Annotated in this window: 48 protein-coding genes and 7 pseudogenes (1 of these 55 running past the window's edge); 24 read left to right on the top strand and 31 right to left on the bottom strand. The window is 64.2% G+C overall.

The genetic code is table 11. The features are described 5' to 3' along the window. Positions 1-347, bottom strand: the 5' portion of a protein-coding gene (locus NZL82_RS08940; RefSeq protein WP_261269412.1) for an alpha/beta hydrolase. Its footprint begins 436 nt before the window's first position; only the first 347 of its 783 coding nucleotides appear in the window; it begins with the start codon at positions 345-347; the stop codon falls past the left edge of the window. Between the two features lie 318 nt (positions 348-665). Between NZL82_RS08940 and NZL82_RS08935 the strand changes: the two genes are divergently transcribed. From NZL82_RS08935 to NZL82_RS08925, 3 genes are all read left to right on the top strand, one after another. Next, positions 666-1,151: a hypothetical protein gene (locus tag NZL82_RS08935; RefSeq protein ID WP_261269411.1), complete on the top strand. Its 486-nt coding sequence runs from the start codon at positions 666-668 to the stop codon at positions 1,149-1,151. Next, a complete protein-coding gene (locus tag NZL82_RS08930; protein WP_261269410.1) occupies positions 1,148-2,095 on the top strand; it encodes an SMP-30/gluconolactonase/LRE family protein in 948 nt (315 codons plus the stop codon). The genes NZL82_RS08935 and NZL82_RS08930 overlap by 4 nt, the downstream gene beginning before the upstream one ends. A 192-nt stretch (positions 2,096-2,287) precedes the next feature. Further along, on the top strand, positions 2,288-2,476 hold the full coding sequence (locus NZL82_RS08925; protein WP_261269409.1) for a helix-hairpin-helix domain-containing protein: 189 nt from the start codon (positions 2,288-2,290) through the stop codon (positions 2,474-2,476). A gap of 140 nt (positions 2,477-2,616) precedes the next feature. Here NZL82_RS08925 and NZL82_RS08920 read toward each other — a convergent pair whose 3' ends face one another. After that, entirely contained in the window at positions 2,617-3,327 is a 711-nt protein-coding gene (locus tag NZL82_RS08920) for a J domain-containing protein (RefSeq protein WP_261269408.1), read from the bottom strand. Here NZL82_RS08920 and NZL82_RS08915 point away from each other — a divergent pair. Beyond that, positions 3,217-3,468 (top strand): annotated as a pseudogene (locus NZL82_RS08915) (integrase); the annotation flags it as partial. The gene NZL82_RS08920 and the pseudogene NZL82_RS08915 sit on opposite strands and share 111 nt — an antisense overlap. Positions 3,469-3,629: 161 nt before the next feature. Here NZL82_RS08915 and NZL82_RS08910 read toward each other — a convergent pair. The 3 genes and pseudogenes from NZL82_RS08910 to NZL82_RS08900 all read right to left on the bottom strand — a co-directional run bounded on the left by NZL82_RS08910 (position 3,630) and on the right by NZL82_RS08900 (position 6,249). Next, on the bottom strand, positions 3,630-4,739 hold the full coding sequence (locus NZL82_RS08910) for an alkene reductase (RefSeq protein WP_261269407.1): 1,110 nt from the start codon (positions 4,737-4,739) through the stop codon (positions 3,630-3,632). Positions 4,740-5,010: 271 nt separating this feature from the next. Then, positions 5,011-5,319 (bottom strand): annotated as a pseudogene (locus NZL82_RS08905) (SDR family oxidoreductase); the annotation flags it as partial. Positions 5,320-5,355: 36 nt separating this feature from the next. Continuing rightward, positions 5,356-6,249 carry a LysR family transcriptional regulator gene (locus NZL82_RS08900; protein ID WP_261269406.1) on the bottom strand — a complete coding sequence of 298 codons (894 nt, stop codon included), beginning with the start codon at positions 6,247-6,249 and terminating at the stop codon, positions 5,356-5,358. Between the two features lie 101 nt (positions 6,250-6,350). Here NZL82_RS08900 and NZL82_RS08895 point away from each other — a divergent pair, with 101 nt between their 5' ends. Continuing rightward, positions 6,351-7,217: an SDR family oxidoreductase gene (locus NZL82_RS08895; RefSeq protein ID WP_261269405.1), complete on the top strand. Its 867-nt coding sequence runs from the start codon at positions 6,351-6,353 to the stop codon at positions 7,215-7,217. 61 nt (positions 7,218-7,278) lie between these two features. Here the strand turns inward: NZL82_RS08895 and NZL82_RS08890 are convergent, their stop codons facing one another. Beyond that, positions 7,279-8,028: an SDR family oxidoreductase gene (locus tag NZL82_RS08890; RefSeq protein ID WP_261269404.1), complete on the bottom strand. Its 750-nt coding sequence runs from the start codon at positions 8,026-8,028 to the stop codon at positions 7,279-7,281. Between the two features lie 99 nt (positions 8,029-8,127). On the opposite strand from NZL82_RS08890, the gene NZL82_RS08885 reads away from it, so the two are divergent. Next, complete coding sequence (locus tag NZL82_RS08885; RefSeq protein WP_261269403.1) at positions 8,128-9,042, top strand: AraC family transcriptional regulator; 915 nt, start codon at positions 8,128-8,130, stop codon at positions 9,040-9,042. Positions 9,043-9,197: 155 nt separating this feature from the next. On the opposite strand, the gene NZL82_RS08880 is transcribed toward NZL82_RS08885, so the two are convergent. Further along, positions 9,198-10,109: a LysR family transcriptional regulator gene (locus tag NZL82_RS08880; protein ID WP_261269402.1), complete on the bottom strand. Its 912-nt coding sequence runs from the start codon at positions 10,107-10,109 to the stop codon at positions 9,198-9,200. A gap of 72 nt (positions 10,110-10,181) precedes the next feature. Here NZL82_RS08880 and NZL82_RS08875 point away from each other — a divergent pair, with 72 nt between their 5' ends. The 5 genes from NZL82_RS08875 to NZL82_RS08855 all read left to right on the top strand — a co-directional run bounded on the left by NZL82_RS08875 (position 10,182) and on the right by NZL82_RS08855 (position 18,704). Continuing rightward, entirely contained in the window at positions 10,182-12,389 is a 2,208-nt protein-coding gene (locus tag NZL82_RS08875) for a prolyl oligopeptidase family serine peptidase (RefSeq protein ID WP_261269401.1), read from the top strand. A gap of 318 nt (positions 12,390-12,707) precedes the next feature. After that, entirely contained in the window at positions 12,708-13,943 is a 1,236-nt protein-coding gene (locus NZL82_RS08870; RefSeq protein ID WP_261269400.1) for a GTP-binding protein, read from the top strand. Then, positions 13,940-14,530, top strand: a complete 591-nt coding sequence (locus NZL82_RS08865) for a DUF1826 domain-containing protein (RefSeq protein WP_261269399.1) — start codon at positions 13,940-13,942, stop codon at positions 14,528-14,530. The genes NZL82_RS08870 and NZL82_RS08865 overlap by 4 nt, the downstream gene beginning before the upstream one ends. A 74-nt stretch (positions 14,531-14,604) precedes the next feature. After that, a complete protein-coding gene (locus NZL82_RS08860; protein ID WP_261269398.1) occupies positions 14,605-16,671 on the top strand; it encodes a M3 family metallopeptidase in 2,067 nt (688 codons plus the stop codon). Continuing rightward, positions 16,668-18,704 carry a TonB-dependent receptor gene (locus NZL82_RS08855; protein ID WP_261269397.1) on the top strand — a complete coding sequence of 679 codons (2,037 nt, stop codon included), beginning with the start codon at positions 16,668-16,670 and terminating at the stop codon, positions 18,702-18,704. The genes NZL82_RS08860 and NZL82_RS08855 overlap by 4 nt, the downstream gene beginning before the upstream one ends. A 267-nt stretch (positions 18,705-18,971) precedes the next feature. On the opposite strand, the gene NZL82_RS08850 is transcribed toward NZL82_RS08855, so the two are convergent. From NZL82_RS08850 to NZL82_RS08840, 3 genes are all read right to left on the bottom strand, one after another. Then, on the bottom strand, positions 18,972-19,649 hold the full coding sequence (locus NZL82_RS08850; RefSeq protein WP_261269396.1) for a nitroreductase: 678 nt from the start codon (positions 19,647-19,649) through the stop codon (positions 18,972-18,974). 69 nt (positions 19,650-19,718) lie between these two features. After that, positions 19,719-20,222, bottom strand: coding sequence for a MarR family transcriptional regulator (locus NZL82_RS08845; protein ID WP_314732878.1), 504 nt, complete (start codon positions 20,220-20,222; stop codon positions 19,719-19,721). 5 nt (positions 20,223-20,227) lie between these two features. Next, positions 20,228-20,653 carry an organic hydroperoxide resistance protein gene (locus tag NZL82_RS08840; RefSeq protein ID WP_261269395.1) on the bottom strand — a complete coding sequence of 142 codons (426 nt, stop codon included), beginning with the start codon at positions 20,651-20,653 and terminating at the stop codon, positions 20,228-20,230. Between the two features lie 650 nt (positions 20,654-21,303). Here NZL82_RS08840 and NZL82_RS08835 point away from each other — a divergent pair. The 4 genes from NZL82_RS08835 (at position 21,304) to NZL82_RS08815 (ending at position 28,940) form a co-directional block, all read left to right on the top strand. After that, positions 21,304-23,361: a TonB-dependent siderophore receptor gene (locus NZL82_RS08835; protein WP_261269394.1), complete on the top strand. Its 2,058-nt coding sequence runs from the start codon at positions 21,304-21,306 to the stop codon at positions 23,359-23,361. A gap of 584 nt (positions 23,362-23,945) precedes the next feature. After that, on the top strand, positions 23,946-25,082 hold the full coding sequence (locus tag NZL82_RS08825; RefSeq protein ID WP_261269393.1) for a TetR family transcriptional regulator: 1,137 nt from the start codon (positions 23,946-23,948) through the stop codon (positions 25,080-25,082). Positions 25,083-25,293: 211 nt separating this feature from the next. Further along, positions 25,294-27,573 (top strand): TonB-dependent receptor, encoded by a 2,280-nt coding sequence (locus NZL82_RS08820; RefSeq protein ID WP_261269392.1) that lies wholly within the window; start codon positions 25,294-25,296, stop codon positions 27,571-27,573. A 71-nt stretch (positions 27,574-27,644) separates the two neighbouring features. Then, positions 27,645-28,940 (top strand): serine/threonine protein phosphatase, encoded by a 1,296-nt coding sequence (locus NZL82_RS08815; protein ID WP_261269391.1) that lies wholly within the window; start codon positions 27,645-27,647, stop codon positions 28,938-28,940. A gap of 379 nt (positions 28,941-29,319) precedes the next feature. Here the strand turns inward: NZL82_RS08815 and NZL82_RS08810 are convergent, their stop codons facing one another. The 8 genes from NZL82_RS08810 to NZL82_RS08775 form a co-directional block, all read right to left on the bottom strand. Further along, the gene (locus tag NZL82_RS08810; RefSeq protein ID WP_261269390.1) at positions 29,320-29,535 is read right to left on the bottom strand and encodes a hypothetical protein; all 216 of its coding nucleotides are present in this window, start codon (positions 29,533-29,535) and stop codon (positions 29,320-29,322) included. Further along, a complete protein-coding gene (locus NZL82_RS08805; protein ID WP_261269389.1) occupies positions 29,525-30,412 on the bottom strand; it encodes a hypothetical protein in 888 nt (295 codons plus the stop codon). Before NZL82_RS08805 ends, NZL82_RS08810 begins: the two co-directional genes overlap by 11 nt. Beyond that, positions 30,412-30,735 (bottom strand): thioredoxin, encoded by a 324-nt coding sequence (gene trxA / locus NZL82_RS08800; RefSeq protein WP_261269388.1) that lies wholly within the window; start codon positions 30,733-30,735, stop codon positions 30,412-30,414. The genes NZL82_RS08805 and trxA overlap by 1 nt, the downstream gene beginning before the upstream one ends. A 28-nt stretch (positions 30,736-30,763) precedes the next feature. Then, a complete protein-coding gene (locus NZL82_RS08795; RefSeq protein WP_261269387.1) occupies positions 30,764-32,224 on the bottom strand; it encodes a metallopeptidase TldD-related protein in 1,461 nt (486 codons plus the stop codon). Then, positions 32,221-33,570: a TldD/PmbA family protein gene (locus NZL82_RS08790; protein WP_261269386.1), complete on the bottom strand. Its 1,350-nt coding sequence runs from the start codon at positions 33,568-33,570 to the stop codon at positions 32,221-32,223. Before NZL82_RS08790 ends, NZL82_RS08795 begins: the two co-directional genes overlap by 4 nt. Beyond that, positions 33,567-35,369: an ABC transporter ATP-binding protein/permease gene (locus NZL82_RS08785; RefSeq protein ID WP_261269385.1), complete on the bottom strand. Its 1,803-nt coding sequence runs from the start codon at positions 35,367-35,369 to the stop codon at positions 33,567-33,569. The genes NZL82_RS08790 and NZL82_RS08785 overlap by 4 nt, the downstream gene beginning before the upstream one ends. A gap of 17 nt (positions 35,370-35,386) precedes the next feature. After that, entirely contained in the window at positions 35,387-37,747 is a 2,361-nt protein-coding gene (locus NZL82_RS08780) for a TonB-dependent siderophore receptor (protein ID WP_261269384.1), read from the bottom strand. Between the two features lie 258 nt (positions 37,748-38,005). Beyond that, positions 38,006-38,983, bottom strand: a complete 978-nt coding sequence (locus NZL82_RS08775; protein ID WP_261269383.1) for a LysR family transcriptional regulator — start codon at positions 38,981-38,983, stop codon at positions 38,006-38,008. A gap of 271 nt (positions 38,984-39,254) precedes the next feature. On the opposite strand from NZL82_RS08775, the pseudogene NZL82_RS08770 reads away from it, so the two are divergent. Continuing rightward, positions 39,255-39,463: pseudogene (locus NZL82_RS08770) on the top strand (IS481 family transposase); the annotation flags it as partial. A gap of 4 nt (positions 39,464-39,467) precedes the next feature. Next, on the top strand, positions 39,468-39,698 hold the full coding sequence (locus tag NZL82_RS08765; RefSeq protein WP_261269382.1) for a hypothetical protein: 231 nt from the start codon (positions 39,468-39,470) through the stop codon (positions 39,696-39,698). 12 nt (positions 39,699-39,710) lie between these two features. Here the strand turns inward: NZL82_RS08765 and NZL82_RS08760 are convergent. From NZL82_RS08760 to NZL82_RS08730, 7 genes and pseudogenes are all read right to left on the bottom strand, one after another. Continuing rightward, positions 39,711-40,001 (bottom strand): annotated as a pseudogene (locus NZL82_RS08760) (transposase); the annotation flags it as partial. A gap of 29 nt (positions 40,002-40,030) precedes the next feature. Then, positions 40,031-40,840, bottom strand: coding sequence for a CoA ester lyase (locus NZL82_RS08755; protein WP_261269381.1), 810 nt, complete (start codon positions 40,838-40,840; stop codon positions 40,031-40,033). Then, the gene (locus NZL82_RS08750) at positions 40,830-41,981 is read right to left on the bottom strand and encodes a CaiB/BaiF CoA-transferase family protein (protein ID WP_261269380.1); all 1,152 of its coding nucleotides are present in this window, start codon (positions 41,979-41,981) and stop codon (positions 40,830-40,832) included. Before NZL82_RS08750 ends, NZL82_RS08755 begins: the two co-directional genes overlap by 11 nt. Positions 41,982-42,047: 66 nt before the next feature. Next, on the bottom strand, positions 42,048-43,502 hold the full coding sequence (locus NZL82_RS08745) for an aldehyde dehydrogenase family protein (protein ID WP_261269379.1): 1,455 nt from the start codon (positions 43,500-43,502) through the stop codon (positions 42,048-42,050). Further along, the gene (locus tag NZL82_RS08740) at positions 43,499-44,620 is read right to left on the bottom strand and encodes an NAD(P)-dependent alcohol dehydrogenase (RefSeq protein ID WP_261269378.1); all 1,122 of its coding nucleotides are present in this window, start codon (positions 44,618-44,620) and stop codon (positions 43,499-43,501) included. Before NZL82_RS08740 ends, NZL82_RS08745 begins: the two co-directional genes overlap by 4 nt. 11 nt (positions 44,621-44,631) lie before the next feature. Further along, complete coding sequence (locus tag NZL82_RS08735) at positions 44,632-45,378, bottom strand: SDR family oxidoreductase (protein ID WP_261269377.1); 747 nt, start codon at positions 45,376-45,378, stop codon at positions 44,632-44,634. Between the two features lie 30 nt (positions 45,379-45,408). Then, positions 45,409-46,857, bottom strand: a complete 1,449-nt coding sequence (locus NZL82_RS08730) for an aldehyde dehydrogenase family protein (protein ID WP_261269376.1) — start codon at positions 46,855-46,857, stop codon at positions 45,409-45,411. A gap of 192 nt (positions 46,858-47,049) precedes the next feature. Between NZL82_RS08730 and NZL82_RS08725 the strand changes: the two genes are divergently transcribed. Beyond that, entirely contained in the window at positions 47,050-47,940 is an 891-nt protein-coding gene (locus NZL82_RS08725) for a LysR family transcriptional regulator (RefSeq protein ID WP_261269375.1), read from the top strand. A gap of 2 nt (positions 47,941-47,942) precedes the next feature. On the opposite strand, the gene NZL82_RS08720 is transcribed toward NZL82_RS08725, so the two are convergent. Beyond that, the gene (locus NZL82_RS08720) at positions 47,943-49,652 is read right to left on the bottom strand and encodes a GMC family oxidoreductase (RefSeq protein WP_261269374.1); all 1,710 of its coding nucleotides are present in this window, start codon (positions 49,650-49,652) and stop codon (positions 47,943-47,945) included. 26 nt (positions 49,653-49,678) lie between these two features. Continuing rightward, on the bottom strand, positions 49,679-50,560 hold the full coding sequence (locus NZL82_RS08715; RefSeq protein ID WP_261269373.1) for a transporter: 882 nt from the start codon (positions 50,558-50,560) through the stop codon (positions 49,679-49,681). A 130-nt stretch (positions 50,561-50,690) separates the two neighbouring features. On the opposite strand from NZL82_RS08715, the gene NZL82_RS08710 reads away from it, so the two are divergent. Next, complete coding sequence (locus NZL82_RS08710; RefSeq protein WP_261269372.1) at positions 50,691-51,602, top strand: LysR substrate-binding domain-containing protein; 912 nt, start codon at positions 50,691-50,693, stop codon at positions 51,600-51,602. Positions 51,603-52,087: 485 nt separating this feature from the next. Here the strand turns inward: NZL82_RS08710 and NZL82_RS08705 are convergent, their stop codons facing one another. Beyond that, positions 52,088-53,062 (bottom strand): LysR family transcriptional regulator, encoded by a 975-nt coding sequence (locus NZL82_RS08705; RefSeq protein ID WP_261269371.1) that lies wholly within the window; start codon positions 53,060-53,062, stop codon positions 52,088-52,090. 91 nt (positions 53,063-53,153) lie between these two features. On the opposite strand from NZL82_RS08705, the gene NZL82_RS08700 reads away from it, so the two are divergent. Further along, positions 53,154-54,017: an aldo/keto reductase family oxidoreductase gene (locus tag NZL82_RS08700; RefSeq protein WP_261269370.1), complete on the top strand. Its 864-nt coding sequence runs from the start codon at positions 53,154-53,156 to the stop codon at positions 54,015-54,017. On the opposite strand, the gene NZL82_RS08695 is transcribed toward NZL82_RS08700, so the two are convergent. Next, complete coding sequence (locus NZL82_RS08695; protein WP_042487985.1) at positions 54,018-54,329, bottom strand: helix-turn-helix transcriptional regulator; 312 nt, start codon at positions 54,327-54,329, stop codon at positions 54,018-54,020. A gap of 130 nt (positions 54,330-54,459) precedes the next feature. Here NZL82_RS08695 and NZL82_RS08690 point away from each other — a divergent pair, with 130 nt between their 5' ends. Continuing rightward, positions 54,460-55,194, top strand: a complete 735-nt coding sequence (locus NZL82_RS08690) for an SDR family oxidoreductase (protein WP_261269369.1) — start codon at positions 54,460-54,462, stop codon at positions 55,192-55,194. A gap of 47 nt (positions 55,195-55,241) precedes the next feature. Here the strand turns inward: NZL82_RS08690 and NZL82_RS08685 are convergent, their stop codons facing one another. Further along, complete coding sequence (locus tag NZL82_RS08685) at positions 55,242-55,967, bottom strand: SDR family oxidoreductase (RefSeq protein ID WP_261269368.1); 726 nt, start codon at positions 55,965-55,967, stop codon at positions 55,242-55,244. A 149-nt stretch (positions 55,968-56,116) separates the two neighbouring features. Here NZL82_RS08685 and NZL82_RS08680 point away from each other — a divergent pair, with 149 nt between their 5' ends. Further along, the gene (locus NZL82_RS08680) at positions 56,117-57,013 is read left to right on the top strand and encodes an AraC family transcriptional regulator (protein WP_261269600.1); all 897 of its coding nucleotides are present in this window, start codon (positions 56,117-56,119) and stop codon (positions 57,011-57,013) included. Between the two features lie 126 nt (positions 57,014-57,139). Here the strand turns inward: NZL82_RS08680 and NZL82_RS08675 are convergent. Then, positions 57,140-57,286 (bottom strand): annotated as a pseudogene (locus NZL82_RS08675) (IS481 family transposase); the annotation flags it as partial. 79 nt (positions 57,287-57,365) lie between these two features. Between NZL82_RS08675 and NZL82_RS08670 the strand changes: the two are divergent. Then, a pseudogene (locus NZL82_RS08670) lies at positions 57,366-57,470 on the top strand (transposase); the annotation flags it as partial. 71 nt (positions 57,471-57,541) lie between these two features. Then, a pseudogene (locus tag NZL82_RS08665) lies at positions 57,542-57,671 on the top strand (IS5/IS1182 family transposase); the annotation flags it as partial.

The raw sequence follows: 57,671 nt of genomic DNA, 5'->3' as shown, positions 1-57,671 counted from the left end.
TCCAGCCAATCGCCCCGGTCATAGTCCGAAGTGTCGCCCGTCATCGCCAGCATCTGAGCCAGCCAGCCCCCAGCGCTGTCGCCGAGTACGCCAATCCGGTCGGGATCGACGCCGTATTCGTCAGCGTGCGATCGCAGATAACGGATCGCTGCCTTGCCATCATCGAGCGGTGCCGGAAAGATATCGGGCACGACGCGATACTCAGCGGCGGCGACGACGAATCCTGCTTGTGCGAGCGCGAGCCGCATCTCGATGAACTTGCGGTGCGCGGCAGAGGTAAAGCCGCCGCCCGGCACATAGAGGATCGCAGGCTTCGGATCGGAGGTACGCGGCACCAGCAGCGTCATGCGCAGCCCGCGAACCGCATCGATCCGCTTTACCTGATGATAAATCACCTCCCCGACCTCGTCGATGCGAGGCCGCTCCGTGGTGATGGTCAGTGTTCTGGCCTTCGCGCGGTCGCCGGTATGCGTCGGTGGAGTATCGGAAACCATGCCAGCCCTTTCTACGGCCGCCCTGCTTTAGGACGATCGCGCTAAATCGTGAGACCGCGCCGCTGGTTCCGAAGCCCGCGACGTTCCGGATCACACGAAACCTCCGCGACCGCACGCCGTTGGACCAACGCGACGCGATCCTGCCGGGTTGTGAGGGTTGAGGAAACGAGAATGACCGATATGCCGACTGGGGTGACGCTCGACAACGATGGCATTGATGCCGAGCAGCCGCCGGTGTTACCCTTCCTCCATATGTGGACCGGCGCGGATGGCGGCAGCCGGATCGACCTGTCGCACATGACCGGCTTTGGTCAGAAAAGCGTCGGCGGCGGGGCGGCCCCCCAGTGGATGCGGCCGTTTCCCGGCGAAGTGAGCGCGATCAACTTCGCGATTTTGCCGGTGGGCTGGGTCGGGGATTGGCACGAAAGTCCCAAGCCGCAATGGGTGGTTCCATTGCGTGGTCGCTGGTTCATCGAGACGATGGACGGAAATCGCGTGGAAATGGGGCCAGGCGACATCCATTTCGGCCAGGACCAGGACACGACCGATGGCAAGGGGCACCGATCAGGCCAGATCGGCGATGAGCCCTGTTTCCAGATCATGATCCAGTTCGCCACATCGCCCGCCGCGCAGACACGCGATCCGTTCGGGGCATGACAGACGCACAGACGACGCCGCTCGCTCCGTTGTTGATACCTGCGAGGTTGCGTCCGCCCGGACCGCCCGAGCCAACCGAGGTGGCACCCCCGGTGGTCCACCATGCCGACGCGCGCGTGGTGCTCGGTGACGCCCGGCTTGTCACGTTGTACGACCGGGCTAGCTGGAGCGAGGGGCCGACCTGGTGGCCCCGCGAACGGACGCTGGTATGGAGCGACATTGTCGGTCGCCGTGTGTTGGGCTGGCGCGAGAACGGTGCAGTCGATGTGTTGCTCGACGCGACGCCGTTCATCAACGGCAATGCGGTGCTGCCGGATGGTGCGCTGGTGCACTGCGAACACGGCCGCCGCGCCATCAGCCGGTCCGACGGTAGAGGCGTTGCAACGCCGATCGCATGGGCGGCAGAAGGCAGCGGCCTCAACGCGCCCAACGACCTGATCGTCGCCCCCGATGGGGCGATCTGGTTCACCGACCCGACCTTCGGGCTGGAAAATCCGAAACAAGGCGTGCCCGGTCGTTCGGAAAGCGGGCGCACCGCGATCTGTCGGATCGGCAATGACGGCTCGGTCCAGCGAATGGCCGTCATGGCGCAGCCCAACGGCCTCGCCTTCTCGCCCGATCAGCATACGTTCTACGCCTCACAGACGCCCGAGAATGGCGAGGGCGACGTCGCGATCTATGCCTTCGACTGGGACGGGGTCACGCTATCCAACCGACGCCAGTTTGCAACGGTGGCCGAAGGGATACCTGACGGCTTCACCGTCGACCGACGCGGCTGGCTATGGAGCAGTTCGGCGAAGGGTGTCGAGCTGTTCGACGCCTCAAGCACGCACCTCGCTACCATACCGACCCCTGAAACATGCAGCAATTGCGCGTTCGACATGCACGAAGAGCGCCTATTTGTGACTGGCGGCGCGCACCTTTGGATGCTGAATCTGGCATAGCCACTGCCGGTTGCACCAATGGTCCGGCACGGCGGTATTCCGAAGGATGCGCGGGCCGATATCGTGATACCCGCATAGGGATAACACCACGTAGGCATAGCCGCTGACCTACCGCCCGACAAACCAACGCCGGTCTGGCAATCGCTGGCACGCCATCCAGCACCGCTCGTTCATATGGATCAATAGGAGACGTTGGTAATTAACCTGAATAACGCGACCGCTGCGGAACTGGATGCCGTGCCCCAATTGAGAGGGCATGGTTTTAAGATCGTAACATATCGGGATCAGCGTGGCAGATTTAGCAATGTGCGCCAACTCGAGGAGCTGCCGGGCCTGGCAGGCAAGTGGAATGGGGCCGAGGCCGCCGTCTCAGTTGAATGACGTTGTTCAATGCCACTAAGGCTCCGGATCAAACATTCGTGACCCTTTTTCTGCTCCCCAACTCAGGCCGCTTTCCAGGAGGCAGGCTATCGACGTTCGCGCTGCGTGCCCGATGACGTGTGGACGGCTTTGGCGGCAAGCTAAGGAACGCGGTGAACGGCCACGTTATGTCGAGCCGTAGATGCCGAACCAGGCTCCTCGTAATACAGAACAAGGATCGTAGCCAACGGGGCGGCGGTGAGGATCAACAGAAAAAGGCCGACCAGCCAGTCGTTGGTGTCTAGCGGCTTCGAGAAACTACCGCTGGGCGGCATGGACGGGTTAGGTCGTATAGGGCGCCTGCCGGCTTTCCTCGGATGAACCGGGCGATCCCCGCTGGATTGATGAGCGGACGGCTTGATATGTAAGCGATCGTAGGCGGCGCGCGCTTCGTTCTTTCCTAGAACGGCATACGCCTCATTGATCTCCTTCGCGCGAGCAGAAACATCCACACCATGATTGGCATCGGGATGATATTGACGGAGCAGCGCCTTCCACGCGGAGTGAATGGTGTCACGACTGGCCGTCGATGGCACCCCGAGAACGGCGTAATAGTCGGGTGATAAAGCCATCCGGTTGCCACCTGTCGCTAAAACGTGAAACGAACCTCCACTAGGTTCCCAAACCGCGCATTTAGCGCGCTCGATTATGATGTTGGCACCGACTCGGCGCAATGGAGAAAAGCGGTGGGCCACTCGGCAATGGGCCCCGCCTTCCGCGAACTTCGCCCTTGGGATGAGGGCCGATTGGTTGGTGCCAAGCAGGCGCTTAAGCAGCAGCAGGTTTGGGCCATTCGCTTTTGGCTTGATCAACACCGGCGATTACGTGATCGAGCGCTGTTCGATCTTGCTATCGATAGCAAATTACGCGGCTGTGATGTGGTCAAAGTTCGCATCGAGGATCTGGTATCGGGCGGGCGTGTGCGGGATCGCGCCAACATCGTACAGAAGCAGCACAAACTTCAACTCCGTTGGCGCGGAGGCTGGTCTCCCAACCACCCCTGCGCCGAACGTCGCTACACCAGCGATCCCGCTCACCGAATCTCGGATTGCCTGTCGCGATCAACCCGCGCTATGGGCTTGATCCTAAAGCCCGCTCTGATGTGAGGGATGGCTCAGCCGCGATCCGGGTTGCCGCGCATCGTCGGCCAGTCGGAATAGCCGACAGACCCGCCGCCATACCAATATTCCTTTGGCGCCTCTGCAAGCGGCGCACCCGTGCGCAGGCGATCCACGAGATCGGGGTTGGCAATGAACGGCCGCCCCATGCTGAACAGGTCGGCATCGCCACGCTCAAGAACCTCCTCGGCCAGCTTGAGCGTGTACTGGTTGTTCGCGATATAAGTCCCTTTGAAGCACTTGCGCAAAGCGGCAAAGTCAACGCCATCTGCGTCACGTGTCTGCTGCGTCACGCCCTCGATGTCGTGGACATAGAGCAGGCCGCGCTGAGACAGCGCATCAACATAGGTGCCGAAGGTTTCCATCACTGTGCTGTCGAGCGGCGTCTCGCCGGGCATTGTCGTCGCTGGCGACAATCGGATGCCGACACGCCCTGCGCCCCAAACGCCGACGACCGCGTCGACGACCTCAAGGGGGAAGCGCAGACGGTTTTCGATCGACCCGCCATAGCGGTCGGTCCGCCGGTTGGTGCTGTCGCGTACGAACTGTTCAAGCAGATAGTTGTTCGCCGAATGGACTTCGACCCCATCAAACCCTGCCGCCTTGGCGTTGGTGGCGGCGCGGCGATAATCCTCGACGATGCCAGGAATCTCGTCGGTTTCAAGCGCGCGCGGCGTGACGTGGTCCTTCATCCCTTCCTTGGTGAACGCCTGTCCGACCGGCTTGATCGGAGATGGCGCGACCGGCAGCTCCCCACCCTGTAGGTCCGGATGTGAGATGCGGCCAGTATGCCACAATTGAAGAAACATCACGCCGCCGCGATCATGGACAGCCTGCACGATCGGGCGCCATGCCTCGATTTGCTGATCGTTCCAGATGCCCGGTGTCAGCGCATAGCCGACCGCCTGTGGGGAGATGTTGGTCGCTTCGCTTATTATGATCCCAGCGTCAGCGCGCTGGGCGTAATAGTCGGCAGCGAAAGCGGGCGGAATCCCGTCGTCATTCGAACGGCTGCGCGTCAACGGCGCCATGACGATGCGGTTGCGGAGCGACAGGTCACCTATCTGGACGGGCTGCAATATGGGCGATGCGGAATGGTCGGGCATGGTCGGCGATATCCATCAAGCAGTGCAAGATCAGGAACGCTGAACGGACAAGCTGTCTTTACGGTCCGGCGTTCGGCCGCATTCATAGTCGGTTGAACCGATCTGGAAGAGATGCTGATGGCGCGTTGATGGTCGCAATGGCCTCCTATGCGATCATGACCAAACCCAGTCGGTCTCGATATCCACCTTGCTCCCTAATACTTGCCGCTCGTTAATGGAGGCGAACCGATCGTTTGGGCGTGCCCGCTACGGCACCGGCACGCCCAAACAGTCACATGTCCGCTGCGGTCGCGCGAACGATCACCTCATTGATGTCAACACCCTCCGGCTGCTCAATGGCATAGCGAACGGCTCGCGCGATCGCGTCCGGCATCAGCGACTTCTTTTGCCACCCCGTCAGTGTCGCCGAAATCTCGGGATCGGTGATGTCATGCCCCAGCTCGGTGGCCACTACGCCCGGCGAGATCAAAGTCGAGCGGACCTCATCATGCTCCTGCGGCATCCCTTCAGTGATGGCGAGCACAGCATGTTTGGCGGCGCAATAAACCGCGGCGGTCGGCATCACCATGTGCGCGGCGACCGAGGCGAGGCATGGTGATCGGCGAGCCGCTGACGGTCAGCACCGATCATCCAGATAGGCCGCGAGTTCCTCGGCCGTCCCGTTCGGAAAGGACTGCCGCAGATACTTCAAGAACGCCGACACCCTGACGTTCAGCAGGCGTCGCGAGGGATAGGGCGCCCATAGCGCGACGCGTGTGGCCGGGACATCACCCCACGCGATCAAGCGCCCTCGTGCGATGTCCCCGCTGACCAGCGAGAGGGGCAAGCGTGCCACGCCGGCACCAAGGCGCACCGCATCCCGGATCATCACTAGCGAGGATAATCGGAGCACCGGATCGATCGCGATCGCGCGTTGCCCATCGGCGGTGTCGATCGTCCAGCTGCTCTCGACGTCGCGGTCGCGCACCACAGCGGGAAAGATGCCGCTTGCCAGCGGCGACAGGTCAGGGGCAGCGACGATGACCAGTCGGTCGTGGAGGAAGGGCCGGCCCACCAGCGCATCGTCCGCTGCCGGGTTCACGCGGATGACGAGATCATAGCCCTCCTCGATCATGTCGACCGCGCGATCGTCGGTCGTGACCTCTAGCCGAACATCGGGATGGCGCTGCGCGAACCCAGCCGCCAGCCGCCCCATCGCGGTCTGAGAGAAGAGAAGCGGCGCGCTGATCCTGAGGCTTCCACGGACCATCGCGCTGCCAGATGCGATCTCGATCGTCGTCTCCTCAAGCTCGGAGAGCAGAGCGCCAGCCCTTTCGGCCAGCGCCCGGCCCTCCTCGGTCAGCTTGAGGTCGCGCTGGCCGCGCTCGAACAGACGCAGGTCGAGCGCGGCCTCCAGCTCCGACACGCGGCGCGACAGCGTCGCCTTGGGCCTGCGTGCGGCGCGCGCGGCTTTGCCAAAGCCGCCATGGCGGGCGACCAGCGTAAAATCGGCGAGCGCGAGCAGGTCCATATCGTTCCACCCATGAGACGGCGCGTCCAGATTGCGTATCTATTTGCCGTACGATGGATCACGCATCTTGCTCGGGTCAGCAAGACCCAAGGAGAAGCCTCATGACCATCCTCGTAATCGGCGCCACCGGACGCGTCGGTCGCCATGTCGTCGAACAGCTCGTCGCTCGCGACGCCTCTGTCCGCGTCCTCACCCGTGATCCTGCCAAAGCGGCGTTTCCGGCCGGCGTCGATGTTGCCAAGGGCGATCTGCTCGATATCGACTCCCTGCGCGCGGCCTTTGTCGGCGTAAGGACGCTGTTCCTGCTCAATGCGGTGACCGGCGACGAATTCACCCAGGCGATCGTCACGCTCAACGTCGCGCGAGAGGCCGGTGTCGATCGCGTCGTCTATCTCTCGGTGTTCGATGCCAACCGCGCCGTCAACGTACCCCACTTCGCAGTGAAATCGGGTGCCGAGCGGATGCTCGAGGCGATGAACTTCGGTGCCACCATCCTGCGTCCGACCTACTTCATCGACAACGAAGCGATGGTGAAGGACGTGATCCTTCAGCACGGTGTCTATCCGATGCCGATCGGCGGCAAGGGCGTGGCCATGGTCGATGCGCGCGACATCGCCGAGGTCGCGGCGATTGAGCTGATCCGGCGTGACCGCGCACCCGACAAACTGCCGATCGAGACGATCAACGTGGTCGGTCCCGAGACGCTGACCGGCGAGGACGTGGCAGCGATATGGTCCGACGTCCTCGGCCGCCCCATCGCCTATGGCGGCAACGATCCCAGCGGCTTCGAACAGAATATGGCGACGTTCATGCCGCGCTGGATGGCCTATGAGATGCGGCTGATGGCCGAGCGCTATGTCAGCGACGGGATGATCCCGAAGACCAGCGACCGCGAGCGCCTGGCTAACATGCTCGGCCGGCCCCTGCACGACTATCGCGAGACGGCAGTCCGGCTCGCTTCCGCTTGATCTTCGGGCTGCGGCCCGGTGGCCAGCGGGTGGGTACCCGCCGGCCGCCGGGTTTCACACGTCAGGCGGCGTCCGCCATCCAGGCGATCGCATCTGCGCCAGCGGGGATCTTGAGCGGTGCGGACGGGTTGGTCGCGGCCTCGAACACGGCAGCTGCAACGTCTTCAGCATGGGTGACCGGCCCCGTGTCCTCCTGGAACTGTTTGATCATGCCCTCGATCAATGGCTTATAGTCGGGATTATCGAGACCGCGCAGGTGCGGCCTCGCACTCGCGCTGAATTGCGTCGTCGGGGAACGGCCGGGCAGCACGATGTGAACCCGTACGCCGAACGGCTGCATCTCGACCGCCAGGCTTTCGGTGAGCGCATTCACCGCAGCCTTGCTGGCGCGATAGGTACTGACCAGCGGCAGCGGCTTGAGCGTGACGGTCGAGGTCACGTTGATGATCACGCCGGATCGCCGCGCGCGGAAAGCCGGCAAGACCGCCTGCATCATTGCGAGCGTGCCGAACGTATTGGTCTCGAAAAGTTGGCGCGCCGTGTCGAACGCGATGAGTTCGATCGGGACTGCGGCCCCGAAACCGGCATTGTTGACGAGCACGTCGACCGGCCCCGCCTGCTCGACCGCACTGGCGATGCTGTCGTGATCCGTGACGTCGAGCGGCAGAATGGTGAGCCGGTCGGACGACGGCAGCAGGCCCGGATCAGGCGTGCGCATCGTCGCGACGACGCGCCAGCCGCGGTCGAGGAACAGTTTTGCGGTTTCGAGACCGAAGCCCGAGGAACAGCCGGTGATGAGAACGTTGGGCATGTCTTGCTCCATTGACGAGGGTGGGAGCGCCAAAGATGGTTTCCACGATAAAGACTGCCTATGGTTGGCAATCCTGACTTCTTTGGCGATCGTCCTGATATGACCATCGATCCGCTGGCCGAGATCGTGACCCTGCTGCGGCCCTCCGCGAGCTTCTCGAAACTCGTCGAATATGCCGGGCGCTGGCGCATCCGCCGCGACGTCGAGGGCAAGCCTGTCTATTTCGCGGTGCTGGAAGGCGAATGCCGGGTGGTGAACGCCGGCCGAGCCTCGGTCATTGTACGGGCCGGCGACTTCGTGCTGCTGCCGGCCACTGGCGATCGCGCCATCGAAGGCATCGAGAGCATGGACCCACCGCCGTACGGCGCCGTCATGAGCCCGACCGAGATCGGTGAGGGCCGGTTCCGCATCGGACAAGCCGATCAGCCCGTCAATTTGCGCATGCAGGTCGGGATTTGCAGTTTCGCGTCGCCAGACGCCGCTCTGCTTGTGTCGCTGCTACCGGCGATGGTGGTGGCACGTGATGAGCCGCGGCTGGCCACATTGATGGACCTGGTCGGGGACGAGACCCGTAAGGCAAGGCCCGGGCGTGAATTGGTGCTGGAGCGTTTGCTCGAAGTCCTCCTGATCGAGGCCCTGCGCTGTGGCTCCAGTCCCGCCGCTATGCCGAGCCTCGCGCGGGGCCTGTCCGACGAACGACTGGTCACCGCATTGCGGGCTATGCATGCGCGCCCTGCGCATCCGTGGACGGTCACGGACTTGGCAGCCGAAGCAGCCATGTCGCGCTCTGCCTTCTTTGCGCGCTTCACCAGCATCGTCGGCATACCGCCGATCGAGTATCTCCTCACCTGGCGGATGGCATTGGCGAAGCGCCTGTTGCGAACGCGCGGTCTCGCGATCGGTAAGGTCGCCGCGGAGGTCGGCTATGGATCGGCCAGCACGTTCAGCACGGCCTTCACCCGGCACGTCGGCATGCCGCCTATGCGGTATGCGCGAGTTTCGGAGACGGCCTAACTTCGCTAAAAGCGTCTTGGCATGGAACAGCGCTTTCACCCCAGTTGCGGTCGTTTGAAGCTTGTGTCGGCATCTCTGCAATCTGCCATTCGTTCATGCTACCAATGCACATACAGCCAAGGTCAACCTACCGCCTCAACGCCGCTCATAAAAATCTAAGGCGGTTCGAGGCGAAACCTTCCTGTCTTCATCGCTAGCAGAGCGATGTCACGGAAGCGGGCAACCAACGGATGCCGTTCGCCTTGTCGGTAGGCGATCAGGAGTTCGGTCCGGTCGGATGTGCCTGTAACCGGTATCGCCGCGACGTCCTGCGGGCAGCCTCGCGCGGCTAGGGCTGGCGCTATCGTTATGCCCAAACCGGCTTCTACCAATCCGACGACGGAAAGCCACGCGCTCGCCTCCTGGACGATGGCAGGCGAAAAGCCCGCCCCGCTGCAAAGACCTATGATCGTATCGTAAAATTCCGGTGCCCCCATTCGGGGAAACAGGATGAAATCGTCACCCGCCAATTCGTCGATCCTGAGTTCGGTTCGATCGGCGAGCGGGTGCGACCCTGGCAACACGGCCACCAAGCCATCACGGTAAAGCGTCTCAACCATGATATCTTTCGCGAGGAACGGCCCCCGAACGATGGCGGCATCAAGGGTGCCGAGGCGTATGGCAGCAGCGATGTCGATTCCGCCGCGGTCGTCGATCTGCAAGCTCACGTCAGGCAGGGCGAGGCGAAGATCGCGGACGATGATTGGCAGGAGACCCACGGCAGACGATGCCGCAAAGCCGATGCGCAAGGTTCCGGCGTCCCCACTTGCCGTCCTCCTGACCATATCGACGATGCGATCCCGCTTGGCGATCAACGCGCGAGCCTCGACGAGCAGCGCCATACCGGCGGACGTCAATGTGACGTGGCGGCTGGTACGTTGGAGTAGGGCGACACCCAGTTCGCGTTCGAGACGCAGGATTTGCTGGCTGAACGGCGGTTGCGACATACCCGATCTGGCGGCAGCCCGACCAAAATGCAGCTCCTCGGCAACCGACACGAACAACTGCAATTGGCGTATGTCGATCATGATCGTTTCCGTCTCAATACTGCTTCAATGATATATTGGTAACGACACAATAGCACGAGCTAGAACGGGCCCATGATCCGCCTGTTCTGCTTAGCCGTCGCCACCTCCTTGGGACTATCCTGCTTCGTCTCGGCCCAATCGCTCAACGATTCCGCCGCGCGGCTCGATCGGGCCGCGCGGGTCGAGGCTTGGCCGCAAGCCATCCGCGACAGCATGATCGCACCGCGCTGGCTACAGCATGGCGAGCGGCTCGTGTTCTGGGACGCGATCGGCCCGATGGCCGGAACCTGGGTCATGGTCGATGCTGCGCGGCAGAAACGCCGTCCGATCATCACCCCCATCAGACTGCGTAAGCAGCTCGCCGCTCTGACCGGGCATGATGCGGCACTTCCTGAGCAGATGCCGTTTGTCCTGACGTCTGACCAACATGGCCTAGTTTTCGACTATGATCGCAATGGATTCCGGCTCGATTTTGCAACGCCGGTCGTCCGACCCATCAAGAAGGGCGGTATGGACGTACGGCTCCTGGCAGGAGGGATTCCATCACCCGGCCGCGACCGGATTGTATCGCAACAGGGCGAGGGATTTACGGTATCGGATGCGGCGGGCCGTACGGTTATAGAGCGTAGCGGGACATCCGATCTTGCGTGGGAGCTGCCCGAACGGCCCTGGTCGCCCGATGGCCGGCTGGCGGTGTGGCTGATCGACAGCCGCATGGTCCACCATGTTCCGGTCGTCGATTACACCGCCGCGAGCGAACAGATGAGGATGGTCCCCTATGCCAAAGTGGGTACGCCGATCGCCAGCGCGCGGCTGCACCTGTTTGATCCGGCCACCGGCGAATTGCGGCCAGTGTCGAACGGTCAGGACGAAGGATATGAGTGGCTGGCTGATTGGCGTAGCGACGGCGCCGCGCTTGTCCTCCATCTCGCGCGTGACGGCAAACGGCTCGACCTCCTTTCCATCGGACGCGACGGACAGGCTCGACGGCTCCTTCGTGAGGAACGGCGGGACACTAAGGTCGCAGACCTGAATTTCGCGGTCGGCGGCTGGCGTGCGCAAGTCGTGCCGCTTGCAGCGGGGCGCGGCTTTCTGTGGATGTCGGAGCGTGATGGGTGGCGGCATGTCTATCATTATGACGACGCTGGTCGCCTGATCCGTCAGGTGACACGGGGTACGTTTCCCGTCGTCCGGGTGGATGGCGTGAGCAATGACGGCACGCTGCTGGTGACGGCCTCCGATCCTGCCGCGCCCTATGACGAACGCCTGTATCGCGGAAACCTGAAGGGTGACGCGCTGCGTCCCGTGTCGGTCGACCCCGGCGTCCACATGGCGCTCGTCTCGCCATCAGGCCGGTATCTGGTCGACAGCCATTCATCATGGACCAGATCCCGCAGGCGAGACCTCATCCGCTCCGATGGCAGCGGCCGGACGTCGCTCACAATCGCCGACTCGAGCGCTGTTGCCGCGACCGGCTATACTCCCCCTGAGCCGATCCGCGTTCTGGCGGCTGACGGCGTGACACCGCTTCACGGCGCGTTGTATCACCCATTTGGGTTCGATCCGACGCGACGCTATCCGGTCGTCGCCTATATCTATGGCGGTCCGTTCGGGACGGTTCTCTCGCGCACCTACACCGGCAACACCATGATGCGCCGCGCCGAGGCGCTGGCCGCCGCTGGTTTTGTCGTCGTCGCGATCGATGTGCGGGGAAGCGCAGGCCGCAGCAAGGCGTTCAGCGACGCGACCTATGGCAAGATCGGTCAAAGCGAGATTTCGGATTACGTGACAGGGTTGCATCAACTCGCCAAGATACGGCCTTGGATGGATCTTACCCGGGTCGGCATCCATGGTCACAGCTGGGGCGGTTATTTCGCGATCCGCGCAATGCTGGTGGCACCGCACTTCTTCAAAGCCGGGTACGCCGGTGCAGCGGGCGCGCTTGATGAGGATGCGTTGGTCAACGAACCGGACATGGGCCGGATTACCGACAACCCGGGTGGCTATGCCGCAGGGTCAAACCTTGCGCTCGCAGGGCATCTGTCGGGGCCGTTGCGGATCATGCACGGCACGGCCGACGTGAACGCGCCATTGTCGAGCAGTATGCGGATGATCGATGCGCTGATCCGTGCAAATAAGCCGGTCGAGCAGCTGGTGATGCCTGGCGTCGCTCATGATCCGGAAGGACCGGCCGGAGCCTATTACCGGGATGACGTGATCCGCTTTTTCGTGCGTACGCTGGCGTCTCCGTCAACGGAAGGTGCCTATGGGCCTATGTGAAACCGCCGCTGCGACGACCTAATCTCGACCGTTTCGCAGCTACTCCGTTCCTCCCGAACGCAGCCACTTGCTCAACGCAGCGGCCACTTCAGTGAGCCTGTTTACGCCTCCGTGACCCGCGGTGATCGTGGCGTGCGTGCACGCCACCATGGCTGTGCGGTGGTGGCGAGGGGTGTATTCGGCGCACGCGTGGAAGGACGAGCGTGTGGCATCCCGGGCTTTTAACCTCGACACCTCCCTCCTGCGCGGATCGGGCAGCCACTGGACATCGGCTGAAACTCATGCTTATGTAATGTTGTATCGTATCGGATGACAGACATGGCAAGCCCTTCCCTGCACGATGATCGCCTGCCGGTGACGGCGCTGTCCGGTTTCCTCGGTGCTGGAAAGACGACGCTGCTCAATCACATCCTGGCCAATCGCGAGGGGCGCCGCGTCGCGGTGATTGTCAACGACATGTCGGAGGTAAACATCGACGCCGATCTGGTGCGTGGCGGCGAGGCGGCGCTGTTGCGATCGGAGGAGGCGTTGGTCGAGATGACCAATGGCTGCTTCTGCTGCACGCTGCGCGACGACCTGCTGGCGGAGGTGCGGACGCTCGCCGAGGCGGGGCGGTTCGACTATCTGGTGATCGAGTCGACCGGCATTTCCGAACCGCTGCCGGTGGCCACCACCTTCTCCTTCCGCGACGAGGAGGGCGTGTTGCTGGGCGATGTCGCGCGGCTCGACACGATGGTGACGGTGGCCGATGCGGTGAACCTGCTCGCCGACTATCCAAGCCAGGGCTTCCTCGCCGACCGGGGTGAGACGATGGGCGAGGACGATAGGCGCAGCCTCGTCGGCCTGCTGGTCGAACAGATCGAATTCGCCGATGTGGTGATCGTCAACAAGGCGTCGTCGGTATCGCCCGAACAGTTCGCAACCGTCAGGAAGCTGGTCGCCAGCCTCAACGCCGATGCCGTCATCGTGCCCGCCGATCATTCACACGTCGACCTGGATCTGGTGCTCGCCACTGGCCTGTTCGACGAGGAGAAGGCGTCTCGTCACCCGCTCTGGGCCAAGGAGCTGTACGGCTATGCCCATCGTCAACCCGAGACCGAGGAATATGCCATCGAGAGCTTCGTCTATCGCGCCCGTCAACCGTTCGATTCGGGCAAATTCCAGGGCTTCCTGACCGATGGCGCCCTCGACCATGTCGTACGCGCCAAGGGGCATTTCGGGCTGGCGACGCGCCCCGACTGGGTGGGCGAACTGGCGGTGGCGGGCAGCCAGACCGAAACCGCGCGCATGGGTCGCTGGTGGGCGTCAATCCCCAAGCCCCAATGGCCCGATGACGGCCGGTTCGAGGAGTTCCTCGCGAAGCATTGGGACATGATCTGGGGCGACCGTCGGCAGGAGTTAGTCTTCATCGGCATCGGCATGGACGCGGCCAAGATCCGCGCGCGGCTGGACGCCTGCCTCGTGCTAGCCGCGGCCTTTACCCCGGCGCTGTGGACCGGCTTGCGCGACCCCTTCCCGACCGGGGGCGAGCGCCAGTTGGAGCCGGCCGAATGAACCTCGCCATGCTCGATGACATCGTGGCGTTCGGCCATGATCGTGCTTCGCTCGACGCCATTGCGCGGCCCCATGCCGCCTTAGCCATCTGGTGGCGATCGCTGCCTGATGCGCTACGTGCCGCGCTGGCATCCCTCAACCTCGACACGATCGAAGATGTGTCGCTCGATCTTGCCGCCGACGAAGCGATCGATAGCGCACTTGCCGACGCTGGCTATGCCGATCCGGTCGCCACGCTGCTCGCCGAAGATATCGGACTGTTGGTTCGGCGCCATGCCGCGTTGACCGGCGAGGATCGGTTGCGGCTGCGACTGGAGGTGATCGAAACCGATGCCTGCCGCCGCTTCCACGCCGACTTCGTCACGCTGCGGCTGCTGTGCAGTTATGTCGGCCCGGGCACCCAGTGGTGCCGCACCGATGCCCCTGATGCGGTCTGCGAGGTGCCGACCGGCGCGGTGGGCGTGTTCAAGGGGCGGTTGCTGCTCGACCCGCCCACCATTCTCCACCGCTCGCCGCCGATCAGCGCGACCGGCGAACGCCGTCTCGTTCTGGCGATCGATCCGCTGCCCGGTCGGCCCATCGTGTAACGCAGGGATGCCGCCCTGCGGTCGGTCATTGCCATTTGCTTCAAAGGACGTTCATGCACCGCCGTACCCTGTTAATGTCCGCAGCTATGCTGCCTTTGCTCAACACCCCGCTACGCGCGACCGAACCGGCCAACCCCCTACTCGGAGACTGGCCCGACGGAATCCCGCCCTATCGGGCAATCCGTCCGGCGCATTATCGCCCGGCGTTCGACGCCGCGCTGAAGGCGGCGCGGGCGGATTTCCGCGCGATCACCGCTGGCCGCTCGGCGCCGACCTTCGCCAACACGATCGAGGCGATGGAGCGCTCGGGCCAGCAGTTGGCGCGGGTGTCGTCGGCCTTCTTCAACGTCGCCTCCGCCGATGCGACGCCTGACATCCAGGCGGTCGAGGAAGCGGTCGTACCGGAACTGACCCGCTTCTCGAACGAGACCTCGCTCGACCCGGCGATGTTCGCCCGTGTCGACCGGCTGTATCAGGACCGCGCTTCACTCGGCCTCGATCCGGAACAATTGCGACTGCTGGAGGAAACACACCGGCGCTATGTCCGCGCCGGGGCCGCCCTGCCCCCGGCCGCCCGTGCCCGGGTCGCCGCGATCAACGAGGAAATGGCGAAGCTCGGCGTCCAGTTCGGCCAGAAGCTGTTGGCCGACCAGAAGGCGAGCAGCGTGCTGCTGACCGCGGCGGAGGTCGCCGGCCTGCCCGCCGATCAAAAGGCGGCGGCGGAGACGGCGGCCAGGGCCGAGGGAAAGACGGGCTATCTGATCCCGGCCACTCGCTCGGCGGTCGAACCCTTCCTGACAGTCGCGACCGACCGTGGCGCGCGGGCCAAGGTGTTCGCGGCTTTCGACAATCGCGGTGCGAATGCGAACGAGAACAACACCGCCGCGATCATCCGGCGACTGGTCGAGTTGCGCATCGAGCGTGCCAAATTGATGGGAGCGCCCAGCCATGCCGCCTTCGTGTTGCAGGATGCGATGGCCAAGACGCCGGAGGCCGCGACCGACCTGCTGATGCGCGTCTATCGCCCGGCGCTCGCTCGTGCGCAGGAGGAGGAAGCGGCGCTGCTCAAACTCGCCAGCGCCGATGGCGTGACGCGGATCGAGCCATGGGATTGGCGCTTCTATGCCGAGAAGGAACGCCAACGGCGCTATAATCTCGATGAGGGGGCGGCGAAGCAGTATTTCCCGCTCGACGGTATGGTCGCCGCGCTGATGGACACGACGAAGCGCTTGTACGGCATCCAGTTCGCGCCCCGCGCCGACGTGCCGGTCTATGCCGATGGCGTGAAGGTGTGGGAGGTTCGCGAGGACAACGGCGCGCCGATCGGACTATTCTATGCCGACTGGTTCGCCCGCCCGACCAAGCGTCCCGGTGCCTGGATGAACTCGCTGCGCGACCAGAACAGCCTGCTCGGGCAGCAGGCGATCGTCGTCAACAATTGCAATTATACGCCCCCGGCGCCCGGCGAGCGCGCGCTCATCAGCCTCGACGATGCAGAGACGCTGTTCCACGAATTTGGCCACGGGTTGCACGGCCTGTTCAGCAAGGTCCGCTATCCCAGTCTGTCGGGAACGGCGGTCACGCGCGATTTTGTCGAATTCCCGTCGCAGGTGCATGAACATTGGGCCAGTGATCCGACGATCCTGCGCGCCCATGCCCGCAATGCCGCTGGCCAGCCTATGCCGGAGGCGATGCTCGCTTCGCTGCTGGAGGCGCGCACCTTCAACCAGGGCTATCTGACCGTGCAGCAGCTATCGTCGGCCATCCTCGACATGCGGCTGCATTCGCTGGACGCGCTTCCCGCCGATTTCGATGCACTGGCCTGGGAAAAGGCGCAACTCGCCGATCTGGGCGTGCCGCACGCGGTCGGGATGCGGCATCGGCTGCCGCACTTCAGCCATATCTTCGATGGCGGTTATTCGGCGGGCTATTACGCCTATACCTGGGCCGAAGTGCTCGACGCCGATGGCTTTGCCGCGTTCGAGGAGACGGGCGACGTATTCAATCCGGTCCTGGCGAAGAAGCTGCGGAACGAGGTGCTGTCGCGCGGCAACTCCCGCGATCCGGCGGAAAGCTATGTCGCCTTCCGGGGGCGGATGCCCGACGCCGGGGCATTGCTGCGCAACCGGGGGCTGGCATGACGTTTCGTGGGCTGCTTGCCGGCGCGGCACTGGCCGCCCTGCCCGCCCCGGTGCTGGCCGCCGAGGATCCACCGGCTGCCGAAAGCGACGACCAAGACGAGATCGTCGTCACCGGCGTCTTCCAACGCGATCCCCGCGACTCCGCATCGCCGGTGTCGGTTCTGACGGGCGCGGCGCTCGACCGTTCGTTGCGCCCGCAGATCGGCGAGGCGCTGACGCGGCTGCCGGGGGTATCGTCGACCAGCTTCGGCCCCAATGCCGCGCGGCCGATCCTGCGTGGCCTGGCCGGGGAGCGGGTGCGGGTACTGACCGACGGGATCGGCGCGTTCGACGTCTCGAACACCTCGGCCGACCATGCCGTGGCGATCGACCCGCTGCTGTCCGAACGGATCGAGGTGTTGCGCGGCCCCGCATCGCTGCGCTTCGGATCATCGGCGATCGGCGGCGTCGTCAACGTGCTCGACCGCCGCGTCCCCACAGCCGTCCCCGATGCGCCGGTCGCGGTGCAGGCGCGCGGATCGCTGGGATCGGCCGCCGACGAACGCTCCGCCGGTACCAATATCGGCCTGCGCGTGTCCGACCGCATCGTGGTGGCGGGCGGCGGCAGCCTGACCGACACCGGCGATCTGCGCGTCGGCGGCCCGGTACTGTCCGATCGCCTGCGCGCCCAGGCCCGCGCCAGCAGTGATCCCGCGATCCGTGGTCTCGCCGACCTGTCGGGTCGTCTCGCCAACACCAGCGCACGCACCCGCACTGCCCATCTCGGCGCGGCCTTCATCGATACCGGCGGCGATCTCGGCGCTGCGATCACGCGCTACGAAACCGATTATGGCCTGCCGATCCGCTACGATCTGACGCCCGGCGCTGAGCAGGAAGCGGTGCGGATCAAGGCGGAGCAGTGGCGGGCCGACCTGCGCGCGTCTGTGGTGCTGCCCGGCTTCTTCGAACGTCTGTCGCTGCGCGCGGGCTATGCGGACTATGTCCATTTCGAGGGCGATCCCGTCACCGGCACCACCTTCGCCAACACGGGCATCGAGGCGCGCGCGGAATTGCGCCAGCGGTCCCACGGAAAATGGCAGGGGGTCAGCGGCGTCCAGACCTTCATCCGCGATTTCCGCGCCGTGGGCTCCGAGGCGTTCGTGCCGCCCAACGAGACGACGCAGAACGGGGTCTTCACCCTGCAGGAGGTCGCCATCGGTCCCGTCCGCTTCGAGGGCGGCGGGCGCATCGAATGGACCGGCATCCGTTCGCAGGCCGCCGGGTTCGACCGCCGCTTCACCGCCACGTCGGTTGCGGGCGGTGCGTTCGCGACGGTCACGCCGGGGGTGAAGCTGGGGCTGAACCTGTCGAGCACCGCCCGCGCCCCCGCTGCCGAGGAACTGCTGGCCGACGGCGCCCATATCGGCACCCAATCCTATGAGATCGGCGATCGCAGCTTCGGCATCGAACGCGCGCGCGGGGTCGAGCTGGTCGCGCGCCTGTCCGGTGCCCGCTGGCGGCTCGATGCGTCGGCCTATCGTACGCGCTTTTCGGGCTATATCTATGAGTTCGAGACGGGCCAGGTGATCGACGACCTGCCGGTGTTCCGCTTCGCACAGGGCGACGCCACTTATAGTGGGTTCGAGGTGGAGGGCGAGGCGCGCTTCGTCGATCGCCCAGGCCTGATGGTCAAAGTGGACGGTCTGTTGGATGCGGTACGATCGACGATCGACGGATTCGGCCCCGCCCCGCGCATTCCACCACTGCGCCTGCTGGGCGGGATCGAGGGACGCGGCCATCGGCTCGGCCTGCGCGCCGAGGTCGAACACAGCACCCGGCAGAGCCGCGTGACCGGGTCCGAGACCACGACCCCCGCCTTCTCACTTGTCAACCTGAGCGCCGACTGGACGCCGCTGCCGAACCGCGATCTGCGCCTGACGCTCAGCGCCAGCAACCTGTTCGACGTGGTCGCGCGCCGCCATGCCAGCTTCCTGAAGGATTATGCCCCGCTCGCCGGTCGCGATGTGCGGCTGGGGCTCAGCATCCGCATCTGATCCGGATATGAGAAAGACAATGGCGCCTCCCGGCACCGGCGGCCAACCGTCACCCTCGCTCTCCCGCGCGATCGACGCGGCCTGCGGATCGATGGACAAGATGCAGGTCGCGTTCGAGGCCGCCGGTACGGGCCGGTTCGGCTCCACGTTGGGTGCGGCAAGCTCTTCCGGGCACGGGAGGCCGCGGGACGATCTGCCTGCCTCCCGCAGCCCCCAAATCAGCGCATGAGCAGCACTGTCTATGATGTCCGCACCGCCCCCCCTTGTTCAGGCAGGGTTCTGGTCGAAGCCTACGAAGCGGACCTGCTCGTCAAGTGGCACGCGCTCGCGATCGAATCGGTTGATGGGCAAGTCGGGCGCGCGATGGCCGATCGCCAGGCCGCAGAACAGGATGAAGTCCGTGTCCGATACGCCGATCTCTTCCTTGATGAGGCGGGCGTAAAGCGCCATCCATTCCTGCGGGCACGAGTCCAGCCCCTCCTCGCGCAGCAGCAACATGATGGTCTGGAGCCACATGCCCATGTCGGACCATTGCGGCGCGGTGTGGAAGCGTTCCAGGTAGCAGACGAGGAGAGCCGGCGCCCCGAACGACAGCAGCTGCTGCCGCGACTGATCGTCACGTGCGGCCCGGTCTTCGCGCGCAATGCCGAGTGCACCGTACATGGCTGCGCCGACCGCCTGCAATCGGGCAAGGTGACGCGGTGACTGCTGCGGTTCGGAAAAGCTGTACTCGATAGGATCCTGCGGCTCGCTCGCCAGCATTTTTGCCTGAAGGCGCTTCAGCGGTTCGCCGGTGAGAACCGTGGCCTGCCAGGGCTGGAAATTGCAACCGGATGGCGCCCAGCGAGCCCGATCGAGCACACGGCGCAGCGTTTCCAGGCTGACCGGCTCGTCGGTGAAGGCGCGGATCGACCGGCGGCTGGTGACGGCTTCAGCAACGTTCATCGTATCAATGTCCTTGCATGTAATGGCGAACCCGATGGTTCGAATGACAGCGCTTTTCGGATCGGGCCGTCACTCGCCCGTGACCGCAGGAGAAAGTCGCCCGCGTCCGCTCAATTGGTTGCTCAGGTCGGAGATGTAGCGGTCGAGCTGCGGCCCGAGTGCCACATGATCCTCAGGCGAGAAGCAGGTTTCCTGCTCCATCGCCTCCAGCATCGCATCGGCCCGGGCCCGCAAGGCGCGTCCGGCCTGCGTGAGGGCGATGAGAACCCGCCGCTCGTCGACAGTGTCGCGGCGCCGCACGACAAGTCCTGCGCCTTCCAAGCGCTTGAGGAGCGGCGTCAGCGTGCCGCTGTCCAGATGAAGCCGGTCGCCGAGCTGGCTGACGGACTGGGGCTCGCTCTCCCATAGGAGCAGCATGACCAAATATTGCGGATAGGTCAGCCCCATCACGTCCAGATGCGAGCGATACAGCCGCGTCACGAGGTTGGAAGCGAGATAGAGGCGGAAGCAGAGCTGCCGTTCCAGCAGCAGCCGTTGTGTGCGCTTCGCCTCATCGTTCTGCATCGCCGCCATGTTCCTTACCGCGTGCTAACGTTGATTTTCACGTCAACATTGCCCTTCACCGCGTTCGAATAGGGGCAAACGGCATGGGCGGCGCGGACGATTTCCTCGGCCTTTGCCTGATCGAGACCCGCGATCTCGACGTCGAGCGTGACCGCCAGGTTGAAGCCGCCAGCGCCGTTCGGAAGGAGTCCGACTTCGCCAACCACCTCAATATCGTTGTCGCGCACCTTGTCGGTCTGGCCGCGTGTGACGTGGATCACCGCATTCTCGAAGCAGGCGGCATAGCCGGCGGCGAAGAGCTGTTCAGGGTTGGTGGCCCCGCCCTTCCCGCCCAACTCCTTCGGCATGGCGAGCGGCAGGTCGAGGATACCGTCATCGCTCTTGATGGTGCCGCTGCGGCCTCCGACGGCGGTGACCCTGGTGACGTAAAGATGACTCATAAAACTTCCTTTTGCTAAGTTCGAACACCTAGATAGTGCACTATTTAGTTGTATGCAATCCTTTATCGCGCAGGCGCTCAAATGTCTTGAAAGGCAGACGTCGATCGCCTGATGGGCCCTGTGACCCGTGCGGCCGCTTGCATTGTGGCCTTGCCAACAAAGACGTCGTTCATACCGGTCGAGGACTCGTCTCCTGCTCCAGCGAAGCGAAGGGGCCGCTGGCACTCGTTTGAGGCCAGCGAACGGCAGATAATGAAGCGCCAACGTCGCCGAAGCGATCGGATCGCGGCTGGCCTTTGCCAGGGGCACCTTAGAGCGAGACGTAATAGTTATCGTGATGCCGACCGGTCGAATGCCCTTCTGGGTCGACAGGACCGATCGGATCAATTCGAGCGCGGCCCGGCGCAGCGCCTCTCGCGTCGCGACTACCGTCGGCTGACTGCATCGGTGCGTGATCTGATGGCGTGAGCTTCGAGCCCATTCCGCCGCGTCTCGAGCAAACCGCTTCTTTCGATAGCCGACAAAGGCAAACCAGGGAGCTCCTTGATCCACATTAACCGTTGCAGCTAAATCCGCCTCTTGCTACCAGCTCGCATTAGCACCATGACGTCGTATGAATAGGCTACTTCATGATTTCCTCGCTTTCGGCCATGAGCTTGCCATACCTGATCGCCCATTCGCTCATCCCAACGGAGACGAGCGATTTTGAGCAAAACCGACGGGAGATCGTCGTCATGGGCGAGCGGTCGACCTACACGGACGACGAGACCGATGCGGCGACGCGCACCGCCACGCTGGTGAAGGACATACCGCAGTCCATCCAGATCGTGCCGCGAGGTGTGATAGAGGACCAGAACAGCATCCGCCTCACCGACGTACTAAGCAACGTATCGAGTGTTCAGCCAGCCACCACCGCCGGTAACCGTGGCGAAATTTTCCAGATCCGTGGGTTTGCTACACCTCGTTACGCGATCGACGGCGTGCTGCTGAACCGCGTGTCGGATCGGTCGGAGGTGTTCCTCGACCTGGCCAATGTGCAGTCCGTTGAGGTGCTGAAAGGCCCGGCGTCAGTGATGTACGGCCAAGGCGATCCTGGCGGCGTCATCAATATCTCGACCCGACAGCCCAGCGAGCAAACCACTGCCGAAATCGAAATGCAGGGCGGCAGCTTCGGCTTTGTGCGGGCTTCCGCCACGGCCAGCGGTGCCGTCACCGACACGGTTGCCGTACGCGTTACCGGTGCCGTGCAGCGGCTCGACGGATTTCGGGGGGCCGAGACGGTGGATTCCACCCGCCAATTCGCCGCCGCCTCCGCCCGCTGGACACCGGGCGCTGCAACCGTCGTGAGGCTCGACCTGGATCACGCAAGCCAGCGCGGGCCGTTCGAACGTGGCCTTGTCGTCGGCGCGGACAATCGCGTCACGCTGCCGAGGGACCGCTTTCTGGCTGAACCCTGGTCGCGGACAGGGGCGCACCGCTCGCGAGCCTCGCTGGATGTCGAGCACGGCGCTGCCGACTGGCTTACCCTACGGCTCAATGCGCGGCACGTCGAAGCGGTCGTCGACGATGACTACGCGATCGACAATCGTGCGCTTGGTCGGGACGGCCGTACTCTGACACGGCGGGCGACCGTGCGGACCGAAGGTCTGAAAACCGACGACGTTCGCGGCGAGGCGTTGGCGCGCTTCTCGACCGGTACGATCGAACATAAGGTGCTGGCCGGCGTCAACTACAGTCGCGCCACGCTCGACTTCGTCACCGATCGCGCCAACATCGCGGCGATCGACATCCTTGCACCCGTCTATACAGCTCCCGTGCCGCGCATGTCCCCGAATTCCAGCTTCCTGCGTCGCTCGACCCTGTATGGGGCCTATCTTCAGGATCAGGTGACGGTCACGAACTGGCTCAAGCTGCTGGGCAGCGTGCGCCATGACGAGGTACGCGACCGCCAGACCGACCGGCTCAACCCCGCGCGCGTCGATCGCGACAGTGGTGCGACGACGTTCCGTACCGGCATCGTGGTTCAGCCAACCGCCGCCGTCTCGCTCTTCGGCGGTTTCGGACAAAGCTTTCAGCCGCAGACCGGCCAGCGTGCCAATGGCGGCTATCTCGACCCCGAACGGGGCCGGCAATGGGAGGCCGGTGTCAAGATCGATCCCGCGAATGGCCGCCTGACGGCCACCGCGAGCGTATTCGACATCCGCAAGCGCAATGTCGCGACCGCCGATCCCGCCAATGCGGGCTTCTCTATCCAGACCGGCGAGCAGCATGTCCGCGGCGCCGAGTTGGACATTGCAGGCCATGTGACGCGGCGCTGGCAGGTGATCGTCAACGCCAGCCATCTGGACGCGACGATCAGCCAGGACGAGACATTCGCGATCGGCAATCGCCTCACCAACGTTCCACGCTGGTCGGGTCGCTTGTGGAGCAGCTACGTCCTAGGCGATCCGGTCGAAGGGCTGACGGTGGCGGGAGGGCTGACCCGTGTCGGGCGGCGCAGCGGTGATCTGAACAACAGCTTCTTCGTCGATGGCTACACCAGCTATGATGCGACGATCAGCTACCTGATCCCGGACTCCGGCATCGAACTGTCGGTGACCGGCCGTAACCTAACCGATCGCTATTTCATCGAATCGGCGGTGCAGCGCCTGGAAAATTATCCCGGTGCCCCCCGGACGATTATAGGGTCGATGCGGGTTCGATTTTGATAAGATCTTCGCGGCCTCGTTGGAGCGCCGGATCGGCCGCGGCCTTGCATCGTCTGAGCGAGACGCCGGATCAAACTCCACAGGCGGAGATGGCCTCTAGAGTTAAACGACCTCCGGCGGGAAAACGAGGTCGTCCGGTTGTCCGGACCGCGACGACCAAGGCTGTTCCCTCGGCTAGCAGGCCGAACGGCGCCACCACCGCATCCGCATCTCGAAGTCGGGCAACGGAAACTGCTTGGTCAACGTCATGATAGAGACGTTCTCCAAGACCATGGGACTCGCGTTGGTCTGGCGGACCATGTTCTACACCCGCGCCAAGGCCGGACAGGGCATTGCCCGCTATTTCCGCAGCTTCTAGAACCCGGTCCGGCGCCATTCCGCGCTCGACTACACCAGCCCAGCGCAGTTCGAACGAGCCGCGCCAAGCCGCGCAAAAGCCACTCCAATTAACCGGGGCAAGTCCAAGAGTGACTTGATCCGTATCGCATGGACCGAATATGACTAGCAGTTCCGCCCCCCTGATCGTCGATCGGGCCCTGCACGATATCGCCGAGGGGGGCGTGCGGTCGTTGACGCTGCGTAGGGTGACGGCGTCGGTGGATCGCTCAACCGGCGCGGTGTTCCAGACCTTTGCCGGGCGAGACGCGCTGCTCGTGTCGGTGCTCAGGGAAGCGGTTCGGCGCGACAGGGAATGGCATAGCAAATACCAAACGACACTCGCCGGGCTTCAACCGGATGCGGGGACGCTCGGTGATCTGGTGGCCGACTATGTGTTGGAGCGTTCGAGGAGCGGATCGCAGGCCGGAGCGGTTCTGCGCGACGCGCTGGTGGAGCATGGCGAATGGCCGCCTGAGACGGGTGAGATTGTTGCGGCAGGCCGATCGATGCAGCATGCCTTCTGGAAGGAAATACTCAGCGATATCCCCGATCCGGACGCTGCGGCCGAACTGATCGTGACCTTCGTCGCGATGGAGTCGGTCTATGCCGCCGTCCTGTATGACGATGTCGGGTATCGACTGCTGCTACGGTCGACGACGGCGGCGCTTGTGACCCGCATGATGGGTAGCTGCCCGGCGGCATCGGCTGCCATGGCCTGGGCAAATATGGCCATCCACCCAACGGAACTGATCGAACCGGACGCACCCACTGCCCAGCGGCTGCTGCGCGCGACGGCAGCCGCGATACGAGAAGAAGGCATGGCGGCGCTCAACTTGAGGCGGATCGCAAAACTGGCCAAGACGTCACCCTCGGCAATCGCCTATCATTTTGGCGATCTGGACAGTTTTGCCGATCGCGCGATCGAATGGGCATTGAATAGCGATGTGCCGCCAGCGTTGCGCCCTTGGACCCGTAATCCAAGCAAGAATGCGGCGGAGACGATCGCTTTCCTTGCAGATATGCTCGATGCCAGCGGACCCGACGAAGCATCTCCCTATCGCGGCTTCTATATCAGTTACGCGCGCATCGTTGCCCAAACCTGCCTGATGGCACGGCAACGTCGCGGCCTTGTCCGCCTCGTTCGTCAGGCGCGGTTCTTCGAAGGAGCAGGCATCTTCCACGCCTCGCACGACAGCTGGCCGGCCGATTTGCGACTGACGCGCACGGCCGCCGCGGCCTTTGCGATCTGGATCAAAGGAATCGCGCTTCAGCACACCGTCGGGTTCCCCGGCAGCGACGACATAACTGTTTGCATACAGCGCGCAATTGAACAGGTTCGCTAGTAGATCGTACGTTATGTCAGATTAAAAAACGATGACAGAGCGGCATTGGCTTTACGGCGGAGAGTCACGAAACTGAACTCGATCTGTCATCATTTTGCAGTCTGCCGCGACTAATTGCCCCTTAGATCAAGCGTTATGCCTCCTGCTGCTGCCCGGCTGTGAAAACCGGTTGGTAGCAAGATCATTACGGCTTCGTACAAGGGGGAAATTCATGAAATCGCGACACGTTCTTCGGCTGCTAACAACCGCATCCGTTCTCCTGTTCACGGCACAGCCCGGGTTGGCGCAGTCGGCCGCCGCGCAGGCGTCCGATGCCCGAATTCCGTCGGCTTCCAACGCGTCGGTACTCGCCGCAGACGCTCCGAACCGCGAGGGCGACAGCGACATCGTTGTGACTGCGCAGAAGCGCCGCCAGACATTGCTGGAAGTACCGGTGTCGGTGATCGCCCTCGGCGGTGAGCAGTTGCGCGAGACCGGCGTCACCGACTTTGTCGAGCTGACCAAGTTCACCCCCGGCGTCATCGCGGCCAACCAGTTAGTGGGCGGGCGCACGGTGCAGACCTTCACCGTGCGTGGTATCGGCAACGACGATTTCCGCCCGGTGGGCAACCCGTCAGTCGCAGTACATTTTGACGGTGTGTATCAGGGTTCGTCGGCGCTGATCGGCGGGCAGATGTTCGACATCGCGCGGGTCGAAATCCTGAAGGGACCACAGGGCACGCTCTATGGCCGCAACACCACTGCCGGCGCGGTCAACGTCATCGCAAATCAGCCGGATGCTCGGGCGAGCGGCACCGCAACGCTGGAATATGGCAGTTTTAACAGCGCGCGTGCGGAAGCCGCGGTCAACGTGCCTTTATCGCCTACCATCGCACTGCGCGTAGCGGGCGTGGTCGATCATACCGATGGCTATGTCACCAACCTCGGCGCGGGCCGTTTCGCCGGCACCAGCCCGGACCCGCGTATTCCGGCCAACGGCAATCCGCCGCGCGATGACAAGGCCGGACGCTCGACCTATCGCGGCGGGCGGGCGCTACTGACGCTGGGTCTAGACACGCCGACACAGCTGACGCTCAACGTCCATGGTTTTCGTGAGACCGGGTTCCAGCAACAGGGCGAGCGGGCACCGGTCGCGAACAACGCCTATCCGGCCGACGCGCGCTATACCTATGCCTCGAACGTGGTGACGCCGCTGGACAAACGCAGCTATGGCGGTGCTGCGACGCTGACCCATGCGATCTCCGATGGCGTCGGGCTGGTCGTCGTCGGCGGATACGAGCATCTTGCACAGCACTTTGGCTGGAATGACGCGACGCCGATCCGCACCTATGACATCGACTATCGCGACCGGCTCGATCAGGGATCGATCGAGGCGCGCCTGCAGAGCACCGGGTCCGGTCCGATCGAATGGACGGTGGGCGCTGCCGGGTTCCGCGATCGCATCCGTCTGATCAGTCAGCTCGACGGGTCGGATGTCTTCCGCACCGTGTTCGACACCGACTATCTCCAGAATCGCAAGGGCTGGGCCGTGTTCGGCGACGGCACCTGGCATCTGACGCACAAGCTGAAGCTGACCGCCGGTCTTCGCTATACCTATGAGCAAAGCCATTATTCCGGAACGACCGTCGATGCCAATCCTTATGGCACGTCGCTCGCACGGCGCATCTATCCGACGTTCCCGGTCACCTTCGACAACCGGTTTTCCGACAACAAGGTCACCGGCCGCGTCGTCGCCAGCTACTCACTGTCACGCGACGCTGAGGTTTACGCCTCCGTCAATCGCGGCTTCAAGGCCGGGGGTTTCGACGGGTCGACGATCTTCTATGCGGGCAAGGCCGCGCCGTTCCGCTCCGAAACCATCTGGGCCTATGAAGGCGGAATCAAGTTCCTGCCGCGCGGCGGCCCCGTCCAGATCGAGGCTTCGGGCTTTTATTATGACTATAGCGACCTGCAGGCGATTGCCGTGTTGCAGGTCGGGCCGAACATCTTCACCAGCGGTCGGACCAACCTCGGTCAGGCACGCAGCTTCGGCGGCGAGCTGTCGATCGTCGCCCATCCGGTACAATCGATGACGGTTCGTCTCGGCGCCGCCCTGCTCGATACGCGCATCATTCGTATCGACACCGGCAGCGCTGCTCAGCGATTGCAGCGCGAGGGCAATGTCCTGCCCAATGCGCCGGCCATGACACTGAACGGGTCGATCGACTATGTCATTCCGCTCAAGGGTGGCATGTCGCTGACTCCGGCGATCGACGGTCGCTTCGTCGATAACTATTTTACTGAGATCGACAATTATCATGCGATCGGCGGCTATTTCCTCGGCAATGCCCGCCTGACGCTGAACATCGACGATCGCTGGTCGGTCACCGGCTCGGTGCGCAACTTCACCGACACCTTCTATGCCAATGGTGCGTTCGCCACGACGACGCAGAACGCGATCTTTGTGGGCCCGCCGCGCAGCTATGCGATTACCGCCAGCCTGAAAATTTGAGAACCGCGACCGGGCGCCGCCCAGACGTGGCGCCCGGTTCGCTTCGATCGCTCCACCGTAAAGGACCTCGAATGCGTCTCCGCACCCTCCTTGCAGCTTTCGCCCTTTCGACCGCGATGCCTGTCTTTGCCCAACACGCCAAAAACGACAGCTTCAGCATCGCCGTCATCCCCGACACCCAGAACTACACCGACTTCGAGCACCAGACGGAGGCGGGCTTTCCGTTCGACGCGCGCGAGTTGTTCTACCAGCAGATGGCGTACATTGCGCGGAATGCGCGATCGCAAGGCGGCGACATCGTGTTTGCCACCGCCGTCGGTGATATCTGGCAACATGCCACGGAACGCATGGATGCCGACCACGCGGCGCGCGGGTTGCGTGCGATCCCCAATCCCATCGTCGAGCGTCATTTGGCTCCTAGTCCCCGCACGCTGACCGTCGAGATGCCGATCGCCCGCAAGGGTTTCGGTATTCTTGACGGCAAGCTCCCCTTCTCGGTGGTGCCGGGCAATCACGATTACGACGCCAACTGGTCCGACAGCCGCTACGCCCCTGCGCCCGATCTGGCGCATGTGGGCAACAATCCATTCCCATTCGGTCAACTTCATTATGGCGGCCTGAAGAACTGGACGTCCGTATTCGGTGCACGCGCATCCTTCTTCTCGGGCAAGCCCTGGTATGTCGGCTCGTTCAATGGCGGGGTCGACAGCGCCCAGCTTTTCGAGGGGGGCGGCTACCGTTTCCTTCATCTGGGGCTGGAGATGGCACCCGATGATGCGACGATCGCATGGGCCGAATCCATGATCCGCGCCCATCCCGGACTGCCGACGATCATTACAATCCACGATTTCCTAAACCCGAACGCGGAACGCAAGCCGATCCCGGCAATTGATTTCAAGCTCGTCGACCCAGGTCACCACAACAATGCGGAGGATCTCTGGGACAAGTTCATCGCGACACACGACCAGATCTTCCTTGTGCTGAGCGGCCACCAAAATGGTCAGGCGCGCCGGATCGACCGTAACCGCTCGGGTCATCCGGTCATCCAGTTGCTCGCCGATTATCAGGACCGTCGCCGCACCCTCGACACCGCGAGCGGACAGACGGTTTCCGGCTCGATGCTGGGCGTCGGTATCGGAGACGGGTGGATGCGCCTGCTTCGCTTCGATCTGGCGTCTGATCGTCCTTCCCTAACGGTACGCACCTTCTCCACCCACTATGGGGCGACGGCGACGCAGCTGCCGACCTATTCCGCCTCGTACAAGAAGGATGAGAAACCCCGGCTGAGCGACGCCGCGTTCATCGACCAGGAAGATTTTGCAATCCCGCTCGATGGCTTTCGCGAACGGTTCGGGTCGCCACGCTGAGACCACCCATCGGATCCATCGGGTGACGGCGCGTTCCCAAAGCGCCGGCTCCCGGGGTTTTGGGAGCCAAATCCGCTTCCCTATCGACCATCCAGACTTTCTGGAAACGGCGGTACGGGGCGACGTAGCGCGCGTCCTTGGCATGCATCAAAGGCAATGCCCTGGACCGGGCGCTGCTGATCGAGGCATCGGTCGAGGACCATGTGGCGGCTGACAACCCGGTGCGGGTCATCGACGCGTTCGTCGAGGACCCGCACCGAGTAGCGCGGATTCTCAGCGGAGGCAGCGAAAGGCGCCGGGGCCTCTCGGCTCCCGCGGTGAAGTCAGCGAGATATGTTCGTGATAGATCATGGCTGACATAATGGTCGAGGAGATCGCTTCACTGCGCGAACAGCCATAACTCCGATAATGCGCAGAAAAGCCGCTCAGCGTCCTGCTTCCGAACCGCTGGCTTTCGCCGGGCCGCATCGGCACTGAACCAGTCTTGACGCGGCAGCCCGGCGCGGGCGGCATAGACGCCCGCCGTATAGCCCGCCGGGCCAGAGCTGATGTCGACGACCTTACTGTCCTTCGCCCGCTGAAACTTATGCCTCAACGGCTTGGGCCGTCAGGATCGGTGCGGCCTCGAGGATCGCGATCGCCTTCCAGCCTGCCACGACATAGGTCGCGGCCGATTGCTCCATCCGTTCGCAACGCATTCGAAAGCGACTGGCCAGTTCGGGATGATCGGCGTCGAGGATTGCATAGACCCGCTCGATCCCCTCATACTCCGCCTTGTAGCCGTCCTTCTGCGCCTGTTCGCGGATATGGAAGACGCGGCTCTCTTCCTCGGGCGTCCAGCCCATTTCGGCCAGCGAGAGGTACAGCTTCAGCGCGCCGCTGGCGCTCAGCGTGTCGCGCAGGACCGTACGCATCGTGCCCGGCCAGGCTGCCGATTCCACAATCCCGCCGGCCCGCCCATCCATGGAACCCTCGCCCAAGGCATCAGTCGCGGCGACCGCCGCGAGCCGAGCCGCCTTCCACTCCTTTCGATCGGGTTGGTCGCCATCGATGACGCGCCGGTGAAGGGCCCGGATCGCTTGGCGGGCTTCCTCCATCGCCGGATGGCGGGTAGTTATCGCCGACAGGCTGGGCTCGTCCAGCAGTTGCAGGATCAAATGGGAGACGACGGTCGACAAGTCGGCGCCGACGGGCGTCCGCTCCAGCCAAGCATCGGCAAAAGCCGCCGCTTCGCCGAGCGGGCGGAAGCCGTTGATGAGTATCGGCAGCGTCTCGACCAGCGCGATCGGATAGCCCAGTCGTTCGGCATAAGCCGACGTATCGTCCGCCTCGACCACTGCGCCGATGGCATTGGCCTTGCCGTCTTCCCACGCCGGGAAATAGACGAAGCTGCCGGCCTGGATATGTCGCCGCAGGCGCTCCAGCGCCTGTGCCTTGACTGCCGGGTCACCATGGAATGCGATAGCCGCCATCATTCCGCCCCGACATGCGCATCGACAAAGGCGTCGAGGCGGCTGCGCGAGACGGTGCCGAAGGTGCGCGCAGTCTCGACACCTTCCTTGACGATCATCAACAGCGGGACGCCGCGCACCTGGAAACGCTCGGCGAGCTTGGGGTTGGCCTCGATATCGACCTTCACGATCTCCATCTCGTCGGCATACTCCTCCGCCAGCTCGTCCAGCGTGGGAGCCAGCGCCTTGCACGGTGCGCACCAGGGGGCCCAGAAGTCGACCAGCACCGGCTTGTCGTTCTTCATGACGATCTCGTCGAAATCCTGCTCGGTCGCGTTACGCATGATACTTGTCCTCTTATAAAAATGGGGTTCAGCCGGCCTGTCCGCCGACCATCATGCGGTCGATGCGCAGCGTGGGTTGACCGACGCTGACGTGCAGCGACTGGCCCTGCTTGCCGCAGGTCGCCATGCCGGTGTCGAGCGCCAGATCGTTGCCGATCATCGAGATGTGGCGCAGCGCCTCATGCCCGACACCGATCAGCGTCGCGCCGCGCACCGGGGCGACCAGTCGCCCCTTTTCGACCAGCCATGCCTCGATGGTGGTGAAGTTGAAGCGGCCGGTAACGATATCGACTTGGCCGCCGTCAAACTCGGTGGCGTAGATGCCGCGATCGATCGATGCGATGATGTCCGCCGGGTTCGCCCGCCCGTTGGCGAGGAAGGTGTTGGTCATGCGCGGCATCGGCAGGTGCGCATAGGATTGGCGACGGCCATTGCCGGTCGACCGTGCGTTCATAAGCCCGGCGTTCAGCCGATCCTGCATCAGCCCGGTCAGCACCCCGTCCTCGACCAGCACGGTACGATCGGGCGCGGTGCCCTCGTCGTCGATGCCCAGCGACCCCAACCGCCCCGCGATCCCGCCATCGTCGATGACGGTCACGCCGGGGACCGCGATCCGCTCGCCGACCTTGCCGTCAAAGGCGGACAGATGCTTGCGGTGGTGATCGCCTTCCAGGCCATGGCCCACCGCCTCATGGAACAGTACGCCGGGATAGCCCGGCCCCAATACGACCGGCATCTCACCGACCGGTGCGGCGATCGCATCGAGATTGTTGAGCGCCATATGGACGGCGGTTGCGACCATCGTGCCGATTTCGGCATCGCCGAACACCGTCACACCACCCCGCCGCCCAAGCCCCGCCTGCCCTCGCGCACGGCGACCGTTCTGCTCAGCGATCACGACCACCGACAGGATCGCCATCGGCCGCACATCGCCCGCCAACAGGCCATCGGCCTCGGCCACCAGGATCGTGCTATCGGTCAAGCGGACATTGGCGTTGACTTGCGCGACGCGCGGATCGTGTGAGCGGGCCAACTCATCGATCCGCGTCAGGATCGTGATCCAGGCGATCGCGTCCTCGACCGCGACCGGATCGGTCGCGGGATAAAGATCATGACCGCTCGCCCGCCGGCTCAGCGCGATACCCTGCGGATGCCGTCCCGCGTCGCCGCGCCGTTCCAAAGTGCGCACCGCCCGCACCGTATCGAGCAGGGCATTTTCCCTGACATCGGCGGAATGGGCGAAGCTGACCCGGCCGCCATGCGCCGCACGCGCGCCCACACCCTGTCGTGTGACGAAGCTGCCCTGGGTGACGCGCCCATTTTCCAGCTGCCAGTTGCGCGTGCTGGTCGCCTCGAAATACAGATCGGCCAGATCCGCGCCGCCCCCGGCCAACTCGCCCAGCGCGCGGCCGATCGCGGCCTCGTCCAGTCCCGATGGGCCGAGCAGTCGCGCGCACGCGCGGTCGATCGCCGTTTCGCCGCCGTTCATGCCTTGCCTCCCACTTGCATGTCGTCGATCAGGATCGAGCCGGTACGGAACGCGCCCATCCGCTCGACATCCCGGCCGACCGCACGGATGCCAGTCAGCATCGCCGTCATGGTCCCGGCCAGCGTCACATCGGTGACGGCATGGACGATCTCCCCGCCCTCGACCCAGAGGCCCCGCACCGCCTGCGTCCAGTTGCCGCTGACGGGATCGGTCTTGCCGCCCTGAAACTGGGTGACGACCAGGCCGGTGCCCAGCATTTGCAGCATCGCCTTCCAATCGCCGCTGTCGGCGGTGCTCCTCAGTTGCAGATTATAATAGCCATCGGCGTTGCCGGTCGACGCCATGCCCAGTTTGCGGGCCGTAAAGCTCGACAGGAACAGCCCTTCAGCCACGCCCGCCTGCAGGATCGCGCGCGACGATCCGGCAATCCCCTCGCTATCGAAGCCACCGCTGGCGAGCCCCAGCGGCTCGAACGGGTCTTCGCGCAAGCTCAGGTGGGGAGCGGCCACGCGGCGCCCGATCGGATCGGGCAGGAAACTCATCCGGCGATACTGCGCCGCGCCGGTCAGCGCGCCCGCGAGTTCGCCGACCAAGGTCGCGGCCGTGCGCGGCTCGAACAGCACCGCGCAGCGGCGACTGTCGATCGCACGGGCACCGAGTGCGCTGCGGGCGCGACCGGCAGCTATCGTCGCCAGTTGCTGGTCGGACAACAGGGCATCCACCCGCCGTTCCTGCGACTGGCAGAAATCCGACGTGCTACCGCCCTCATCCTGCGCCAGCATGACCGTCCAGCGCGTGTCGTTGGAGCGCATCACGCTGCGGCAGAACCCGTCGCTGGTCGCCAACGCCCAGAGCCCTTCGGTCGCCAACGCGACGGATTCGCCGGCGCGCAGGCGGCTGTCCGAAGCCGCAATCCCGGCGGAGGTCCGATCCAGCGCGCTGGCCGCCTCGAGCATCGCTTCGGGGCTGCGCGCGCTGTCAGCATAGACCAGCGGCGCGGGGCCCGAAAAGGCCAGTTCATCGGCAGGGGGCATGTCCGCATCGGGATCGGGCTGGACATGGCGGGCAATCAGCATCGCCTCCTCCACTACCCGTTCGATCGCCGCCCGGTCGAACCCCGCGGTCGACGCCGATCCGCGCCGCCCCTCATGAAAGACGGTCAGCCCCAGGCCTTGGCTGCCGCTGCGCTCCGCGGTCTCCACCTCGCCGCCGCGCATCGTGGCCCTGGCGATCCCCTCATGATGGACCGAGACGCGAGCCCGCGCGCCGCGATTGGCTGCCAGTTCCACCGCACATTGCGCCGCCTCGCGCAGGGCCGTCTCGCCATGCGTCAAAAGCATGGTCATATCGCGTCTCCAAGCCGCGAAAGATGCGCATGGCCGTGATGCAGGGTCAGGCGATGCGTGTGATAGGGCGTCAGCTTCTCATTATGGACGACGCTGACGATGGTCGCCTCCGGCATCGCATCCAGCACGGATTGATAGAAATGCGCTGCATTGTCGGCGTCGAGCGCGCTAGTCGCCTCGTCCAGCACCAGCAGGCTGGGGCGCTGGAGAAGGATGCGGGCCAGCGCCACGCGCTGCTGCTCGCCGGGCGACAGCTCGTCCTGCCACATGCGCAGTTCGTGCATGGCATCGACATGGGCATCGAGACGGACCCGCTCCATCAACATGGCAATGGTTGCGTCGTCGTGATCCTCGACACGATCGGGAAAGCAGATGGCGCTCTTGAGCGTGCCAAGCGGCAGGTACAGCCGCTGTGGCACCAGCATAGCCGTGCCCCGCTTCGTCATCGCCACCTGCCCTGCCCCATCCGGCCAGAGCCCGGCGATGGCGCGGAGCAGCGTGGTCTTGCCCGCACCCGATGGCCCCTCGATCACCCAGCGCTCGCCATCGCGGATCGTCCAGTCGGACACCTCCATTAGCGGCTCGCCATTGGGCCGACGAAGCATCAGGCCGGTCGCACTGATCGCGACACCTTCGGGCGTGCCGCCGGGAATGAAGGCGATGCCACGCGGACGCTCATAGTCGATCGCATCGTCCAACGCCTTCAGGCGGTTGATATTGGCAATCTGCCCCGCGATCGAAGGATAGGCGGTCACGATATAGGATAGATTCGACGAAAAAACCGTGAAGGCATCTCGTGCGGCTTGGACCTGCCCAAAGGTGATCGCCCCGGCAAAATATCTTGGTACAGTCAGGAACAGTGGAACGACCGTCATGACGCGCTGATAGATATTCTGCCCTGCGCTCAACCCGGCAGAGGCGAACATCAGTTGATACCAGTTGCGCCGGATATTGGCGAAGACGATCCGCAAGCCGTCGCGTTCGGTCGCCTGTGCACCCGCAAAGGCGATCTGCTCGCCGTTACGCCGGACGTGCAACAAAGCACCGCGGTAATCGGCCTCATAATGTTGCTCGCGCATCTTGCGGCGGATGAACGGCTTGCCAATCCAGGCGACGAAAACCGTGCCGAAAATGACATATGCGATCGAGAACCAGATCAGGTCGCCGCCGGGCAATGGAATCCGATAGCCGAACAGTGGAATGGCAATGGGAGTAGATGTCTGCAGGAGGATCGTGGCAAATACGACCGCCCGCACGGTGCTGAAAATCACCGCGATTCCGATGGCGAACGGCGACGTGCCATAATGCAGGCCGATCGAAGTGAAGGACCGTATGTCCTCGGCGATACGCTGATCGGGGTTGTCGATCATGCGGAGCCGTTCGATCTCGTAAAAACGGTCGCGTGCGAACCAGCGGCCGAGATACCACTCGTTCAGCCATGAGCGCCACCGCATCGACAGCGCCCAGTTGACGATGCTATGCGCAAAGTCGGTTGCCACCGCCAGGGCCGCGATCATCAGGAACATCACGACCAGCGAGATGAACTTGGCCGCCTGCCGCTGCTCGATCGCATCGTAGAATTGGCGCTGCCATTGGTTGGACCAGAAAAATGCATAGGTCGTGCCGATTTCGATCACGCAATAGCACGCGACCAGGAACCATGCCCATTTCCAGTCGTCGGACACGAAATAGCGCTTACTGATCCGCCAGGCATGGGCCCAGCGTTCGCGGGCGGGTTGGGCAGGCTGGAGACCCGCTTCGCGGCGGGTCTCCTCGACATTGGCAGGGGGTGGCATCATTGGTCGGCGTAACCCAATCAGTATAGGCGCTTGGAAATGCTGAGACGCACGCTGCGCGGCTCTCCGACAGGCACGTATGAGAAGACAGAGGTCGACCCATAATTGCGCCGATCAAGAATGTTGCGAATACCAATATTAATGTCGAAGCCCTGCACGCTCACGAACGCATTCGTATCGATCTGCCGCGACGGCGGCACGACATATTGTCCCAGAACATTGGCGAAGGAACTGGAGCGTCCGTACAGCCCCCCCGATACGCCGCCACTGACGTCATCGGAAATTTTCGCGCGATAGGTCGAATAGACGCTGTACGTATCACGCGGCTGGTTCGCGACGACGGTCTGGAAATTGTTCGTCGTCAACAGCGCATATTTGGTACGCGTCAACGAGGCCAGCACCGTCCATCCCGGTAGCAGCTGCCCGGCAATGTTCAGGTCGATGCCGCGTCCACGCTGGCCCGGCCCCGGAAAAAGATTTGTCGGGTCCGAGGGATCGCGAACAACGATATTGTCCTGCTGAATGTCGAAATAGGAAGCATTGATCGTTGCGTGCTTGTGGAAGAGATCGAGCTTGATCCCCGCTTCCTTGTTGGTCGTGATAATGTTCGGCAGGATGCTGCCATCCTTGGCTACACTGAAGATGGCCTGTTCGCCACGCCCGTAATTCGCGAAGATCGACAGGTCTTTTGTGGCATCGAGGATGATGCCGGCGCTCGGTGACACTCCGTGTTTGCGCTGTACGGATACCGGCGAAGGACCCGCAAAAAATGTCTGCCCCTTCGTCTCGAACCAATTCTTCCGGACACCGCCCAATATTTTGAGCTTCCAAAATTCGATCAGGGCTTGGCCGTATATGCCTTCCTGCTTACCTTGGGTAAGGACCTGAACCGGCCCCATGGACGACCAACGAAGCGGTGCATTCTTATTCCCGACCAGCGGCGGATTCGGGACGGTCGAACCCTGCGTCGCGTACCTCTGCTCGGCCGTCCCATCGCTGTAATTGTAGCCGACGTTGAAGCGCGCTTTCAGCGCATCGCCGATATGGGTCTTGATACGGATGAAGCTGTCGAAGGCGTTCGACGCGCCATCTTGCTGCGACCCCCCGAAATACACGCTTAGCGCGCCGGCACGCGTATAGGCGAAAGAACCTGCACGCACCGTCAGCTGGGTCTGGTCGTGCATCCCACGGGCGACGATCTCAATGCCCGGCAGGATTTGCTGTGTCGCATCGAAATAGAATCGACTGGTGGTGATCCTGATTCCCTGGTCGGGCGAGTAGATCGGCACCGAGGGATCGCGGTCGATGATCTGCCGCGTTTTGTTGTCGAATATCGTAAAGGCACCAATGCCACTGGTGGCGTTGTTGATGCTGGCGCCGATCACGATATCGGTCAAGCGATCCTTGTACCGCAGCGACGGCGCGAACAGCCAGTTCTTGTCACCGGTATAGCCGCCATAATTATGGTCCATCGTCTGCGCGCTGGCGATGACACGCCCCGACAGCTTCTTGTCGGCAGTGATCGCGTTGTTGGCATCGATCACACCGCGCGCGAGCCCGAACGAGCCCGTGTCGAAACCGACGGCCAGCCGTTGCTCGGCACTCGGCTTCTTCGTGACCACATTGACGTTGCCGCCGAGATTGTCGAACCCGGAAATCAGCGCATCAGGTCCCTTCAGCACTTCGACCCGCTCAATACTGGCGACCGGCTGGTCGGCACCGGCGTTGACACCATATTGCGCGGCGGTCGCCAGCCCGTTGACCAGGCCGCTCGCGTAAAAGCCGCGGATCGTGTAGGTGGCCCCGCTATTGGGGTTGTTCAACTGTGCTGAAACACCGCCGGCATTGCGCAGGATGTCGGTCACGGTGAGCGCTTGTTGTTCCTCGATCGTCTTGGCGGTGATGACCTGCGTGTTGCGCGGCTGATTGCGCAGACCCAGGCCATTCCGGTCGGATGTGGTCGACTGGCGGACCAGCACGCTGGTCTCCGCCTCGTCGCGCTGAGCGGTCACGACGATGTCGTTGACGACGACCAAGCCGCCATTGGCGCCCGGGACGATGGCCAGGTTGGTGCCGTTGATCGCCGCCTGGACCGCGCGGCGCGCGTTGCCGGCGCTGCGGACGGGCCGCGACGTCAGGTCTTTTACCGCATCGGGGTCATAATTGATCATCTCGCCCGTTCGAGCCGCGATCGCCTGAAGTGCCTCGGCCATAGGCATGGCCGGCAGGTTTAGGGACGTCTTCGCAGTCTGGGCAGACGCGGTCGCCGGCATGGCGACGCCGGCCGCGGCCAGGACACCAAGGCTAGCCGCCCCCAACAGAGCGCGTGCATGTACAGTCGTAACAACCATCATCATCCCCCCTCCAAGGGCGCGCGTCATCTCGTGCGCTGGCATCGCCGCACACCCGATCAGACCGAAAACCCTGAGACAAAAACGGACTCGCCTTACGGCGAAGAAAGCGATCGCTTCCCAATCGGTTACGATCGCGGCCGTCCTCCTGCTTGACGGCATTCCCAGTCTTGACGCCAAGGCGTCAGCGGGAGTTTTCCGTCACGAGAGAGGCTATGCTTCAATCAGGTTACAGGCAAATTCGAAATGTTCATGGCCGGCATGAACGCTATCGATGCCGGCAGCATCCTAATGTCGCGCAGGGAATAGCGCGACATAGGCCTCGATTTGTTCGACGAACCAGGACAGCATCGGATCGCGTCGCCGGTGAGCGGCCCATTGAGCGACGATCATGACCTTTCCACGCAGAAAAGGTGCCGTAACGGCCCTGACGGGCATCGTCGACGCGAAATGCTGGAACAGCCAGGTACTGCCGGTCGCGATCAAATCGCTGCCAATAACGATAGCGGGCAAGGTCGCCTGCGAGCTCGTCCGCATGGCGATACGGCGCGCTTGTAACAACTCGGTCATACTACGGTCCATGACCGGGACCGGCATTCGCTCGTCCCGCGTGACGACATGGCATGCCGCACGATACTGTGCCTCATCGATCGAAAACTGATCGGCAAGTTCGGAATGGCCGGTCCAGATCAAACATCCCACATGGTCGGCCAAGATCGGCAAGGTCTCGAATTCGGGCAATGCCACGTCCTCGGGCAGCAACAACAGCTCGGCACCTTGGTCCAACGCACGATGTGGGTTAGCGACATCGAGCGGGATGACCGTAACCGTCAGGCCCGGTGCGACGTTCATGAGACGCTGGACGACGGGGCCTAGCAGCATCTGCTCGATGACGTCCGATGTGGCGACGGTAATTGTCCCTACGCCGTTCTGCGGATCGAAGGACAGAGCGAAATTGAATGTTGCGTCCACATCGCGCAACACCCGACGCACTTCGCTGCGCAAGGCCAGCCCCAGCGGAGTCAATTGCTGGTCGCCGCCCGCATGGGTCACGAGATCGTCGCCGAAATGCTCGCGCAAGCGGCGCAGCGCGTGGCTCATCGCCGACTGACTCAGCCTGACCCGCCGGCCCGCTTCGGTCAGCGTCGGCGCATGCAGGATCGCATCGAGGGGAAAAAGTAGGTTGAGGTTCAGCCGGTGGACCGGCGCCTCTTCGGCGTATCCGTTGACCACGCCCCTGCCTCCGACCGATCGATCCGTACTCACGGCCATTTTCCTTCCACGCTTCTCCCCGCATAGTGGCGATGATGGCAGGTTTCACAACCGTCATGAATAGCGTGCCTAAACTCGTTCGACGACAAGCCGCAACGCATCCTCGAGGCGGCGGAACGGCGACGCATGGTCGCCGGGATTTTGCCCTGCCGCGGCCGTCAGGCGACCATTCCTACCAGATGTTTGAGCACACGGTTTAACGGAGCGATTCGCTCGTTCAATGGTAGAATGCCGTATGGGATAGGTTCGTCATGGGTGCGCCACGATCACGCACCTCTTCCGAGCAGCAATACAGCACGCCAAGCTTCGCTCGCGACGCTGAGCCGAGAGCTGGGGATCAACTCCAAGACCGTGGCGAAGTGGGGCAAACGGGCGACGGTAAAGGATCTGAAGACCGGGCCGAAGGCCCCTCATTCGACAACCCTGTCCAAGGCCGAGGAGGCAATGGTTGTGGCGTTCCGGCGGCACACGCTAGGGCTTGGACGAGCCCGCCCTGCCCCTGTTCGCCGCCACCGATGCGCAACAAGCGTCGTTCGGTCCCGACGAACTTGACCCCGATGTATCATCGCGGCCGCTGACCGAGGGCCGCGAAGTGGTGGAAGATGATCGCACGCTGCAATTGTCGCTACGCGCGCAACCGATCGCCTTCCTGCGGCGGGATCTCACCCGGCGAGGCATCGTCCGCTGCGGCGACCTCGCCCACATCTAGAGTCTGATCCATTCAGCCTGAACCGTACCCGCTGTTTTGGAGGTAGTTGCCGCATTCGTGAGGAGGGAAGGCGTCGAGGAGTGAACCGATCTGCTTCCATGTGGTTTTGACCGATCGGGTATTCGCCTTGCGAAGCAGCGTCTTGGGCTTTGCGAAGACCTGCTCGATGGGGTTGAGGTCGGGCGAGTAGGGCGCCAGGAACAGGAGACTGGCGCAGACGGAGCGGATGAGCGGGCAGGCGGCCTTGCCCTTGTGACTACCAAGATTGTCCATGACGACGATGTCGCCGCTCGATATGCCCGGGTAGTCGGCGGGTCATTGATCGCTCCGCGTCAACCGGCGTTGGCGAGGATGCGCTGCGCCTGCGCGATCACCGGCTTGTCGATCATGCGGCCATCCACGGCGATGGCTGTGCCATTCGCCTGCTCGGCCGCAGCGATGACCCTGTGCGCCCATGCCACCGCCCCCTCGGTCGGGCGCAGCGCGGCATGGACGGCCGTAACCTGCGCCGGGTGGATGCACAGCTTAGCGCCGAAACCCGCTTTCGCCGATGCCATCATCGCCCGCGCCACGACGCCCGGGTCGCGAAAGTCGGTGGTAACGCCGTCAATGGGGGAGGCAATACCGCCAACCCGCGATGCTAGCACGAGTTGCAGGCCAAGGGGTGCGAGCAATGTCTCGTCGGTAATGTTCAGGTCGAGCGCCAGATCGATCGTCCCGAAAGCCAGCCGGCGAACGCCCTGAGAGGCCGCTATCGTCCGGACATCGGCGACGCCGCGCGCGCTTTCGATCAGCGCGACGACCGGCGCGACCGCACAGGCACGCTCCAGCCCGTCCCCCGGCTCGGCCTTGGGAAGCATGATCCCTAGAACGCCCGGAAGCGCCGCAATGCGTAGATCCTCTCCGAACCACTCGGTCCCGGCATCGTTCACCCGGAGCAGGACGGGGCGGTCGGGATCGAGCTGCGCCGTCAGCGCGGCGCACGCGGCGACCTTCTCGTTGGGCGGCACCGCATCTTCCAGATCGACGATGACGATATCAGCCTGCGTCGCCAGTGCCTTGGCGATCCGTTCCGGGCGATTGGCGGGGACGAACAGGAAGGACCGGGCATCGTCGATCCGCCGGCCTGCGTCATGCGGCATGCGACACCATGCCCGGCGCAAGCCCGAGTTCGGCCAGGATCGCATCGGTATGCTCGCCCAGGGCGGGGATCGCGTCCATGCGCGCGTCGGGGCGGCCGGGCGGCAGCAAGGCGGGGATCGGCCCGATCGGCGACGTCACATCGACCCAGCGCCCGCGCGCCACCAGCTGCGGATGCGCCCAAAGCCCGGCCATGTCGTTGACGCTGGCATTGGCGATCTTCGCGGCGTCGAGCCGATCGAGAACCTCGGCACGGGCCAGCTGGCCAAAGGCCCCCGTAATGATCGTGGCCAGCGCGTCCCGGTTTTCCGACCGGCGCGATGTCGACGAAAAGCGGGGATCGGCGGCAAGGTCGGGCTGCTCCAGCACGATGGCGCAGAAGGCCGCCCATTCGCGCTCGTTCTGGATGCCCAGCATCACCTCCCCGTCCGCCGTGCGGAAGGGGCCGTAGGGATAGATTGTCGCATGCGATGCGCCGACACGTGGCGCCTGGGGCGCGCCGTCATAGGCGTAATACATCGGGAAGCTCATCCACTCGGCCATCGCCTCCAGCATCGACACGTCGATATGGCGGCCCTTGCCGGTGCGGCCACGCTCGATCAGCGCGGCCAGGATATTAGTATAGGCGTACATGCCCGCGGCGATGTCGGCGATCGAACAGCCTGCCTTCGCCGGCTCGTCGGGCGTGCCGGTCACCGACAGGAAGCCCGACTCGCTCTGGATCAGCAGGTCATAGGCCTTGCGATCGCGATGTGGTCCATCCTGGCCATAGCCGGAGATGTCGCACACGATCAGTCGCGGATGCGCGTCGTGCAGCGTCGCGAAATCCAATCCCATGCGCTGCGACGCGCCGGGGGCAAGGTTCTGGACCAGCACATCCGCCTTTTCGATCAGCCGCGACAGGACGGCCATGCCCTGCGACGACTTCAAGTCTAGCGCCAGGCTTTCCTTAGACCGGTTGCACCACACGAAATGCGAGGAGAGGCCACCGACCCGTTCGTCATAGGCGCGCGCGAAGTCGCCGCTTTCGGGGCGTTCGACCTTGATGACGCGGGCACCCAGATCGGCGAGCTGACGGGTGGCGAACGGTGCGGCGATCGCATGCTCCAGGCTGACGACGGTAATGCCTTCGAGAGGGCGCATAGCCGCTATTCCTTGAATGGTTCGCTGAAGTGGCGGGGCGGCCAATGGGGCCACCCCGGCCAGTCATCACTTGCGGAACATGTACGTCTTGGTGTTGGTGAACTCGGCCAGCCCCTCCGAGCCGTTCTCGACGCCCAGGCCCGACTGCTTGTGGCCACCGAAGGGGATGTCGATCCCGTGGATATGGATCTCGTTCACCCAGACCGTGCCCGTCTCCAGCCGCTTGGCGACGGCGATGGCGGCATCGCGGTCGCGGCCCCAGACCGATCCGGCCAGGCCGAAGGGCGTGTCGTTGGCCTTGGCGATCACCTCCTCGACATCGTCGAAGGCGATGATCGGCAGGATCGGGCCGAACGGCTCCTCCTTGACGATCCGGCTGGTCTCGGGCGGGTTGTCGACAATGGTGACGGGCACGAAATTGCCTGCCAGGCTCTCGTCGATCGTACCGCCGAGCGGGACGGTATAGCCGTTCGCCTTCACATCGGCGAACAGGTCCTTCAGCTTGTCATACTGCATCCGGTTCTGGATCGGGCCGAGATCGGTCGCCGGGTCCATGCCGTCGCCGACCGTCTGCTGGCGGCCATATTCGACGAAGGCGGCGACGAAGGCGGCGTGGATCGAGCGGTGGACGTAGAGGCGCTTAGAGGCGATGCACCATTGGCCCGAATTGCCGAACGCGGCCCAGAACAGGGTGGGGATCAGCGGTTCCCAATCGGCATCGGCCAGCACGATCGCGGCGTCGTTGCCACCGAGTTCCAGCGTGATCCGCTTCAGGTTCGACGCGCCCGACGCCATCACCTTCTTGCCGGTCGAGGTCGAGCCGGTGAAGCTGATCTTGGCGATGTCAGGATGTTCGGTCATCTGCGCGCCCAGATCGTTGCCGCCCGACACGATATTGAGCACGCCGGCCGGGAACACCCGCTGCGCGATCTCGCCGAAGCGCAGCGTGCACAGCGGAGTATAGGGCGACGGCTTCATAACCATCGTGTTGCCGGTCAGCAGGCACGGCGCAATCTTCCACAGGCCCAGCAGAACGGGGAAGTTCCAGGGCGTAATCGCACCGACGACGCCCAGCGGGGTGTGGTGAACCTCGACGACATGATCGTCGGTGTCCTCGATCACCTCGACCGGCAGTTCACGCTTGGCGACTTCGCGCACCCAGTAGATCGCGGCCTCCACCTCGCTGGTCGCCATGCTGTGGCGCGGCTTGCCCTGTTCGAGGGTCAGCAGCGTGATCAGTTCGTCCTTGTTCGCCTCCAGCGCATCGGCATAGGCGGTGACATAGGCGCCGCGCTCGGCCCAGGGCAGCGCCGACCAGCCGGGGAATGCCGCCTTCGCGGCCGCGATGGCGGCCTCCATATGCTCGGCGGTGCCCTCGGGCGCCTGGGCCAGCACCTGGTTGGTGGCGGGGTTGAGGACGTCGAACGACTTGTTCGTCTCGACCAGCTTGCCGTCGATCGTCAGCGCATAGGGGCCGGCGAAATCAATGGTCAGCGGCGCATCGGTGAGGGTAGCGGTCATGCGTTGGCTCCTGAAGCGGGACGTACGATGGGTTTCAGCACCCGGCCGGACTCGGAGTCCGCGATCGCCTGGTTGATGTCGGCAAGGTCGTAGAATTTGATCAGGCGGTCGAACGGGAAGCGGCCGGCGCGCCACAATTCGATCAGCTGCGGGATGAACACCTGCGGCACGCTGTCGCCTTCGATGATGCCGCGCACCGTGCGCCCGAACAGCAGGGTGTTCATGTCCAGGCTGGCGCAGTCGCCCAGGTTCGCCGCACCGATCAAGCCGCATGTGCCGGGGACGCGCAACGCCTCCACCGCCTGCGCCAGCACCTTGGGGTTGCCGGTGCATTCCAGCGTGAAGTCGGCGCCGCCCGTGCCGGTGATCTCCCTGATCCGCTCGACCGCATTCTCCTTGCCCGCATTCACGCCGTGCGTCGCGCCCAGTTCCTTGGCCAGCGCCAGGCGGTCGTCATGCAGGTCGACGAGGATGATCGTGGTGCAGCCGACCGCCGCGGCCGCCATGGCCGCCGACAGTCCGACCGAGCCTGCGCCAAAGATCGCAATCGACGAAGCGGCCGGCGGCTTCAGCGCGTTCAGCACCGCGCCCGCGCCGGTCTGGATACCGCAACCCAGCGGCCCCATCAGCTCCAGCGGCACGTCGCTGCGGATCTTGATGGCGTTGCGCTCGGTGGCGATAGCATAGGTGCCGAAGCTCGATTGCGCGAAGAAGGCGCTGCCCAGCGGATGGCCGTGCGCGTCGCAGACGGCCTGGCTGCCGTCCATGCGGCTGCCCTTGAAATTGCGGTCGTAGAATTCGACGCAATAGCCCGGCCGACCCGAGCGGCACTCGCCGCAGCGGCTGCAATGGCCATAGGACAGGACGACATGATCGCCGGGCGCCAAGGTGGTGACGCCGGTGCCCACCTGCTCGACCACGCCGGCGCCCTCATGACCCAGGACCAAAGGCAGCGGCACGGGATAGCCCTGGTCGCGCACTACCATGTCGGTGTGGCATACGCCGGTGCCGACGATTCGGACCAGGACCTCGCCCGCGCGCGGCGCCTCGAACCGGGCGTCGACGATCTCCAGCGGCTGCGATTTCTCGCGCGCGACGGCGGCTTTTCCTTCGATCATCCCTCTGCTCCTCAAATCGTGCGGCCACCATCCACCGGCAGTTCGACCCCGGTGACGAAATCGGACTGGGTGAGGTACATGGCGGCATCGGCGACATCGCCGGGTTCGCAGAACCGGCCGAGCGGGATCGAGCCCAGGAATTTCTGACGATTTTCGGGCGTGTCGGGCATGCCCATGAAATCCTCGAGCATCCCGGTGACGCCCATGACCGGGCAGATCACGTTGACGCGGATCTTCCACGGCGCCAGTTCGACCGCCAGGCTCTTGGACAGCAAGTTGGTCGCGCCCTTGGAGCCGTTATACCAGGTCAGGCCCGGACGCGGCCGGATGCCGGCAACCGATCCAACGTTCAGGATGACCCCGCCGCCATTGTCGCGCATGGCCGGCACCACGGCGTGCACCATGTGATAGATGGACTTGATATTGACGTTCAGGACGCGGTCGAACGTCGCCTCGTCCACGTCGAGCAGCGGCTGGTTCTTGTGGGTATAGCCGGCATTGTTGACGACGATGTCGGGCACGCCGAACGTGTCGATCGTCGCCTGGACCGCAGCATCGATGGCGGCGCGCGCGGTGACGTCGGCCTGGACGCCGATCGCGCGGCCCTCGCCGATCGCGTCGGCGACCGCGCTGGCCTTGTCGCCATTCAGATCGACGATCACCACCCGGGCGCCCGCTGCGGCATAGCGGTGAGCGATCGCCTCCCCAAAGCCACTGGCCGCGCCGGTGACGATGGCGATCTTACCGTTCAAGTCCATACCCTATCCTCTTTCTAAGCCTGTGGGAGCTCAACCGTGGTTGAGCACCATCGTCTTGGTCTTGCTGAAATCATGCAAGGCGGCGAAGCCCTTTTCGCGGCCATGCCCGCTCTTGCCCGAACCGCCGAAGGGCAGCTCGATACCGGCACCGGCGCCATAGCAGTTCACGAAGACCTGGCCGGAGCGGATGCGCTTGACGAGCCGCATCTGCCGCGCACCGTCGCGGGTCCAGACCGCCGCGACCAGCCCATAATCGGTGCCGTTGGCGAGGCGTATCGCATCGGCCTCGTCATCGAAGGGCTGGATGATCAGCACCGGGCCGAACACCTCGTCCTGCGCGATGACGTTACCACGCGGCACCGGGCCGAACATGGTCGGCTTCACATAATAGCCGTCCGCCGCGATACCCTCGGCGAGCAAGCCCTGCGCGAGCACCGGCACGCCGTCAGCCTCAGCGCGGTCGATGAAGGACTGCACCCGGCGCTGTTGCTTGGCGGTGATGATCGGGCCGCAGTCGAGGTTCATCTCGGGCGCGCCGACACGGACCTTGCCGAAGGCGTCGGCGAGCCGTTCGACAAAGGCGTCATAGGCCGAACGCTCGACCAGCACGCGGCTGCCCGCCGAACAGGTCTGGCCGCTATTCTGGATGATCGCCCTGACGATGACGGGGATGGCCGCATCGAAATCGGCATCGGCGAAAACTACCTGCGGCGACTTACCGCCCAGCTCGAGGGTGCAGGTGATATAATGATCGGCGCAGAGCTTCTGGATGACCTGGCCCACTTCGGGCGAGCCGGTGAACGACATGAAGTCGACGCCCTGATGCGCGGCCAGCGCGGCGCCCGCAACCTGCCCCTTGCCGGTGACGATGTTGATCGCGCCCTCGGGAAAACCCGCCTCGGCCGCCAGTTCGACCAGACGCAGCGATGCAGCGCAGGCGTCCTCCGCGGGCTTTAGTACCGTCGCGTTTCCGACCGCCAGCGACGGCGCCAGAGTGCGGCCGAACATCTGCGCGGGATAGTTCCAGGGCAGGATATGTCCAGTTACGCCGTGCGGCTCACGCAGCACGCCGACATGATAGCCGGGCAGATAGGGAATGGTCTCGCCGTGCAGCTTGTCCGCCGCCCCGCCATAAAATTCGAAATAGCGTGCCAGCGCGACGATGTCGGCATCGGCGACGCCCTTGGGCTTGCCGGTGTCCTTGGCCTCGATCGCCGAGAGTTCCTCTGCGTGCGAGAGGATCGCATCGCCCAGCCGCGTCAGCATTCGACCGCGCTCGATGGCAGTGGTGCGGCCCCAGGTGCCGTCGTCGTACGCCTTACGCGCGGCCGCGACCGCCAAGTCGACATCGGCGGCCGTGCTGTCGGCGATCGTGCCGAAGCTCTTGCCCGTCGCCGGTTCGTAGATGGGCATGGTCGCGCCCTCGACCGGATCAGCCCAGGCCCCGCCGATGAAATTGCGGCTGAAGTCGGTTTTCATACGCTCGCTCCCAGTCACCGTCGCGGCCTGGCGGACCAACGATCAGGGGGGGCACCGGGTCGCCAGACAGGCTGACCGCCGGATATGATCACCTCTCCCGATCGGGCGCTTACGGCCTCTATGACTTGTAGATATTCCGTCCTTCCAATATCGTCCAATAGGTCGAACCGAGGTTTTTGATTAGTTTTCGATATGGAACTCCGGCATCTCCGATACGCGCTCGCGGTGGCCGACGAGCAGCATTTCACCCGCGCCGCCGCACGGCTGGGCATCGCGCAGCCGCCGCTCAGCCAGCAGATCAAGGCGTTGGAGGACGAACTGGGCGTGCGACTCTTCCACCGGCTGACGCGCGGGATCGAGCTGACCGAAGCCGGGGTGGCGTTCATGCCGTTCGCGCGGGCCGCGCTGGAGGCGGCGGACCACGCGGCCAATGCGGCGCGGCGCGCGGCGCGCGGGGAGATCGGCGGCATCTCTATCGGCTTCACCAGCTCGGCCTCCTTCAATCCGCGCGTGCCGCACATCATCGGCCGCTTCCGCGAAGCCTATCCGACGCTGGAGATCATGCTGGAGGAGAAGGCCACGACCGCGCTCCTGCAATCGCTGCAGGCAGGAACGCTGGATGTCGCGTTCCTGCGGCCGACCCTGGGCGAGACTGACGGGCTGGTCAGCCGGCGCCTGCCCGACGAGGATCTGTGGATCGCGCTGCCGGCGCGGCACCGGCTAGCGGGGGCGACGTCGCTGGCGCTGGTCGAGCTCGCCGGCGATCCCTTCATCCTCTATCCGCGCGCCAATGGCCGGTTGCTGTATGACAGCATCATCGCCGCCTGCCGTAACGCGGGCTTCAGCCCGCGGATCGCGCAGGAGGCGCCGCAAATGGCGTCGACCGTGAACCTGGTCGCGGCGGGGGTGGGAGTGGCGCTGGTGCCTGAATCGTTGTGCCGCCTGCATGCGCAGGGGGTCACCTATGCACGGATCACGGGCGACGGCCCCAAGGCACAGCTCGTCGTCTCGCACCGCCGCACCGCGCTGGTGCCGCCCGCCGTGCGCAACTTCATGAGCTGCGTCGCGGCGGACGGCGGATAGCGTCAGGCGTTCGCCGCGATCAGCTTGGCGGCGCGCCAGCCGATCAGGATCGACGGCGCATTGGTGTTACCGGTGGTGATCGACGGCATGACCGAGGCGTCGGCGACACGCAGCCCCTCGACCCCGTACACCCGCAGCTGCGGATCGACGACGGCGGTCGCATCGGTGCCCATCTTGGCGGTGCCGACCGGATGGAAATAGGTCGACGCCGACTTCTTGAGGAACTCGCGATATTCGACCGGCGACAATGCCGCCCGGCCGGGCAACAGTTCGGCTTTGCGAATGTCCTTATAGGCATCGGAATTGCCGATGGCGCGCGCCAGATTGGTCGCCTCGCGCAGCGCGATCAGGTCCTGTTCGACTGCCAGATAGTTCGGATCGATCAGCGGGGCCGCGCGCGGATCGGCCGAGCTCAGCCGGATGCTGCCACGCGACTTCGGACGCATCACGCCCGAAAGGATCGCATAGCCGTTGGTCTGCTGAAGGTTCAGTTCCTTGGTCGCGAACGGCACGCTGACATAGAGCGCGTTGATGTCGGGCACTGGCTGCGACGGCGTCGACCTCCACCACATATAGACTTCGGAATGGTTGTACTGGGTGGGCGGAACCGGACGCTTGGCCTCGTAATTGACGCCGGCGCCCAGGACATGGTCCTGCAGATTTTGGCCGACGCCCGACAGCGCGACCAGCGGCTGGATACCCAGCGACTTCAACGTCGCCGGGTCGCCGATACCCGACAGCATCAACAGCTTGGGCGTCACCAGCGCGCCGGCCGACAGGATGACCTCCTTGTTGGCGCGCACGATGACCGGCTTGCCGGCGTGCAGATACTGGACGCCGACGCAGCGGCCCGTCTCGACCAGCAGCTTGAGCACCGGCGCCTCCGTCAGGACCGTGAGCTTGGCGCCCTTCTCCATCGCCGGGCGCAGGAAGGCGACCGCCGAACTCTGGCGCTTGCCGGCATGGATCGTCATGTTGACCCAGGCCGGGCCTTCGAGCGTACCGCCGTTGAAGTCAGGGGTCTCCGGATAGCCGAGCGACTTGGCGCCTTCCATGAATGCACGCGCGCCTTCATGCCCCTTGGCCGGGTCGGGCCGTGATACATGAAGCGGGCCGCCGGCGCCGCGCATGGCGCTGGCACCACCCTCCCAATCCTCGAGCGCCTTGTAATCGGGTAGGACCGAGTTCCAGTCCCAGCCGGTGGCGCCGTTATACGCCCAGTCGTTGTAATCCTGCGCGCTGCCCCGGCAATAGATCATGCAGTTCACGCTGCTGCAGCCGCCCAGTCCCTCGCCGCGCGGATAGGGGACGACGCGGTTGGCGGCGTGCACCTGGGGCGTCGTCTCATATCCCTTGGTAAAGGCGGAGGCCAGCGCGGCGGGCCATTGCGCAGGGTCGGCAATCAGCGGGCTGTCATCCTGAATGCCGCTTTCCAGGACGAGCACCGACGCGCCGGTGCGCTGCGCCAGTTGCCCCGCCACGGTCGCCCCGGCAGAGCCCGCCCCGATCACGATATAATCGGCCGCCCGTGGCGCGGCAGTGGTCCGCGTCGATTGTGCCCATGCCTTGCCTCCGGCCAGCCCCAGCGCGTTGGCGACCGCGAAGCCAGCACCGGCGGCCATCGCCGCGCTCAGGAAAGCGCGGCGATCGAACGCACCACGCGAATAGGCGTTGAGAGCGTCGCCCAGGCGCCGGCTGTCAATGTCGTCCATCATCCTCATCCTCTGTTCTGCGTTTTTTAGAATACCTTGAGCAGGCGCAGCTGGACCCGCGCGCCCTCGCGAAAGCCGTTATGGACCGACAGGTCGGTGCCGACCTGGGTCAGCAGCTGCCATTTCGGCGAGAAGGTGTGTCGGTAGGTTCCCAGCACCGACAAGGTGCGCGTGATGTTGTGCTGGTCAACCCGGTCGATACTGGTTTCGCCACCGGTCAGGTACATCAGGCGGACATTCGCCTCGTTCGCGGGATCGATCAGATAGCGGGCAAAACCCTGGACCCGGTATTGCGCCTTTTGCCGGAGCGCCGCTGTCCCCAGTTCGCTGTTCTTTCCGAACAACATGACGTCGCCGCCCAGCTCGGCGACGAAATGGTCGCCGAATCCCTTGGAATAGACGACCTGCAAGGACCCCTTCCACCGGTTCTCGCCCAGGTTCAGTGCCTTGGTACGGTCATATTCGCCGGTTGGAATGAATAGATAGGGGGTGATGCCGAGATAGGATTTGCTGGCCGGGTCGTTATGCACCCACAGGGTCGACACCAGGATGGTGTCGCCAAAGCCGGTCGTCTTGCCGAGCGCGGCCGTCGAGCCACCGGCTCGGATATGGCCGAAGGGCTGAAGCACCTGGTAGTCGAGCGTCATGCCCGCGACCTTGGTGAAGCCGACATAGCGGAAGATGGTGACCGCCACGTCCAGCTCGGCCTTATCGTCGACCTTCTTGCCGTTCGCATATAGTGAACCGGAATGCGCAAATTGCTGGTAGATCAGGCCCAAGTGCGTACCGGGCGGCGCCGGAACGTAATCGCCCGCGTCGATTGCCTGGGCCGATGCCGGCGACGCCGCGCTGATCGTCCATCCAAAAGCCGTTACGGCCGCTGCCAATGCGCAGAGACGCTGTCCCATGTCATCCCCTCGTCCATTTTTTATGGCTCTCATGACGGAGCCTGACGCATAGGATTATCGCTTTCGCCGGCTTAGTATATCGCCGTCTGGGCAAGGGTGATTTCGCAATTCGCGAACGATGGGGGTGGCCATGCTGCAGGATCTCGTCTCGCTACGGCTGTTCGTTCGGGCTGCCGAAAGTGGCAAGCTAGGCGAGGCCGCACGACAGGGAAATCTGGCGATCGCGGCCGCGTCACGGCGCATCGCCCTGCTGGAGGCGCAGTTCGGCGTGCGGCTGTTCGATCGCAGCCGATCGGGTTTGACGCTGACCCCGGCGGGCAGCGCCCTGCTGGTCACGGCACGCACCCTGTTGGAACAGGCGCGGGCGATCGACGATGAAATGGCCGACTTCGCCGGGGGTATGCGCGGGGTCGTACGGCTGCACACCAATCCGTCGGCTATCATCCAGTTTCTGCCCGCCGACCTCGTATCCTTCGCCACAACGCGGCCCGACGTCCGCATCGACCTAGAGGAGAATATGAGCGCCGCGATCGTCGAGGCAGTGGCGGCCAACCGCGCCGACCTCGGCATCATCATCGGCGGCACCGCCCAGCGCGAACTGGAGACGATGAACTATCGCCGTGACAAGCTGGCGCTTCTCAGCCCGAGGGGGATGTACGGAGATCGGCAGTCGATCGAGTTCAGCGAGGTCCAGGATCAGGATTTCGTTGGTCTGGTCGGATCAACCGCGCTGACCCGGACGATGCTAGCTGAGGCGGCGAAGGCCGACCGGGCGTTGCGCCTGCGTGTCCAGGTACAGAGTTTCGACGGTGTATGCCGCATGGTGGAATCGGGGTTCGGGCTGGGTGTCCTGCCCGAGAAGGCGGCGCGCGCCTTTGCCCGGTCGATGGCACTGGACGTCGTTCCGCTATCCGATCCGTGGGCGATCCGGCAAATGGAGATCTGCCTATCCCCCTCGGTGCGCTCGGGATCGCTGGCGCGTATCCTAGCAGAGCATCTCACTAATTTCACCGACGTGCTCGACGAGGCCTTCAACGACTAGGTGTTTAGTCTGACGTGACCCCAGCCGTCCATCCAGCGACAACCAAGGAGAGGCGGGTGTTGGACTGCTACCCATTCTTGGACCACTACTGGCCGTCATCCAGAATCTCCCGGACAGCGGCGGGCCATGAGCCGCTGATCGGGGCGCCAGCGATATCGGCATCGGCCCATTACCCACAGCTGGTGGCCCCTCCCCTTCCCGGTCCAAATAATCGTCCCATTGATCGGCCAAGCGCTGATGCGTTTTGGACATACTTCTTGAGAATCACGGCTGGACGAACCAGATGCGGACGAACGCAGCCGCTCGGCCTCTTACCAAAGGCAGACTGTTCGCTCTTAGCGGACGATTCGCAGAAGTTGACGTTCTCCTGCTGTTTGCTGAGCACAGCATTGCACGCCAAGCCGAACGAAGAACTCATTGCACTTTTTCAAGGCTCAAGCACGAATCGACTGCCCATGTTCGAGACAACCGGGCGGCGTTGGACCTCACGCTGACCGAAGCCGAGCTACGACGCCTCGACGACCTGTTTCCGCCGCCACGCGGCCCCGAGCCGCTCGCGATGCTTTAGGCGCGATGTAATCGACGAACGCGCGCAGCGGCGGCGGCACCAGACGGCGCCCCGAATAATAGAGGAACGGGCCGGAGAAGGACTGCCACCAGTCGGGCAGCACCGGTTCCAGCGCGCCGCTGGCGAGCACCGGCCGCAACCAGTCTTCGAACAGGTGGACGATCCCACCGCCCGCGATGGCGATATCGACCAGCAGGTCCGCCGCACCGGACACGCTGGCGATCAGCGGCCCCTGTGGCTCGATCCGCACGATGTCGCCGTCGCGCTCGAAGTCCCAAGGGCTGGTCAGCGCTCCGCTGGTGAACCGGCCGCGTAGACAGGCGTGATCGAGCAGGTCGCGCGGATGGTCGAGCCGCCCACGCACATCGAGATAGGCCGGCGACGCCGCCGTTGCGAAGCGCTGGATGCGCGGGCCGATCGGCACCGCGATCATGTCCTGTTCCAGCCTCTCGTCATAGCGGATGCCAGCATCACAGCCCGATGCGACCATGTCGACAAAGCCGTCTTCGGCGACGATCTCGACCTGAATGTCGGGATAGGCAACGAGGAAGCCGGGCAGGATCGACGGCAGCACCAGCCGCGCCGCGCTGACCGGCACGTTGAGCCGAAGCGTACCTGCCGGTTTGTCCCGGAACAGGTTCACGACGTCGAGCGCCGCCTCCACCTCGCCCAGCGCCGGTGCCAGCCGCTCGATCAGCCGCGTCCCCGCCTCGGTCGGCACGACGCTACGGGTGGTGCGATGGAGCAGGCGGACGCCCAGCCGCGCTTCCAGCCGCCGCACCGCTTCGCTCAGCGTCGAGGCGCTCGACCCGACGGTCCGCCCCGCATCGCGGAACCCCCGCGCCTGCGCGACCGCCAGGAATGCGTTGAGATCGGCAAGGTCCGCCTTCATCGTTCGGTTTTCCGTACAGCCCGTACGGATCACTCCGGCTTATCGCGATGATCCGCAAGCCATATCTGGGGGTCAGCACAGGAGAACAACAATGACGATCGACCAGGCAGGCACCTATTCCTTCGCCGGGCACGCCGTGAAGCGGCTGGGCTATGGCGCGATGCAGCTCGCCGGACCCGGCGTGTTCGGCCCGCCGCGCGACCATGATGCTTCGCTCGCCGTGCTTCGCGCCGCTGTCGAGGCTGGGGTCAACCACATCGACACCAGCGACTTCTATGGCCCGCACGTCACCAACCGGCTGATCCGCGAGGCGCTGTCCCCCTACCCCGACGACCTGCTGATCGTCACCAAGATCGGCGCGCGGCGCGGGGACGACGCATCCTGGCTGCCCGCGTTCGAGCCTGGCGAACTGGCCCGTGCGGTCGAGGATAATCTGACGAACCTTGGGTTGGAGACGCTCGACGTCGTCAACCTGCGGATGATGTTCGACGTCCACGGACCGGCGGAAGGGTCGCTCGCCGCGCCGCTGAAGGCGGTGGTGGACCTGCAACGCCAGGGGCTGGTGCGGCATATCGGGCTCAGCAACGTGACGCCGACGCAGTTCGAGGAAGCGCGCGACATCGCGAAGATCGTCGGCGTCCAGAACCAGTACAACCTCGCCCACCGCGACGACGATGCCTTTATCGACGCGCTGGCGGCGGAGGGCGTCGCCTATGTGCCCTTCTTCCCGCTCGGCGGGTTCAGCCCGCTCCAGTCGGCGGCGCTGTCCGACGTGGCGGCGCGGCTCGACGCAACGCCGATGCAGGTGGCGCTCGCCTGGCTGCTCCAGCGCTCGCCCAACATCCTGCTGATCCCGGGAACCTCGTCGGTGGCGCACCTCCACGAGAACCTCGCTGCGGCATCGCTGACGCTGCCGGAGGATGCAGTGGCCGAACTCGACGCGATCGGCGGGTAATCAGGCCGGTCGGTTGGCGAGTACCGCGTCGAGCAGGCCGGGAAAGCGCCGGTCGAATTCGGCGCGGCGCAACGTGTTGATCATCTCGCGCCCGGCCTGCGTCGTCTCGATCAGCCCCGCCGCGCGGAGCAGTTTCAAGTGGTTGGACAGCGTACTTTTCGGGATGGACTCGCACGGCGCGGCATCGGTGCAGCTCAGCCGCTCGGTCGCGGCGAGCCGCGCCACCATGGCCAGCCGATTAGGATCGGCCAGCGCATGCAACGCCAGATCGAGCGGAACGTCCTCCAGCCGGGGATGAGTAAAGCGGGCCATACGACAGATATAGGGATCAACGATAAATTTAATAGTTCGGCATTATTGAACTGTTGAAGCGTCGCCCCATTTCCTGCCTGGCGACAGCGCACGATGCCGTGATCGCGGGCCCGATTTTTGGAGAATGCACATGTCCCTTCAAGGCAAGACAGCGCTCGTCACCGGCGGATCGCGCGGCATCGGCTCGGCCATCGCCCAGCGACTGGCAGCGGATGGCGCGACCGTGGCGATCACCTATGCCGGCAACAAAGCCGCCGCCGAAGCCACCGTGGCGGCGATCGAGAGCGCGGGCGGCACCGCTTTCGCCTTCCAGGCCGATGCCGCCGATCCGGCCTCGCAGCGCGCGGGCGTCGAGCAAGCCGCCGCCGCCCTGGGCGGGATCGACATCCTCGTCCACAATGCTGGTGTCGCGGAATTCTCGACCATCGCCGAGGATACCGACGAAACCTATGACCGCCAGTTCGGCGTCAACGTGAAGGGCCTGCACGTCGGTACCCGCGCCGCCCTGCCGCATCTTCGCGACGGCGGGCGGATCATCCTGATCGGCAGCATTTCGGGGGAATTGGCCTTCCCCGCGACCACGGTCTACAGCGCGACCAAGGCAGCCGTCGCGGCGCTAGCACGCGGCTGGGCCAAGGACCTCGCGCCGCGCAACATCCTGGTCAACACCGTGCAGCCCGGCCCGATCGACACCGACATGAACCCCGCGGATAGCGAATTCGCCGGACAGGTTCTGCAAGCGATCCCGCTCGGCCGCTACGGCAAGGTCGAGGAAATTGCGGGGGCAGTGGCGTTCCTCGCCGGACCGGATGCGAGCTATATCACCGGCACGACGCTCAACATCGATGGCGGCGCGACGGCCTAAGGGATAGCACTAGCGTGCCGGCCGCAAGAGCCGGCACGCCGATGGCTTTACATGTCCGCCGCGGTCGGGCGGACTATGACCTCGTTGATGTCGACGCCCTCGGGCTGCTCCAGCGCATAGCGGACTGCCCGCGCGATCGCATCCGGGGTCAGCGACTTCTTTCGCCACCCCGTCAGAGCCGTTGCCACCGCCGGATCGGTTATGTCGTGGCCCAGTTCGGTGGCGACGACGCCCGGCGAGATGAGGGTCGACCGGATCTCGTCATGCTCCTGCCGCAACCCCTCGGTGATGGCGCGCACCGCATGCTTGGTGCCGCAATAGACCGCGGCGGTGGGCATCACCATGTGCGCGGCGACCGAAGCGACGTTGACGATATGGCCGCCCTTCTGCGCCACGAACCGGGGCAATACGGCGGCGATGCCGTTGAGGACGCCGTGAATATTGACGTCGACCATCCGTTTCCACTCGTCCCGCTTCAGCGCGGCGAGCGGCGAAAGCGGCATCACGCCGGCATTGTTGACCAGCACATCGACGCGCCCGAACCGCGCCTCGGCGGCATCTACGAAGGCGTCGAAGTCGGTGCCGTCCGTCACGTCGAGCGTTCGCCACGCGACGGTTTCGCCCAGTTCCTCGGCCAGTGCCTGCAAACGATCCCCGCGCCGCGCGCCGATGAAGAGGCGCGCGCCGGTCGCTTTCAGTTCGCGCGCCGTCGCCTCGCCGATTCCGCTGGAAGCCCCGGTGATGAGGACGACCTTGTCGATGCTGGCTGTCATGATGCTTTCCTTGCCTTGAAGTGACAGCCAGCAAGATGATGCTGCAGCGTCGGGCAGCGGTAGAGCGATCGTCCTAACGCTTTGCACAATCCTCCAGAACCCGCTCTACTCGCTTGCGCATGTCGATGGGCTGACGGATGACGATCGGCATGGACCAGATCACCGAACTTGCTGCCGTCATCGATCGCCATGTCACCGGATCAGGCATTTGCACGACCGCGATGCCGCATGTGTCCCTTATCCGAGCCGATCAACCGAGCACCCCGACGCCAGCCGTCTATGAGGCATCGCTTTGCCTGATAGCCCAGGGATCGAAGCGGGTCTCGATCGGCGACCATAGCGTCGTCTACGACGCCGCGCATTATCTCCTGGTCTCCGTCGACCTCCCGCTGGTCGGCCACGTGATCGATGCCAGCCCCGATCGCCCGTATCTCTGCTGCAAGATCGACCTCGATCCCGCGATGCTGTCCGATCTGATGATCGCGGAGGGTGGAACTGTGCCCCAAACCGACCTGCCGGTCCTAGGCGTCTATCCCAGCGACCCCGACCTGATCGATGCCGCATGTCGGCTGGTAGGATTGCTCGACCGGCCGGACACGATCCGCGCCCTGGCGCCCCTGATCGAGCGGGAAATCCTCTACCGGCTGCTCACGGGACCGCACGGACCGATGCTTCGCCACCTCGTGACAGTAGGTAGTCACCTCAACCAGATCAGCCGCGCCATCGCCGCGATCCGCCGCCGGTTCGACGCACCGATCCGCATCGACGAGGTCGCCGCCGAGGCGGGCATGAGCCCCTCCTCGCTCCATGCGCATTTCAAGGCGATCACGCGCATGACCCCGCTCGAATATCAAAAGCAGTTGCGCCTGCAGGAAGCGCGCCGGTTGATGCTGGTCGGCGGCGCTACGGCGGGCACGGCGGGCTTCGCGGTCGGCTATGAAAGCCCTTCGCAGTTCAGCCGCGAATATCGCCGCCTGTTCGGCGCACCGCCGCGCCAGGACGTCGAACGGCTGCAGACCGCCCCTTCGGCGGGAATCGCCCTCTGATTTTGACCGACGCTAGCAATGATTCATCGCGGTGGTTGCGCCGAATGACGCAAGAGACAAAGCGACCCGGTCCCGAACACTCATGCGCCCTCCTGCGAATTCCCGGATCAGACGATCTTCCAAAGCTTAGGTGTTGAGTCCCGGCATCTGGTGGATCGGGTCGACGATGAACCGGTCTGGCTCTGACGTACAGATCTTGGCGGCGTATTCATAGGGTGCGAGCCCGCTGAGCGTCTTGAGCCGGCGGGCGAAGTTGTAGGCGGCCAGGAAGTTGACGTCTTCCCTATTTTTTTCATCCATCTTGAGTGAGAGTTTTCCGGCCCTTTGAAGCCTGCGGGCAAGAAGCTGGGACATGAGGAAGTCGAGGTACACGGAAGAGCAGATCGCGTTTGCGCTGAAGCAGGCGGAGACGGGCACGCCGGTGGCAGAGGTCATCCGTCGGATGAGCGTGTCGGAGTAGACGTTCTAGGGTCAGGACCTATTGATGTGAGCATCGCGATCTGATTCAGGCTCCGCAAGGAGACTGGAATGAGCGACCTGTTTTGGCTGACGGATGAGCAGATGGAGCGGCTGCGACCGTTCTTTCCCAAGAGCCATGGTAAGCCGCGCGTGGATGACCAGCGGGTGCTGAGCGGCATCGTGTTCGTCAACAAGAATG

This window comes from Sphingomonas sp. LC-1, assembly GCF_025371035.1.
In the GTDB taxonomy this organism is placed as follows: domain Bacteria; phylum Pseudomonadota; class Alphaproteobacteria; order Sphingomonadales; family Sphingomonadaceae; genus Sphingomonas; species Sphingomonas sanguinis_E.
Note: the sequence above shows the minus strand (reverse complement) of the source record. Positions and strands in the feature narration are given on the sequence as shown.

Bases quoted from the DNA above. Each gene is read 5' to 3' on its own strand.
- NZL82_RS08890 (WP_261269404.1), bottom strand. From the start codon at position 8,028: ATGCCCAACGTTCTCATCACCGGCTGTTCCTCGGGCTTCGGTCTCGAA.
- NZL82_RS08855 (WP_261269397.1), top strand. From the start codon at position 16,668: ATGACGTTTCGTGGGCTGCTTGCCGGCGCGGCACTGGCCGCCCTGCCC.
- NZL82_RS08840 (WP_261269395.1), bottom strand. From the start codon at position 20,653: ATGAGTCATCTTTACGTCACCAGGGTCACCGCCGTCGGAGGCCGCAGC.
- NZL82_RS08785 (WP_261269385.1), bottom strand. From the start codon at position 35,369: ATGATGCCACCCCCTGCCAATGTCGAGGAGACCCGCCGCGAAGCGGGT.
- NZL82_RS08735 (WP_261269377.1), bottom strand. From the start codon at position 45,378: ATGGACTTGAACGGTAAGATCGCCATCGTCACCGGCGCGGCCAGTGGC.
- NZL82_RS08885 (WP_261269403.1), top strand. From the start codon at position 8,128: ATGACCATCGATCCGCTGGCCGAGATCGTGACCCTGCTGCGGCCCTCC.
- NZL82_RS08755 (WP_261269381.1), bottom strand. From the start codon at position 40,840: ATGCCGCATGACGCAGGCCGGCGGATCGACGATGCCCGGTCCTTCCTG.
- NZL82_RS08745 (WP_261269379.1), bottom strand. From the start codon at position 43,502: ATGACCGCTACCCTCACCGATGCGCCGCTGACCATTGATTTCGCCGGC.
- NZL82_RS08740 (WP_261269378.1), bottom strand. From the start codon at position 44,620: ATGATCGAAGGAAAAGCCGCCGTCGCGCGCGAGAAATCGCAGCCGCTG.
- NZL82_RS08900 (WP_261269406.1), bottom strand. From the start codon at position 6,249: ATGGACCTGCTCGCGCTCGCCGATTTTACGCTGGTCGCCCGCCATGGC.
- NZL82_RS08935 (WP_261269411.1), top strand. From the start codon at position 666: ATGACCGATATGCCGACTGGGGTGACGCTCGACAACGATGGCATTGAT.
- NZL82_RS08895 (WP_261269405.1), top strand. From the start codon at position 6,351: ATGACCATCCTCGTAATCGGCGCCACCGGACGCGTCGGTCGCCATGTC.
- NZL82_RS08845 (WP_314732878.1), bottom strand. From the start codon at position 20,222: ATGGCGGCGATGCAGAACGATGAGGCGAAGCGCACACAACGGCTGCTG.
- NZL82_RS08875 (WP_261269401.1), top strand. From the start codon at position 10,182: ATGATCCGCCTGTTCTGCTTAGCCGTCGCCACCTCCTTGGGACTATCC.
- NZL82_RS08750 (WP_261269380.1), bottom strand. From the start codon at position 41,981: ATGCGCCCTCTCGAAGGCATTACCGTCGTCAGCCTGGAGCATGCGATC.
- NZL82_RS08685 (WP_261269368.1), bottom strand. From the start codon at position 55,967: ATGACAGCCAGCATCGACAAGGTCGTCCTCATCACCGGGGCTTCCAGC.
- NZL82_RS08780 (WP_261269384.1), bottom strand. From the start codon at position 37,747: ATGACGCGCGCCCTTGGAGGGGGGATGATGATGGTTGTTACGACTGTA.
- NZL82_RS08715 (WP_261269373.1), bottom strand. From the start codon at position 50,560: ATGGGACAGCGTCTCTGCGCATTGGCAGCGGCCGTAACGGCTTTTGGA.
- NZL82_RS08705 (WP_261269371.1), bottom strand. From the start codon at position 53,062: ATGAAGGCGGACCTTGCCGATCTCAACGCATTCCTGGCGGTCGCGCAG.
- NZL82_RS08720 (WP_261269374.1), bottom strand. From the start codon at position 49,652: ATGGACGACATTGACAGCCGGCGCCTGGGCGACGCTCTCAACGCCTAT.
- NZL82_RS08695 (WP_042487985.1), bottom strand. From the start codon at position 54,329: ATGGCCCGCTTTACTCATCCCCGGCTGGAGGACGTTCCGCTCGATCTG.
- NZL82_RS08815 (WP_261269391.1), top strand. From the start codon at position 27,645: ATGCGTCTCCGCACCCTCCTTGCAGCTTTCGCCCTTTCGACCGCGATG.
- NZL82_RS08700 (WP_261269370.1), top strand. From the start codon at position 53,154: ATGACGATCGACCAGGCAGGCACCTATTCCTTCGCCGGGCACGCCGTG.
- NZL82_RS08865 (WP_261269399.1), top strand. From the start codon at position 13,940: ATGAACCTCGCCATGCTCGATGACATCGTGGCGTTCGGCCATGATCGT.
- NZL82_RS08910 (WP_261269407.1), bottom strand. From the start codon at position 4,739: ATGCCCGACCATTCCGCATCGCCCATATTGCAGCCCGTCCAGATAGGT.
- NZL82_RS08795 (WP_261269387.1), bottom strand. From the start codon at position 32,224: ATGAACGGCGGCGAAACGGCGATCGACCGCGCGTGCGCGCGACTGCTC.
- NZL82_RS08805 (WP_261269389.1), bottom strand. From the start codon at position 30,412: ATGGCGGCTATCGCATTCCATGGTGACCCGGCAGTCAAGGCACAGGCG.
- NZL82_RS08690 (WP_261269369.1), top strand. From the start codon at position 54,460: ATGTCCCTTCAAGGCAAGACAGCGCTCGTCACCGGCGGATCGCGCGGC.
- NZL82_RS08870 (WP_261269400.1), top strand. From the start codon at position 12,708: ATGGCAAGCCCTTCCCTGCACGATGATCGCCTGCCGGTGACGGCGCTG.
- trxA (WP_261269388.1), bottom strand. From the start codon at position 30,735: ATGCGTAACGCGACCGAGCAGGATTTCGACGAGATCGTCATGAAGAAC.
- NZL82_RS08790 (WP_261269386.1), bottom strand. From the start codon at position 33,570: ATGACCATGCTTTTGACGCATGGCGAGACGGCCCTGCGCGAGGCGGCG.
- NZL82_RS08730 (WP_261269376.1), bottom strand. From the start codon at position 46,857: ATGAAAACCGACTTCAGCCGCAATTTCATCGGCGGGGCCTGGGCTGAT.
- NZL82_RS08835 (WP_261269394.1), top strand. From the start codon at position 21,304: ATGAGCTTGCCATACCTGATCGCCCATTCGCTCATCCCAACGGAGACG.
- NZL82_RS08850 (WP_261269396.1), bottom strand. From the start codon at position 19,649: ATGAACGTTGCTGAAGCCGTCACCAGCCGCCGGTCGATCCGCGCCTTC.
- NZL82_RS08680 (WP_261269600.1), top strand. From the start codon at position 56,117: ATGGACCAGATCACCGAACTTGCTGCCGTCATCGATCGCCATGTCACC.
- NZL82_RS08860 (WP_261269398.1), top strand. From the start codon at position 14,605: ATGTCCGCAGCTATGCTGCCTTTGCTCAACACCCCGCTACGCGCGACC.
- NZL82_RS08930 (WP_261269410.1), top strand. From the start codon at position 1,148: ATGACAGACGCACAGACGACGCCGCTCGCTCCGTTGTTGATACCTGCG.
- NZL82_RS08725 (WP_261269375.1), top strand. From the start codon at position 47,050: ATGGAACTCCGGCATCTCCGATACGCGCTCGCGGTGGCCGACGAGCAG.
- NZL82_RS08820 (WP_261269392.1), top strand. From the start codon at position 25,294: ATGAAATCGCGACACGTTCTTCGGCTGCTAACAACCGCATCCGTTCTC.
- NZL82_RS08880 (WP_261269402.1), bottom strand. From the start codon at position 10,109: ATGATCGACATACGCCAATTGCAGTTGTTCGTGTCGGTTGCCGAGGAG.
- NZL82_RS08710 (WP_261269372.1), top strand. From the start codon at position 50,691: ATGCTGCAGGATCTCGTCTCGCTACGGCTGTTCGTTCGGGCTGCCGAA.